Genomic DNA, 57,671 nt, shown 5'->3' with positions numbered 1-57,671 from the left:
ACTCATCCGTACTGGTATCAGCTTTGCGACCGCTACGGGCTGTATATGATTGATGAGGCGAATATCGAATCGCATGGCATGGGATACGGGCCTGCCTCCCTTGCCAAAGACAGTACTTGGCTGACCGCTCACATGGACCGTACACACCGTATGTACGAACGTTCCAAGAATCATCCGGCTATCGTGATCTGGTCACTGGGCAATGAAGCCGGCAACGGTATCAACTTCGAACGTACTTACGACTGGCTGAAATCGGTAGAGAAAGGCCGTCCCGTGCAATATGAACGTGCTGAACTGAATTACAACACGGACATCTATTGCCGTATGTACCGCAGTGTGGACGAAATTAAGGCATACGTGGGTAAGAAGGATATTTACCGTCCTTTCATTCTTTGCGAATATCTGCACGCTATGGGTAACAGTTGCGGTGGAATGAAAGAATACTGGGAAGTCTTTGAAAATGAGCCGATGGCACAAGGGGGCTGCATTTGGGACTGGGTGGATCAGAACTTCCGTGAAATAGACAAAGACGGAAAATGGTACTGGACTTATGGAGGCGATTACGGACCGGAAGGAATCCCCAGCTTCGGTAATTTCTGTGGCAACGGTCTGGTGAATGCTGTTCGTGAACCGCATCCGCATCTACTCGAAGTGAAGAAAATATATCAGAACATCAAAGCGACTTTGTCAGACCGGAAGAATCTGAAAGTCTGCATAAAGAACTGGTATGACTTTTCTAATCTGAATGAATATATCCTGCGTTGGAATGTGAAAGGGGAGGATGGAACCGTACTTGCCGAAGGCACGAAGGAAGTAGACTGCGAGCCGCACGCTACGGTAGATGTCACTTTGGGTGCCGTCAAACTTCCGAATACCGTTCGGGAAGCCTATCTGAACCTAAGCTGGAGCCGTAAAGAGGCCACTCCGCTAGTGGATACCGACTGGGAAGTGGCATACGACCAGTTTGTACTTGCCGGTAATAAGAATACGACGGCTTATCGTCCGCAGAAGGCGGGAGAAACAGCTTTTGTTGTGGACAAGAATACCGGGGCACTTTCTTCCCTGACTTTGGATGGAAAGGAATTGCTGGCTGCACCAATCACTTTGAGCCTGTTCCGTCCGGCTACGGATAATGATAACCGGGATAGGAACGGAGCCCGTCTGTGGCGCAAGGCCGGTTTGAATAACCTGACACAGAAAGTGGTATCACTAAAAGAAGAAAAGACATCGGCAACGGTCCGTGCTGAGATTCTTAATGGGAAAGGACAGAAAGTAGGAATGGCGGATTTTGTTTATGCACTCGACAAGAACGGGGCATTGAAGGTTCGCACCACCTTCCAGCCGGATACGGCGATTGTGAAGTCGATGGCTTGTCTGGGGCTGACCTTCCGCATGGCAGATGCTTATAATCAAGTATCTTATCTGGGACGTGGCGATCATGAAACGTATATAGACCGCAACCAGTCCGGTAGGATAGGACTGTATGATACGACGGTAGAACGGATGTTCCACTATTACGCTACCCCACAATCTACAGCTAACCGGACAGATGTACGCTGGGCGAAACTGACGGATCAGGCAGGCGAAGGTGTCTTTATGGAATCGAATCGTCCTTTCCAGTTTAGTATCATTCCTTTCTCGGATGTATTATTAGAGAAGGCGCACCACATTAATGAACTGGAGCGTGACGGAATGATAACTATACATCTGGATGCCGAACAGGCAGGAGTAGGTACGGCTACCTGCGGACCGGGTGTATTGCCGCAATATCTGGTACCGGTGAAAAAGCAGAGTTTTGAATTTACGCTTTATCCGGTAAAATAGCCTGAAACTGATTGCATTTGGATAGAAATATTGCATTGAGATAGAATATAGGGGAGCGAATGGCATGGATTTAGCGAAGTTTAATGAAAAGCGCTTCGGGAAAGCCATGAAATTTGCTCCTTTATATTTATCTTTGTCTCATTAGCATTAAATCAATATTTATTATGATGAACAAACTACTTACTTCTCTCTTTTTATCTTCTGTGATAACGTTGGGCGGATGTGGACTGACGAAAGAAAACTACTATGTGAAGCATGTTGAATTTCCACAGGATGCAACCCTCGAACAAAAAATCGATATGGCAGCAAGGCTGGTTCCTACCCCCCAGCAGGCTGCGTGGCAACAAATGGAGCTAACTGCTTTTCTGCATTTCGGTATCAACACATTCACCGGACGCGAATGGGGCGATGGTCAGGAAGACCCTGCTATCTTTAACCCTACAGAGCTGGATGCAGAACAATGGGTGCGCACCTTAAAAGACGCCGGATTTAAAATGGTACTTCTCACGGCAAAGCATCATGACGGCTTTTGTCTGTGGCCTACAGCTACCACGAAACATTCGGTAGCCTCTTCCCCTTGGAAAAACGGTCAGGGCGACGTAGTGAAAGAACTGCGTAACGCTTGCGATAAATATGATATGAAATTCGGAGTCTACCTCTCTCCGTGGGACCGGAATGCGGAATGCTACGGAGATTCTCCTAAATACAACGAATTCTTTATTCGGCAATTAACGGAATTACTTACTAATTACGGCGAAGTGCACGAAGTGTGGTTTGACGGCGCAAACGGAGAAGGACCGAACGGAAAGAAACAAATCTATGACTGGGATGCGTTCTACAAGACTATCCAACAGTTGCAGCCGAAAGCGGTGATGGCAATTATGGGCGATGATGTCCGTTGGGTAGGTAATGAAAAAGGATTGGGACGCGAAACGGAATGGAGTGCAACGGTGCTGACTCCGGGCATTTATGCTCGTTCCGAAGAAAACAACAAACGACTGGGCGTCTTTAGCAAAGCCGAAGATTTAGGAAGCCGTGCGATGCTGGAAAAGGCAACGGAGTTATTCTGGTATCCTTCGGAAGTAGACGTGTCTATCCGTCCGGGATGGTTTTATCATGCGGAAGAAGACAGCAAAGTGAAATCCTTAAAACATCTGGCTGATATCTATTTCCAGTCGGTAGGCTATAACTCGGTGCTCTTGCTGAATATTCCTCCCGACCGCAGAGGATTGATTAATGAAGCGGATGTGCAGCGGTTGAACGAATTTGCTGCTTATCGGGAGAAGATATTTACGAACAACCGGGTAGAGAAAGGAAGAAAAGACTGGGAGGCTGTTTCCGGCAGTGAAACTGTTTATTCCTTGAAACCGGAGTCGGAAATCAACGTTGTGATGTTGCAGGAAGATATCACGAAAGGGCAACGGGTGGAGTCTTTTACCGTAGAGGCATTGACGGAACAAGGTTGGCAGGAAGTGGCGAAAGGAACGACTGTAGGCTATAAGCGTATGGTTCGTTTTCCGGCAGTAAAGGCTACCCAGCTTCGGGTGAAGATCAACGAATGTCGTCTGACGGCTCACATCAGTCAGGTGGCAGCCTACTATGCAGACCCTTTGGAAGAAGAGAACCGGACGGAAAACTGGAACAATCTGCCTCGTGCTTCATGGAAACAGGTGGCTGCTTCTCCGTTGACCATTGATTTGGGCAAAGAAGTCGAACTCTCCGCATTTACTTATGCACCTCTGAAAGCGGAAGCGAAACCGACGATGGCTTTCCGTTACAAATTCTACGTGAGCGCAGATGGCAAGAACTGGAAGGAAGTGCCTGCCAACGGTGAGTTCAGCAATATCATGCATAATCCGTTGCCGCAGACTGTCACTTTCGGTCAGAAGGAAAAGGCACGCTTTATCAAGCTGGAAGCTACCACCCCTACGGCTACAACGGCGCAAGTAGAAATGAATGAAATCGGAGTGACCGTAGCTCCTTGACGAAGCTTTGAATTTTAACTTAATAAGTACATCACTTTGAGAATAGATACTTATTCATTCTAACCTAATAATTATCAAAAGACAAAATGAGAAAAGAATTTTATGGTATATTACCTTTAGCGTTAACTTCCTGTCTGGCTTCTCAGACCACTGCTCAGGAGAAACAAACCCAGCGTCCGAATGTTGTTTTTATCTATGCGGATGATATCGGTTACGGCGATTTGAGTTGTAACGGAGCCAAGACTATTCATACTCCTAATGTGGAACGTCTTGCCAAAATGGGAGTACGTTTTACCAATGCGCACAGTGCAGCTGCTACCAGTACGCCTTCCCGCTATGCGATGCTGACCGGTGAATATGCATGGCGCAAAGCCGGAACAGGTATTGCTGCCGGAGACGCTGCGGCTATTATCCGTCCGGAACGCTATACAATGGCGAACCTGTTCAAGGATGCCGGATACAACACCGGAGTCGTAGGCAAATGGCATCTGGGACTGGGCGACAAGGGCGGAGAACAAGACTGGAACAAGCCTTTGCAGCCGGGAACGAATGATATCGGCTTCGAATATTCCTTTATCATGGCAGCTACGGGCGACCGTGTTCCTTGTGTATTTGTAGAGAATGATCAGGTGATCAACCTTGATCCGAATGATCCGATTCAGGTAAGTTACAAAGCGAACTTTCCGGGAGAACCTACCGGGAAGGACAATCCGGAGTTGCTGAAAATGCATCCTTCTCACGGACACGACCAGAGTATCGTGAACGGTATTTCCCGTATCGGATATATGAAGGGCGGAAAGTCGGCTCTCTGGCAGGATGAGAAGATTGCGGAGACGCTGACAGGAAAAGCTGTTTCCTTTATTGAAGGACACAAGTCTGCTCCTTTCTTCCTGTATTTTGCCACGCAGGATGCGCATGTTCCCCGTGTTCCGTCTCCACAGTTCGCAGGAAAGAGCGGCATGGGACCTCGCGGCGATTGTCTGCTCGAATTTGACTGGTCGGTAGGCGAGATTCTGAATGCACTCGAACGACTGGGATTGGATAAGAATACACTGGTGATTCTTTCCAGTGATAACGGTCCGGTAGTGGACGACGGATATAAGGATCAGGCAGTGGAATTGCTAGGCGATCATACTCCGGGCGGCATTTATCGCGGAGGAAAGTACAGTTCGTTCGAAGCGGGTACACGTATTCCTTGTATCTGGAGCTGGCAGGGTGTGATCCGTCCGGGAACAGTTTCGGATGCATTGCTCTGTCAGATAGACTGGTTTGCTACTTTTGCTGAAATGCTGAATGTCCGCTTGCCGGAAGGTGCGGCACCGGATAGTGAACCGATGCTGAAAGCGTGGACAGGCAAGCAAAAGAAGGGACGCGAATGGCTGGTACTTCAGAATGCACAGAATAACCTGTCGGTGACAGACGGAAGATGGAAATATCTCCGTCCGGGAAATGGACCGGCATATCTGAAAGCAGTGAATATCGAGTTGGGAAACAGTAAGGAACCGCAGCTTTACGATCTGAAGAAAGATCCGAAAGAAAAGAATAATGTGGCGGGTCAGAATCCGGAACTGGTAAAGAAGATGGCAGCACAGTTGGAGAAAATTGTAGATGGACGCTACGGTCTGCCACTATAAAAGAAATGCTTAGAGAGTAGCAGTGGGACTGGCGGTCTTGATTTCTAGTAAATCGGACGCCAGTCTTTTTTTTAAACCAAACGTAGGTTTTCACTGTTATCTTTCTATATAAATGATATATAAAGAAAGAACTTATGTTAGTAGTCGATTTAGGAAAATGGATGAACAAAATCCTGATAGATTGGGGGATAGATGCGAAGGTTGCCGATCGTTTTGATGAAACAATTATTGCTATACTGATGATAGCCATTGCTGTAGGGGTGGACTATCTTTGTCAGGCAATTCTAGTGGGAGGAATGAGGCAGTATACCCGCAGGAAACCGCATCTTTGGAATACATTGCTGATGAAACGTAAAGTGTTTCATAATCTGATTCATACGATTCCCGCCATCCTTGTCTATGCCCTGTTGCCGATGGCTTTCATGCGTGGCAAGGAACTGCTGGTTATTTCGCAGAAGGCTTGTGCCATTTATATCATCTTTTCTTTGCTGCTGGCTATCAATGGGATTCTGCTGATGATCATGGATATTTACGATGGAAAGGAGACAATGAAGAACCGACCGATGAAAGGATTCATTCAAGTACTTCAGGTACTTTTGTTTTTTATCGGGGGGATTGTGATTATCTCTATCCTTGTAAATAAATCGCCTGCTAGTCTGTTTGCGGGACTAGGTGCTTCGGCAGCCATCCTGATGCTGGTATTCAAGGATTCCATTTTGGGATTTGTGGCAGGTATTCAGCTTTCTGCCAATGATATGGTGCGTCCGGGAGACTGGATCACGCTTCCTTCCGGTGCCGCAAATGGTACGGTGCAGGAGATTACGCTTAACACGGTCAAGATTCAGAACTTTGATAATACGATTTCTACGGTTCCGCCTTATACGCTGGTCAGCAGTCCTTTTCAGAACTGGCGTGGCATGAAGGATTCCGGTGGGCGGCGGGTGATGAAGAATATTACACTGGACCTGACGACACTCCAGTTTTGTACGCCGGAGATGCTCGACCGTTATCGGAAAGAGATTCCACTCATGGCGGATTATCAGCCGGAGGAAGGAGTGGTGCCCACCAATTCACAGGTTTACCGGGTGTATATCGAGCGGTATCTTTGCAGTCTGCCGGTGGTGAATCAGGATTTGGATTTGATTATCAGTCAGAAAGAGGCTACCATGTACGGAGTTCCTATTCAGGTTTATTTCTTTTCCCGCAATAAGGTGTGGAAAGAGTACGAGCGGATTCAGTCGGATATCTTCGACCATTTGCTGGCGATGGTGCCGAAGTTCGACTTGAAGGTATACCAGTATTCTGACTAACTCTATAGGGGACATCTTTGCCACAGGCTTAGCACAACTGTGCCACGCCTGTGGCACGGCCGTGCCAAGCTGTTGGCATAGTTGTGCCAAAGCGTTGGCACAAGTCTTTCGCAGGGATGTTACGGATGATGCTCCGGTATGTCCCGTTAGTTAGCAAGGAAGGTCGTTAAAAGTCCGGACCGTTTCTAGCTTCTTTCATCAGTCGTTCGAAGCGTTTTACGATATCGGGATGTTGCGCAGCCACATCGTGTTCTTCTCTGATGTCCGTTTCCAGATTATAAAGCTGCATTTGCGTATTGCCTTTCCGGATGTCCGTGATGATTCCTTTCCATTTTCCCATGCGGATTGCTTTGTTGCCAATCCTTGGGTCAGGATATTCCCAATATAAATAAGTATGTTCTTTTTGTTTCCCTTTTTTGCCGAGCAATGTGGGCAGAAAGCTGATTCCGTCCGTTGGCGGACAAGTGATGCCTGCCAGTTCTGCCAGCGTAGGCATAACGTCCTGAAAAGCGCAGATGTGGTCACTTTGCGTACCGGGTTTTATTTTGCCGGGCCATGTGATAATGGCGGGGACACGGATACCTCCTTCATGCAAGAAACATTTGCCCCATCCGTATGCTGAATTGAAAGGTCCCCCGCTGTTGAACCAGGGAGAATCGCTGCCTCCGTTGAACGTAGGACCATTATCTGAAGTAAACACAATCAAGGTATTTTCGTACAGATGTTCCGCTTTCAGTTTTTCGATCAGTTGGCCGATCTGCTCGTCGAAATAACTGATCATAGCCGCATAGGTAGCATGCGGATACCGGCAGGGCAGATATCCCGCTTGTCCGGTGTAAGGCTTTTCGTCCCCGAATTTCTTTACATAATGCTGTACCCAGCGTTCGGGTGCCTGAAGCGAGACGTGCGGCAGGGGAGTGGTCCACATCAGGAAAAACGGTTTGCGTTTATTGGCATCGACAAATCCCATCAGTTCATCAAAGATCAGATCGTTGGCATATTCCTTTTGCGTATATTTAGCGTAGCTGGCTGGATCGTTCGGATCGGCACCTTTATCCAGAGGGCTTCGGTGAGGGTCTGTCACTTTGTTGGACAGGTAGACACGTTCTTCGTCATTATACAGAAAAGGAGGATAGTATGTGTGCGACTGGCGCTGGCAATTGTATCCGTAGAATCGGTCGAACCCCTGTTTGTTGGGAGTTCCTTCGGAACCCGGATACCCCAGTCCCCACTTGCCGAAACATCCGGTGGTATATCCCGCTTGTTGCATCATTCGCCCGATAGTCATCGTGTTCGCCTGTAGGGGGAATTGCCCTTCCAGCTCTTTATGAACGTACACCGAGTCGTAGTTGTTTACTGCTCCGCGTTCGGCTAACTCATTGTTGAAGCGGATTTGCGCATGACCGGAGTGCATACCTGTCATCAGTACGCAGCGTGCCGGAGCTGATACGGGGGAACCGGAATAATGTTGTGTCAGTTTGATGCCTTCGCTGCATAAACGGTCGATATGGGGTGTTTCTATTTTGTCTTGTCCGAAGCAACCGATATCTCCATATCCCAGATCGTCCATTAAAATATAGATAACGTTGGGAGATGCGGGTTGGGTTTGTCCGTGCAGGTAACCGCTGCACAGGGCGGGTATTGCGATCAATAAATTTCTTTTGTTCATGATGTTCTTTTTTTTAATCCCATTTATAATCTTTCGTTACATCTTCTTTCAGAGCCGGTCCGAATTCGAATCCAGCTTCTTCGAACCATGCTTTGCGGTGAAGGATGTTCCGGTAGAACCGGTCGAAGTCAAGCGCTTCCCCCTCGTGCCACATCTGTTCGGACAGAGCGAGGATGCGGGGGAAAAGTCGTCGGTCTATCATTCGTTCCGTGACTCCGTCGTCGGTCCATAATGCGCAGCTCATGCCAAGTATCAGCGGATTTTTCTCGCTGATGGCTTTGTCGGAAGGGTTGTTCAGATAGACATCTTTCAAGTCGAACGTACGTGCTTCCGTATATCCTTTCCACGGGGTGACGGGGAAGTTCAGATACGTATAGTAGTTGGAACTGCAAATGACCGGATAATGGTGTTTGACGGCGTTTCTGAGTGCGAGGTCTTTGTGTCCCCGATAGTTCCACCACTGGATAACAGTATTGTCCGGCAACGGGTAGCCGTCATGATAGACTACGTCGCCCCAGAAGATGGCTTTCCGTCCTTTCGACTTCAGATAGTTTGCCATTTGCGCAGAGAACCATAGCTGGAGGTCGTGACTGTCTTTCAGTCCTTCTGTGGTAATCCTTTTCCGGCAATCCGGGCATTGATCCCAGTTGCCTTTCGGGGCTTCGTCTCCGCCCAGATGTATGTAGGGAGAAGGAAAGAGGGCGCATACTTCATCCAGTACGTTTTTCAGGAAACGGAGAGTTCCGTCTTTTCCTGCACAAAATATGTTCTGGGTAAATCCGCTTTGCGGTATCTCTACCGGCAATCCGAAACAACCGAGCTCCGGATAGGCAGAGAGAGCAGCTTCGGCATGGCCCGGCATATCTATTTCGGGGACGATGGTGATATTCCGTTGACGGGCATATTCGATGATATCCCGTATTTCTTCCTGTGTATAGAATCCCTGCTGTTCTTCTCCTTTGCCTACCGAACCGCCAGTCCGGGTGAGGTGCGGATATTGCTTGATTTCGATGCGCCATCCCAGTCCTTCGGTCAGATGCCAGTGGAAGTAGTTCATTTTGAGCAGTGAAGCCATGTCGATATACTTTCTGATGGTGGTAATCTTCTGGAACTGACGTCCGGAGTCCAGTAAGAAGCAGCGCCACTGTGTGCGGGGATAGTCCGTCACGCTTGCGCAGGCAAAGGTGATAGATCCTGCTGAACCGGCTACCCATTGGCGTAGCGTTTGTACGGCATAGGTGAATCCTCCTTTGTCGGAGGCGCTGATTACCATCTGTTGCGGATGAATCTTGATCCGGTAACCTTCGGGGGGCAGGGATGAGTCGGTTATCCAGCAGATATCGGCTTTGGATTCTTTTTTTTGCCATTTGATGGGAGTGTGGGAGAGTACTTCTTCTCGAAAAAGGTTTAGATAAAAAGCGGTAGTGTCTTCGGCGTACATAGAAACCTTTTTCCCTAAAATCAGGTTGCCTGTCTGCATTTCTACTTGATTGGGGGTAGGAAATACGATTTGGGCGCGGACGGCGACTGTGTACGATAGAAGAAAGAGAGCTGTAAAAATTAGGTGCTTCATGGGGTACAGTGTGTTTATTTAGATTTTGTAAGAGTCGGCAAAAGGATTACCCGTATTAGTCTGATGTCTCAAAAATACGAATAAATTTCAAGTACTCAATTATTCTTTTGAGTAAACTTACGAAATCAATACAGTTAAAAAGGGAAGAGGCAGTGTCAAATATCAAGGTCTTTCAGCCACGCTAATGACGAAATGCTTGTCCTGTCATTGGGATGACTGTCAAGAAGAGCCAATATTTGCCACAGCCTCTTCCGGTTAGTTCCGGATTATCCGGTTGGTGATGGATTACCGGTTAATTTCCTTCCTCCCATCCCGGATTCTGTTCGAGTTGGGGATTCAGTACCCGTTCGTTGCGTGGAATAGGATTGAGGTAATAGTAATCCGGCCATAGATGATTCTGTTTCGGATGGAATTCGAGATATCCTTCGGAGCCGCCACCGTCGATAGTCACATTGGTTCCTGCCGTGAAGTCGGATGCACGTACGTATTGTCCGAGTTTCTTCTTCAGTGCATAATGGCATTTCTTCCATCTTCTCAGGTCGTCGAAACGGAATCCTTCGGAGAATAGTTCGATGCGTCGTTCCCGTCGTATTTCCCATAATAGCGGACTCACTTCGTAGTCGTTGGGATAATCCGGATTTCCGAGATCACGTTTCGGGTCGAAGGCTGAGTTTATTTCCGAGACTTTCATGAGTTTTACATTGGCACGCGGGCGCAGTTTGTTGATTGTGACGTCGGCAACTGTCTGGTCAAACTCGCCGAGTTCGCACATGGCTTCCGCGTAGTTCAGCATGACTTCTTCGATGCGGAAAATAGGCATATCCGTCTCTTCATTTCGTTGGCTGCCCATGCTCAGGTAGCAGCAATAGTATTTCCAGTTGTTATATCCGAAGGCAGACTTGTACCACGGCTGGTTCTCCAGATAGAAGTCAAAGTGAGGCGATGCACCCAGAATACCACCGTCATATCCTTGACGGAATGGCAATAACTTCTGTCGTTCCTTGCTGGTGCCGTACCCGATTCCCATGCGGACGGTGAGGCTGTCGATAAAACTGCGGTCTTTGGAGTTATCCGTAAATTTCCATTTATTGTCCCAGGCTGTGCTGGAAGCCGAACGGTCTACCCGGTAAGGAGGAGTGACGTGCAGCCACAAACGATGGTCACGGTTGCTGAACTCGTCGTATATATCCTTGTCACCCAGATAGGCGTCACTCGTCCAGCGTGGCTTTCCGTCCGTGCACAGGTAACTGTCCACTAAGTCGCGGGTCGGATTGTAAAAGGAGGTAGCGGTCGTTCCCCCGATGCTGACAGCGTGCACTACACCGACAGCATCCGAATATTCTCTGTACAGAATGACGCCGGTAACATCTTTCAGTTCCAGTGAACAGAACAGATCGTCGTAGCAGTCCGCCACGTTCGGATAAGTCTGCATCAGTTCGGCGGATACCCGTTTGCATTCCCGCAGATAAGTTTCGGCGTTGTTGAGTCCGTGATATTTACGCCAGGTACCTTCGAAAAGGCAGAAACGGGAGAGTAAAGCCTGTACACAAGCCTTGTTGATGGTGTTTCTGCCTTCTCCGTTCACGTTGATATTCTTTTCGGCAAATTGCAGGTCTTCCAGAATGTGACCGGCTATTTCATCTCTGGAGGCACGAGGGCCTTTGATCAGTTCTGTTTCGTCGTCGCTCAGCACATGATCAATCCAGGGTACGCCACCGTAAGCCGACAGGAGAGACAGGTAGCGGTAACTACGGAAAAAGTAACCGACGGAACGCCAGTTCGCCTTTTCTACATCCGTCATTTTCGAACCGTCAATGCGGTCGAGCATCAGGTTGACCCTCCGGATATAGCTGTAATAGTTCCAGGAAGTATTGTCTTTCTTGTCGGGGATGGTCACCAGTTTTCTGATCCAGTTGCTTTCGCTGGTTCCTCTTGTCTGGTTGTACGAGATGTCGTCCGTAGAATTTTCCGAGCCATAGCCCAATGAAGGCAGGGTTTCATACAATCCCCAGGCGTATGCCTTGAAATTGTCGTATGTTTCAAAAGCCGTTTCGGCAGTCGGGTCTCCCAAAGGATACCTTTCCAGGAAATCGTTATTGAGACAGCTTGCTAACAAAACTGTACATATAAAGATTAAATATTTTCTCATAATACATTGGTTATTAGAATGTAACATTGATACCGAAAGAGAATTTTCTCATGAACGGATATTCCCAGGCACCTTTTGACAGCATATCGGTTTCCAGTCCTTCCGGCAGGTGATCCCACGTGTAGAGGTTCTCTCCGCTGAAGAATACTTTCACATCGTCGAAGTAGAGACGCTGGGACCATACTTTGGGCAAGGTATAGGAAAGCGTGATGTTTTGCAGTTTCAGGTAAGAGGCGTTGGCGAGATACTTCGACTGTTTCCAGTGGTTGTAGCTTGTGTTTACCCCGTCGTTGGAATACACGCGCGGATAATAGGCATTGGTGTTAGTCGGAGTCCAGAAGTCGAGAGTTTCTTTGAACAGGCTTCCCCAGCCTCCGGTAGGCCATGCGATCTGGTCGGTGCGCCAATAATCCCGTTTGCCTACGCCTCGGAGGAAGATAGAGAGGTCGAGTCCTTTCCAGCTGATTCCTGCGGTGATGCCGTAGTGGAAACGCGGAGTCGAGTTACCGATGATACGCTGGTCGCCGGGATTGTCGGCGGTTCCTTCGCCGCTCCAGATGGTTTCGGTATCGTCATCGAAGTTCTTATACAGCACGTCTCCCGGAAAAACTTTTCCTGCTCCTTTCGGAATGGGGATTCCCGGTTTTAGTGTACCGTCTGCGTTGAAGTCGTCTTCCGTGTAGAAGCGGTCGGTGACATATCCCCAGATTTCTCCCATTTTCATGCCTTTGCGGTAAATCTTGTCGCCTAGCAGGTTGGTCTCATTATTGTATTTCGTGATTTCACTTTGTGAGTCGTACAGGTTGAATCCGATCCGGTAGCTCCAGTCCTTGTTGATGCGGTCTCTCCAGTTCAGTTCCAGTTCCCAGCCGTACGTCTTCAGGTCAGCGGCGTTCTGTTTGGCGGCGGTGGCTCCCACTACCCACGGTAGGTCCATACCGGGTGCCAGCATCCCTTTGGTGTCGCGGCGATACCAGTCGAAAGTACCGTTAAAGCGGTTGTCGAAGAATCCGAAATCGACTCCGAAGTCCAGTGTATATACCTTTTCCCACGAGAAACTGCTGCTGACCATTGCCGGTGCATTCAGTGTAGTCGTCTTTTGTCCGTCCACCAGCCATTCCGTCAAGTAAGGTGACATGGAAGGGATGTAGGGATAGTTTTCCGGAGTGTTGTCCGGCTTCAGTATGATCTGGTTGCCGATAGAGCCCCATGAGGCACGTAGTTTCAAGTTAGACAGGAAGTTTTTGGTATTCTTCATGAATGCTTCTTCCGAAATGCGCCATCCGGCGGAGAAGGAAGGGAAGAAACCGAAACGGCTGTCTTTCGGGAAACGGGATGTACCGTCGTAGCGTCCGTTGGCTTCGAACATGTATTTACCGTCGTAAGTGTAATTGACACGGTAGAACAAACCTCTGATAGCATATTCATCGAAACTGTCGGTGACGGATGCCGTTCCGGTAGAACCGGAGAGCGACGGCAGATTTTCCAGTAATACGTCCGTGCGCTGCGACCATTGCGATTCCTTATGACTCTCTTCCTGATTGTAACCACCCATAATAGAGATATCATGTTTACCTATTGAAAAGTCGTAATTGGCGAATGCGTTAATAGCGTTGTAATTGGTGAAACCTTGCGTCAGGGCATAACGTGAGTTCTCTACATTGTTCAGCAGCCCTGTAAAGTTGAATCCTATATACTTGTATTTGTTGACGTACATCCGGTTGTACTCGGTGATCCGGTTGTAGGTATATTCACCTGTTATTTTCAGTCCTTTCAGCGGAGAGATGATGACACGTCCCAAAGTACGCAGGTTGGTCTTCTTGATCACCCTCGGTTCTCCGTAGCGTACGAAAGTAGCGGACGTTTCGGCAGGATATTCGATGCCGTCTTGTTCGTACGGCAGGATGTTGTGGTAGGACGGCAGGTACATGGCACTTCCCCAGACACCGTTTCGTCCACCTTGCTCCACCTTGTTCTGGGTAGAGTTTGCATATCTGATATCCAGTTGGGTGGTCAGCCACTTGTTTACGTCGACACTCAGGAAGCTGGACATATTGATACGGTCAAATTTGTCTTTGTCCGTTACCAGAATGCCGTCCTCACCGGTATATCCCAGGCTTAGTCGGTAGCTGGTACGCTGGCTGCCTCCCGATACGGAGAAACTGTGGTTCTGCATGAATCCGAAGTTATCCATCATATCGGCAAACATATCATTCTCCCGCATAAGGAACAGGTTGCCCTGATCGTCGAAAATATATCCGTTCGGATAGTTGGAAGGATTTGCCTGATAGTCTCGTATGTAGCCTTCCCATTGGGTGATGTTTTTTCCGTCTACATAGGTATCGTTTGCCCATCCCATTTCCTTGTACGCCAGTACCGATTCCAGCGGACTTGCTTTCTGCGGAAGCTCCGATGCTTTCGAGAAAGAGAAGTTGTTGTTGTAATTGAATCTGGGAGCCATGTCCTTTTTACCTTGCTTCGTTGTAATCAGAATCACACCAAAAGCTGCGCGGGCACCGTAGATAGCTGCGGAAGCGGCATCTTTCAAAATAGAGACAGATTCAATATCCTGCGGGTCAATCATATTGATATCCATCGGTACGTTGTTTACCAATACGAGAGGCTCACCACCGTTGATGGAGGTTGTTCCACGGATATTGTACGTCATGTCGTCTCCCGGAGTTCCCGTTGTCGATTCAATTTTTAGTCCCGGCACGACTCCTTGCAGGGCAGCCGAAACGTTGGTAATCGGGCGGTCGCCCAACGACTCTTTGATATTTACAGAGGCTACAGCGCCGGTCATATTCACTTTTTTTTGTGTTCCGAATCCGATGACTACCACTTCATCCATAGTCTGGGTATCTTCCTGTAGCTGTATGTTGAAAAGTGTCTTGTTTTTGACTGTTACTTCTTGTGTGACGTAACCGATATAAGTAACCCGTAACTTACTGTTGGCAGGTACTTCCAGTGAGAATTCCCCATTCATGTCGGTAATGGTCGCCTGTTTGCTGCCGTCGACCAGAACGTTTGCTCCAATCAGAGGTTCACCTTGCGCATCTGTTACGGTTCCCCGTATTTTTATGGACTGCTGGGTAGAAGTAGTGTTGTTGGGGGCTGCTTCTGCCTTTGCCGGGACAGGAATGATAATAATATGCTTACCTTCCTGTCTGTAAGTGAATCCTGTTCCTTTGAGTACGGAGTTCAGAACGGAAGAGACTGCTTCTCTGACAAAATTGGCGCTGACCTTTTGTTTCACGTCCAGTTTCGTCTGATTATAAGCGATACTAAAATCGGTCTGATCTTCAATGATTTCGAATACTTTTAATAGAGGTTGGTTTTTCATAGATACCGTTATTGGCTGATTTTGCCCATAGGCTATGTTATAAAAACATAAAGCGAATAACAATATATAAAATTTATGAATTTTTACGGGATAACCTATGCCCGACAATTTATAAAATTTCATACTTTTGTGAGTTAATCATTAATACTAATTTAAGTGTACACAACTAATTTAAATGAAGTAATTTTGATTTGGGGGAGTTGGTATCCGCGAAATATCGACTCCCTTTTTTCTGTCTATCGGCCTCCTTTCTTATTTAGGGGTGAATAAATTAAGAGAATGTTCTCGTCTTCGACTTTATAGTCTATGTTTCCTATGGTTTTGGTCACGATATTCATGATCTCCTTGATAGGAGCTTTTTGTTTGAACTTGATGGTATATACATCGGTGGTAGCCAGATGCGGAGGGACGATGATGTGTATGTCGTATATTCTCTCTATCGTAATGAAAATATCGCTGAGAGTCATTGCCGCAAAGTTCAGCTCGCCTCTGGTCCAGCCGGAGTAGACAGAGGCGTCGATAATCTTTTTATTAAATTCTCCGGACGGGTTGTCATATTCCAGTTGCTCGTTCGGTGTAAGGGTGATGATATCCTCATTGTTTGCTTTCTGAACGACTACGGAACCCGATTCCAAAGTAGTGGTTGTCTTCTCGTCTTCTGCATAAGCGTGTACGTTGAATTTAGTTCCCAATACTTTTACTTTCAGATGGTTGGTCTTGACGATAAATGGATGTTGCTTGTCTTTCTTTACGTCAAAATTAGCTTCTCCTATCAGATATACCGAACGGATATCCCCGGTGAACTTTTGCGGATATACCAGTAAAGTTCCTGAATTGAGGTATGCTGTGGTGCCGTCGGGCAAGGTAACCTGTTTTTGTTCGCCTCTGGGCACATAGTACTCGACAAGTTCTGTATGCTCTTCATTCGATTGTATATATAGGTAGGATGCTATCATAGAGAGCAGGGGAACCAGTAATACAGCCGCCACCTGCAGCCATTTGCGCAAGGTATACCTTGCAGTTGCCTTCCGCTGTCGGGGCGCAATTTTCCTGCGGAAGTTCTGATAGGAACGTTCAGTACTTGCATCGGCTTTGAAATTCTGGTCTTCCCATAATTCCATCAATGCTTCATCTTTTTCCGCCTGTTCACTGGAGTCGACAAGCCATTTCCATAACTTCTCTTTAAGTTCCGGACTGAACTTATCGGAAGTAAAGTTTTTAATTATTTTATGAGCGTTCGACATATTAGCGTATTTTAGGTGTGGTTACATATATAAGATACGTAACAGATTAATAACGCACAGCCTCTATTCTACTTTTTTTTAGAAAAATAGAATAAAGGTTATGAATAATGCTTTTCGGATGTCGGTAAGTGCTTGTGAAAGGTGGTTCTCTACTGTTCGTTTGTTGATGCTTAGTTCGCGGGCTATTTCTTCGTTGTTCATTCCTGATTCCCGGCTCATCTTATATATTTTCTGTCGTTGCGGAGGCATTTTTTCTACAACCATTGTCACCAATAGTTCGAGTTCTTTGAGGTGGATGTTGTCATCGGTTTCGTTGCTTTCCAGTGGCGGGATATACTTTTCGGTTTCTTTCTGCTGATAGTTCCTGAACAGTAGTGTGCGTTCGATGTGCCGATACACCGCATTTTTGGAAATGCGGAAAAGATAAGGTTTAAGGTTATTAATGGTATGGAGGGATGAGCGGTTGTTCCATAACGTAAGGAAGATGTCCTGCGATAAATCTTCGGCCTCTTCTTGCGATTGCAGTAGTCCGTTGATAAACCCTTTGATGCGGGGATAGTAGTATAGGAAGAAAGTTTTAAAGGCTTTCTCATCTCCTTCGCTAATAGCCTTCAGAAGTTGTTTTTCGTCAAAGGTTTCCATTGGGGGTATTTTTTGTAAATGCTGTAAACCTTGCAAAAATAAGTAAATTTTGTATCGAACCCCGTTTATTAACATAAAAAACTCTTTTTTTTCTTTCCGGCTATGTCCGGCGGAGTGGTTGACAGTGGATTTATAACCTCCTTGTATTTCGGCTAGTATAAAATGAGTTCAAAATCTGCGTAAACAGGAAGATGGTCACTGATTCCTCCCTGATATTTCATTCCTTTATAGGTACGGAAAGGTTCATCATCACCGTATTTCTTGTCTTCTGTCAATAGAAAGGGGAGGCGGGCAACAGTTGCTTTGTCTTCACCGGTGAAGAATTTAGAGGAAGTATCGAGTAAATTGCCGGATACGATCAAATGGTCAAGCAATCCCCATTCTCCGTGATATTTATAGGAGCCAAAATGGCGGGATGTTGCTTTTCGGGCAAGCAGATGGTAGAGTTTCCGGGGATTGGGGAAGGTGACTGACTGTTGGGGATCAGTAGCTTCTAATATTTCTTTGATGGATTTATTGGTTGGGTAGTCATTAAAATCTCCCATGATGACCAGTTGTGGATGAAGGCGGATATTCAGCAGACTGTCGGCTTCTGTGCGTAGTATTCGGGCAGCGTGTAGCCGGTAAGGTTCGGATTCCTTGGCTCCACCGGACCGGGAAGGCAGATGGCAGACGATTACATCAAGTGTATCTCCGGTTAATAATAGTCCGCTGACGTGCAGTAAATCTCTTGTGGGGCGATGATGCTTGAATGAGGGGATGGGGATAGACCGGAAAGATAATAATTTGAATAGGTCACGTTGATATAATAAAGCAACATCAATCCCTCTCAGATCGGGAGAACTTGTCATAACATACCGGTAACTCAGTTCCTTTAAAGGAGAACGTCGTGTGAGATCACGTAGTACACTGTCGTTTTCTACTTCACAAAGACCTACAAGGGCGGGTGGATTCCATTCACCGACGGCAGTGATGACACGGGCCATATCAGCCAGTTTCTTCTTGTACTTGGTGTAGTTCCAGTGACGGATAGCGTCGGGGAGAAATTCATTATCGTTCTTTAGTGTATCGTGGTGAGTGTCAAAGAGGTTTTCTACATTCCAGCTCATGACACGAAAGGGAATTCGTTCTTCGGCGGAAGACTTCTTCTGGGAAACAGATTGTTTATTGCTGAACGATTCTTTTTCGGTAAGGGAAGTTTGCTTTGCAAAAGAAGTTTGCCCTATGATATAAGAGGGCACGAAAAAGAGCATTATAATAAAGATGACGGTCATAGCAAATCTTTTTCTGCTATCACCATCATCTTTTCTATGATGTCTTACCTGACTGTTATTTCTTGGCAGGAACATGTGCCAGAATATCCAACAGGTGCTTCCAGAACTTCTCAACGGAAGGGATGTGCATCCGTTCGTCGGGAGAGTGTACTCCGGTGAGGGTAGGTCCGAAAGAAATCATGTCTAATGTCGGATACTTGTCGAGGAACAGACCGCATTCCAGTCCTGCGTGAATTGCTTTCACTTTCGCCTCTACACCGAAAAGTCGTTTGTAAGATTCTGCTGCCACTTCGAGGATAGCCGAATGAGGATTCGGCTTCCATCCCGGATAACCTTCACCGAAGGTCACATCAGCGCCTGCCAGCTGGAAGACGGCACGAACCGTATTCGCCATGTCATTGCGTGCAGATAAGATAGAGCTGCGTTGGCTGGTTTCGATGCGGATAATATGATTCGGTTTCATTTTGACAGAAGCAAGGTTGGTTGAAGTCTCTACCAGTCCGGGGATATCCTGACTCATGGCATATACACCGTGAGGAGCAGCATACAATGCTTTCAGCAAGCGGGTAGTAGTATCCTGGTCGATAGCCATTTTACGGGGAGTTTCCGATTCAAGAACCAGTTTCAGGTCCGGTTCGGTGACGGCCAGTTCGTTTTCTACTTCACTGGTGAAGATATTCAGTTCCGTGCGGACGTCATGTTTGGCATCTTCGGGAACTGCACAGATGGCGTATGCTTCGCGGGGGATGGCATTGCGCAGGTTACCTCCGTTGATTTCGCAGAGATACAGGTCCTGCCGGTTAGCCATTCGGGACAGGAATCGGTTCAGTATCTTGTTTGCATTGCCCCGTCCCAAGTGAATATCACCACCGGAGTGACCGCCTTTCAGTCCTTTTACTTCTACTTTAAAGAAAAAGTATCCTGCGGGGACTTCTACTTCTTTATAACTAAACTCTGCAACGGAGTCGATACCTCCGGCACATCCGATAAAGATTTCTCCTTCATCTTCGGAGTCGAGGTTCAGCAGAATATCACCGCTCATGAAACCTTCTTTCAGCTCAAAAGCTCCGGTCAGACCGGTTTCTTCATCTACGGTAAACAGGCATTCCAGCGGGCCGTGCTCGATGCTGTCATCCGCCAGAATAGCCAGTTCGGTAGCTACACCGATACCGTTATCAGCTCCGAGGGTAGTTCCTTTGGCTTTCAGCCATTCTCCGTCTATTTCTGTTTCGATAGGGTCAGTAAGGAAGTCGTGCTGTACATCATTGTTCTTTTCGCACACCATGTCGATGTGCGATTGCAATATGACAGTCTGAAGGTTTTCTTTGCCCGGAGTGGCGGGCTTTTTGATCAGTACGTTTCCTGCTTCGTCTACATTGGTCTCCAGGTTATGTTTTGCTCCGAATGCCTTCAGGTAGGCAATTATTTTCTCTTCCTTCTTGGAAGGACGCGGCACTTGGCAGATTTCCTCAAAATACTTGAATACGCCAGCCGGCTTAAGGTCTTTTTTTTCCATGCTGTTTTCTTTTATAATAGGAATAGGAGGTTCATTTTGGTTCCTCTTATTGCTAAATATGGTTAATTTGCTTGACTTATCTGAACTCATTTCTCATTAAAGCCTATCTTTGCACTCACAAAATTAATAGAAATGGTTGAGACTATACTGATAACTTTGTTAATAGTTGCTATTTCCCTGCTATTATTGGGGGTGAAAGTATTCTTTACGAAGGGGGGGAAGTTCCCTAATGGTCATGTGAGCGGTAATAAAGAGTTGCGTAAGAAAGGAATCGGTTGTGCGCAGTCGCAGGATCGTGAAGCACAAAAGAAATCACGTTTTTCTATTGATGAGTTGGAAAAAGCCTTGAACGATAGTATGAACTAATTAATTAAAAACAATATTTTAGAGTTATGAATAGAATAAACTACCTCATGAACGGTTTAGCTGCACTTGCGTTTATCGTTTTATTCTCACAATGCGCCGGCAAAGCTGATAATCAAGTTGCAACTACTCCGGCTTCGGCTAATGCAGAATTGTCTGGAATGAAAATAGCTTATGTTGAAATAGATACCTTGTTGGCTAAATACAATTTCTGTATTGACTTGAATGAGGCTATGGTAAAGAAGAGCGAAAATGTTCGCATGACGCTGAATCAGAAGATGACAGCTTTGAACAAAGAAAAACAGGAATTCCAAAAGAAATATGAAAGCAATGCTTTCCTGTCACCGGAAAGAGCTCAGCAGGAATACAATCGTTTGGCTAAAATGGAACAGGATTTGCAGGAATTGAGCAACAAACTTCAAAATGGTCTGATGGAAGACAATAATGCTAACAGTTTGCTTTTCCGTGATTCTATCAACGCTTTCCTGAAAGAATATAATAAGACTCGTGGATATAGCCTGATCTTCAGCAACACAGGTTTCGATAATCTGCTTTATGCTGATAGTGCATATAATATCACAAAAGAAATTGTAGATGGATTGAATGCCAGATATTCATCTGCTAAGAAATAAAAAACGTCTTTTTTAGGCCCTTGGGTTTCCTAAGGGCATTCATGATTTTAATAAATTGATGCCTGTTCAAGACTGAGAAGCTTTGAACAGGTTTTTTTATTTCTCTTCTTTTGCTTCTTCCTGTGGAATGCGGAAAGCGGTGTAAAGTTCAAGTACGGCAGCGATAGTCAGACAGGCAATCCATTCATTTCCACGGGTGGTAAACATGAAAGCTCCCGTCAGTATCAGCGCAAGTGCTCCGAATATCTGCTGGATACGCAGACGTTTTAAAATTTTGCTTTTTCCTTTAACCGGTGTGTTTACTTGTGCCAGAGCAATGAATCCGGCTCCGATGGTATAAATATAAGGAGCATAGTTCCATCCGGTGATATATACAGCAGCCCCTGTGAGAGCCATGATTGCGCCTACGGCGAAAAGTGCGGGTACTAATTGTTTCATTTATTATCTTCAAAAACGTAAATATCTTCGTTGGGCTTCTTCATCAGATACTTTTCACGTGCCACCTGTTCGATAGCATCCGGATTGCTGTTCAACTCGTTGAGACGTTTGGTGTTCTCTTCGTAGTCCGCCCGGTATTTTTCTATCTCTTCTTTCAGCTGGCTGATTTCGCGTTCGTATCCCAGACGGCGGAACAGGCTGTTCTCGTCCAGAAAACCAATGATAACAGCAAATGCAACGACGGTGATAAGATACTTACGTCGGCATATGAAACTCCAGATAGTGATCAGTTTATCCATAACTTCTCTTTTTTATATCCGCAAAGATAAAACTAATAACTTAAAAACTTACCGCTTTAGGTTCAAAACTTCTTTCTCTATCCTTTATTACTTATCACTTTTTTGTGTACATTTGCACTGAAAGCGAAAAATCAAAAAAAACAGAGAGAATCCCGGATATGGAGAACTATATTGTATCAGCTCGTAAGTACCGTCCGTCCACATTCGAATCGGTGGTGGGACAACGAGCGCTGACTACTACATTAAAGAATGCAATCGCTACCCAGAAATTGGCTCATGCTTATTTGTTTTGCGGACCGCGCGGGGTGGGAAAGACTACTTGTGCACGTATCTTCGCCAAAACCATCAACTGTATGACGCCTACTGCCGATGGTGAAGCCTGTAACGAATGCGAATCGTGTGTGGCTTTCAACGAACAGCGGTCGTATAATATCCATGAACTTGATGCCGCTTCCAACAATTCGGTGGATGATATCCGTCAATTGGTGGAACAGGTGCGCATCCCGCCACAGATCGGTAAATATAAGGTATATATTATCGATGAGGTGCACATGCTCTCGGCTTCCGCTTTCAACGCATTCCTGAAAACATTGGAAGAACCTCCCCGCCACGCTATCTTTATTCTGGCTACGACGGAGAAGCATAAGATTCTTCCGACTATCCTTTCCCGTTGCCAGATTTATGATTTTAACCGGATCAGTGTCGAAGATACGGTGAATCATTTGTCGTACGTTGCTGCAAAAGAAAATATTACGGCAGAACCCGAAGCGCTGAATGTCATTGCAATGAAAGCGGATGGAGGTATGCGTGACGCATTGTCTATCTTCGATCAGGTAGTGAGTTTTACGGGAGGGAATATTACTTATAAGAGTGTTATTGAGAACTTGAACGTTCTCGATTACGAATATTATTTCCGTCTGACGGATTGTTTTCTAGAAAACAGGGTAAGTGATGCCTTGTTGCTTTTCAATGATGTGCTGAATAAGGGATTTGACGGTAGTCACTTCATCACCGGATTATCTTCTCATTGCCGGGATTTGCTGGTCAGTAAGGATGCAGCTACCTTGCCATTACTGGAAGTAGGGGCGAGCATACGTCAGCGTTATCAGGAACAGGCGCAGAAATGCCCGTTGCAGTTTCTTTACCGTGCGATGAAACTTTGCAATGATTGTGATTTGAATTACCGTGCCAGCAAGAACAAGCGCTTACTGGTGGAACTGACCTTGATACAGGTTGCCCAGCTTACCACCGAGGGGGATGACGTAAGTGGTGGGCGTGGCCCTAAGCAGACCATAAAACCCGTATTCACCCAACCTGCCGCAGCTCAGCAGCCGCAGGTCGCTTCTGCACCGTCTGCTCAACAGACTACTGTTCATACTGCTCCGTCTCCGGCTATTGCGCCGTCTGCCGCTAATACTGCTGTGCGTCAACCGCAGGTATCTGTTGCTTCGGGGGCTGCTGCTCCGGCAAATACTGCTTCCGCGCCGTCACAGAGTGTTGGAATCTCTTCGATTTCCAAAGAGGAACGGAAGATTCCTGTGATGAAGATGTCTAGTTTGGGAGTATCTATCAAAAATCCGCAACGTGATCAGGCTGCTCAGAATACAGCCAAAACCAATGTTGCTCAGGTGCAAACACAGCCGGAAGAAGACTTTATTTTCAATGACAGAGATTTGAATTATTACTGGCAGGAATATGCGGGACAGTTACCCAAAGAACAGGTGGCCATTGCAAAGCGTATGCAAGTGATACGTCCGGTATTGTTGAATAATTCGACTACTTTTGAAGTAGTGGTCGATAATGAGATTGCTGCTAAAGATTTTACAGCTTTGATTCCGGAATTACAGACTTATCTTCGTGGAAGATTGAAGAACAGCAAAGTGGCGATGACAGTGCGGGTAAGTGAACCTGCAGAAACTGTTCGGGCGGTTGGTCGTGTCGAGAAGTTCCAGATGATGGCACAGAAGAATCAGGCGCTGATGCAACTGAAAGATGAGTTCGGACTCGAATTATATTAATGTACTGATTTCTATAAGATTTCCATCCGGATCTTTAAAGTAAATGCTCCGGATGGCTATGAAAGCAATACTAATGCAAACGTTGATTCATTCTGTCACCGTATCCGTCGCTATACCTTTCTTCCGGCATAATGATCCATAGAATAAGATAAATAATAATTCCTGCAAAAGCAGTGAAGATGGTGGCTAGTGCATAGACTATTCTTACTAAAGTAGGGTCCCATCCGAAGTATTCGGCTAAACTTCCGCATACTCCGGCTATCATTCGTTCCTTTCTGGAACGAGTCAGTTTTTTGTTGTTTTCCATAAAGCGATTGTATTAATAAAAAATAAGTCCTGTAAATCTTTCGCTTTACAGGACTTGTCTTTTAAAATTTCTTGGGGTGGAAGACCGGACTCGAACCGGCGACATTCAGAACCACAATCTGACGCTCTAACCAACTGAACTACATCCACCATGTCTGCGTTTCTCTAACGCGGTGCAAAGATAGATATTATCTTTAAATCTCCAAAAGATTCTGCTACTTTTTTTTATAAAAAAGATATTCTTTTATTCCCCGATTATGCTTGCTGAAGAGGGATCGCGCATCATTTGCAAAGATTCTCAGAGAGTTACGTGCATTTACGGAAATGGAGTCAGTGGGGAAATTAATTGGTAGTAATTGATGATTCTTTTTTCCTGATTGAACGGGACGGGCTGTCCATACCAGGCTATATTCGCAATGGTTGAGTCGGGTGGTACTATCTTTTACTAATTCCATTTTTACCATCAGGCCGCCATCCGTGCGACGGGCGGACATATTGGAAATATAATTCCCCAGTGAATATACTACCAGATGCTTCCCGTTTGTCAGACTGTCTTTGCGAATTTCGATAGGCTGCACAACATGAGGATGACAACCGATTATGTGATTTACTCCTTTTCGAAGCAGCCAATCGGTCAGAAACTTCTGTTCTTTGTCAGGGAGTGACTGGTATTCGATTCCCCAATGCATACAAGCAATAATTGCATCGGGATTCATTGTTTTACTTGCTTCGATATCTTTGGATATAATGGTCGTATCAGTATAATTGACGATGTTGGGCGGAGTGACAGGGATTCCGTTTGTTCCGTATGTATAGTTGAGTATGGCAATGCGGAAGCCTTTTTTTTCTAATAAAAGAGGGTATTTATTTTCACGCTCTTCAGCGTTGAGGTACGTTCCGGCGTGTGGAATTTTTAAGGAGTCTATTAATTGTATAGTGCGTTCCAAGCCTTTTCTGCCACGGTCGAGACTATGGTTATTGGCGGTTATCAGTACATTGAATCCGGCATTATGGATAGCGGTCAGATATTCATCGGGAGCGCTGAAAGCGGGATAGCCTTTGTACGGTTTTCCTCCGAGAGTAACTTCCAGATTAGCTATGGCAAAGTCAGCACTTTGAATTTCGTCTTTGACATATTCAAAATAGCTGGAATAATCGTAGCCTCCTGTCGCAGTACGTGCAGCGTTAATTTGTCCTTGATGCTGCATAAGGTCCCCTGCAAAAAGAAGCGAAAGGGTGTCTGTTTGCAGGCTGTCAGTTGTCAGTATCTGTGTGGTAGTATCATTTTCTTGCGCTTTGCTGATACAAGAGAATTGTGTAACCAGAAGAAGGGATACTAATAGTTCTTTCATACGTTCAAGAGGATTATAATGTCTTTTCGAGAATGATTGTTACTTAGGCAGGAAACGGACATAATAAGAGAGGGAGAGTCGTAATTGTTTTCATAACTGTCAGATTAAGGGAAGGAAAAGGACAGTGAAACACATTTCACTGTCCTTCAATATTCTACTTGTAAATAGCTTTTTTACCGGCTAAAAGTGTATTTTTCATTAATGATACAATCGTCATCGGACCCACGCCGCCCGGTACGGGAGTGATGAATGAGCACTTAGGCGCTACCTCATCAAACTTCACATCGCCTGTCAGCTTGAAGCCGGATTTTTTGCTGGCGTCCGGCACGCGGGTAGTACCTACGTCGATTACCACTGCACCTTCTTTGACCATTTCTTCTTTCACAAAGTTGGGTTGTCCCAGAGCAGCAATAATAATATCAGCTTCCTGACATTCTTTTACCAAGTCTTTGCTGCGGCTGTGGCATACAGTAACAGTTGCATCTCCCGGATACGCTTTCTGCATCATCAGTGAAGCCATCGGCTTGCCTACAATGTTGCTGCGGCCGAGTACAACACATTTCTTTCCCGACGTCTCTATCTCATAACGTTTCAGCAGTTCGAGAATACCGTTCGGGGTGGCAGATACATAGCAGGGAAGTCCGATAGACATACGCCCCACATTGATAGGGTGGAATCCGTCTACATCTTTACGATAGTCGATCGTTTCGATAACTTTCTGTTCGGAGATATGTTTCGGTAACGGGAGCTGTACGATAAATCCGTCTACATCGTCGTCATTATTCAGTTCGCATACTTTGGCGAGTAGTTCTTCTTCGGTCACGTCACTTTCGTAACGGATGAGGGAAGATTTGAATCCACATACTTCGCAGGCTTTTACTTTGGCGGCTACATACGTTTCGCTGCCACCATCATGTCCTACAAGGATTGCTGCCAGATGCGGGCGTTTGCCGCCACGAGCAACAATTTCGGCTACTTCGGCTGCAATCTCTTGTTTCACTTGTTCGGAAATGGCTTTTCCGTCTATCAGAGTCATATTTTCAGAGTATTTATTGGTGATGGACAAAAGTAAAATAAATAACTGAACTCTCCAAAAGGAATGGACTTTTTGTGGAGAGGGGACAGCGGAACATATTGGAATGCGAGTAGGAAAGAAGGCAAAAAGAACAAGGGAAAGCTCTGATTTTCAGGTAAGAAAAACAGAGCCTCTGTTTAGGTGAAACGGAGGCTCTGTTTACATCAATCAGAGGCTCTGTTCGGGTGAAATGGAGCCTCTGTTTGGTCTTGTCAGATCATGTTCTTATTTGTCAGCAATTTGCCTTTATACTCTCCGGTCAATGTACGGAGGAAGGCGACAATCTTATCTACTTCCGGTTGTGGTAGGTCGATGCCTAACTGATATTTGGCCATGGCGCGAACCGCATCATCCATAGTAGCCATGCTGCCGTCGTGGAAATAAGGAGCGGTCAGTTCAATATTTCTCAATCCTGGCACTTTGAAGCGGTGACGGTCACGCTCTGCTTTTGTCTGCTTGAATCGTCCGTTGTCTTCTTCAGTCATTTCTGCCTGACGGTCTGCGAAATAATCATGCTGTACACCGATCAGTTCATAAGATTGTCCTCCGAGGATTTCTCCCACATGACAAGTCGCACAGTCATATTTCTTGAAAAGGTCGTATCCGGCGATTTCATCTGCGGTGATGGCATCTTTCTGTCCTTTCAGATAACGGTCGAAACGTGAATTAGGAGTCAGCAATGTCTTTTCGAACTCCTGAATAGCATTTGTGATATTCTTTTCGTTCAATCCGTCGGGATATACTTCGTTGAATGCCACTACGAAATTCTTGTCTTCTGCCAGTTTGCTGATGATCTGATCGAATGACTCGCAAGCCATTTCTACCGGATTCAATGGAGGGCCGGCAGCTTGTTCTGCCAGAGTTCCGGCACGTCCGTCCCAGAATTGAACAAAGTTATAGGCAGCATTGTATACGGTCGGGGCATTGACGCCGCCCAACTGACCGCCTACTCCTTCAGAATACTGCTTGTTGTCAACGCCACCGGTATCCAGACCATGACAGCTGGCACATGAAACGGTGTTGTCTGCCGATAAGCGGGTGTCGTGATACAACAGATTTCCTAAGACCACTTTGCGTACATCGACTGAGATCGAGTCGGCAATAGGACGAATCGGTTCGTTAATGAAATCAGGTGCTACTGCCACATCGGTATACAGTCCCATGCGGTGATGTTTTACCCAGCTCAGTGCTACCTCTTTCTTTGCATCATTGAAAGAAGCTCCCCAATGTACAAGGTAATACTTTGCCTGCGGCATCTTTCCGTCGAGGATTACTTTTTCTACTTTAGCCAGATCAACCGGATTGAGAGGGCGTCCTTCCTTCATGTCTTTCTCCATCTGAGTCATGTCGAAAGCGCGATAGGCTTTGCTCACGTCTTCCATTACAATTTTTCCGGCTACAGGCATATTTGCATAGAACGGTAGTTCCGGCGTCGAGGTATGGCATCTCAGGCATCCTGCATCCGTAATAATCTGTTGCATCTGCACGTTTGCTTCCAAATCGGCAGAAGGCACCCGATGCATCAGTCGGTAAATGACTGCCAATGCCGCCACGACTACCAATAATGCTACGATTAGTTTTGTACTTCTCTTCATTTCACATTTGTTTTTTGAGGTTAGTTATTACGATTATATAAATGTACGCTTTGTTGGGCCGCCGGCAGGTAATTGACTCCATACCAGCACATTTGTAAAGCAAGGAAGGAGACTATGAGCAGGGCATAGAGTGTTTTCCGTCCGGTTCTTCTGAACAGGCGGAGGTGGATGTAGAGCAAATATCCCATCCAGGTGATGGCTGCCCAAGTTTCTTTGGGGTCCCAGCTCCAGTAGTTTCCCCAAGCCTCCTTTGCCCAGAGAGAACCTAGCAGCATACCGATGGAAAGAAAAGCGACGCCTGCGTAGACCAGATTGTCTGCTGTATGCAGGTATTCTTCTTTATGACGGAACAGTCCGGTCAGGGCGATGATGAAAGCACATCCCAGAACGGAATAAGAGAACATATATACGGTTACATGCGGGATGAACCATACACTTTGCAGCGCCGGCATCAATGACTGATCGTGTATCTCGGGCTTCATCAAATTAATGATCACAAAAACTGTAGAAAGTAACGTCGAGAAAGAGAGAATCCAGCGATACTTCCATCTGATATAGGTTAGCAATCCTGCTATTCCCATAAAGAATGAATACCACAATCGGGTTTCTCCCATAGTGCGTAATGGAGGGCGCTGGAGGAATATCCATAATCCGGCAATAAATATTCCCAATATAATAATGCCGCCGGAAGTAAAAACGATTGCCACCTTACTCTTCGATGATGAACGAAGGGCAAATACAGCTCCTGCCAACCATAAGCAGATGGATACTGCTGCAAATACATAGAAGTTATCCCAGTTTATCATACGCTTTAGCTCCGTTTATAAATAAAAGAACTGCTCCTGCAAGCATCATCAGAATACCCGCTACCATCACATATTTCCAAGGCTGTTTTACGACCTGTAGAATGCAGTAATTGCTTTCGTTGCCTTTTGTTACGTCGTATCCGGTGAGGTAGACGTCTTCCCCCAGTCGGTAGGAATAGGGATGGTTTACTTCCAGCAGAACGTTCTCATTCCCCAAACGTACATTGGCGGAAAAGCGGGAAGGACGTCCGTTCGGGTAATATTCTACAGCGAACGAATTGAGTTCCATATCATAATCTAAATAGTAAGATGCACCATTCATGTCGAATGCCTCATGCGTTGGTTCACCTTTATATAAAGGTACGCGTAATGTCCGTGTGTCACTGCTACCTAGAAATCCGGCAAACAGAGCCAGCCATAAACCTGCATGATTCAGAATAAAGCGCCAGCGTGCTTGTTTGCGATGCCGACAGGCGTGGATGGTGATCATCGCCAGATTGCTTAATAATAATAAGAGTATAGAAATGAATATCCATGAAGTCATGAAATTGTAACATCCCAATGAGGCTGATATTCCATTGCGCATTTCGGCTTCCGGTTCAGATAGCTGGGGGAAAAGTCCTATGATCAGGCAACCACCGATAAACAGACTGATAGATAAAACACTGGCTTTGGATGAACCGAGAAAACGGGTGATTCTTAGATTATTATATTCTTTATATAGTATCCATAACAGGAAAAGCCAGATCGCCGCAAAGATGATATTCAGCGGAAAGGCGAGAAAAGAAACAGGAAAGTTTCCTGTGAACAGCTGCATGGCTGCTGCTAATAAAATGTAACCTGCTACATATACATAGTACATATTCGTGCTTCTGTTTTGTTATCTTTTGCAAAGTAAAGAAATAAAAATGAATATTCATATAAAACCTTTATAAAATTGTAATCATTACAAGTGAATAGTGATATTAATATGGTTTTAGGATAATCTTTCAGTGTAGTTGTTGGCGAAAGGAGAGGGGATATGGAAGCTAAAGCTGCGCTTTACAAGGTATAAAGCTATGCTTTAGGGAGTGAAAAGCATAGCTTTATACCTTGTAAAATGCAGTGTTTTATATTGGGTTTATCATGGCGGGAGTAATCACTACAAGAGCCTGTGAAAAGTGAAAACTTGAAAAGTTGAAGTTGCCAGGTAAAAAGCTGATTGATATAGGAAAGTGAAATTTGTAATACCAAAAATAAAGGAGGAAGCCTAAGCCTCCTCCTTCTATCTGAAACAGAATAAAATTCTTTTTATTTTTTCATTTTCGGCATCATCTTGCCCATTTTGCTGCTGGTTACCATCTTCATCATTTTGCGAGTTTGGTCGAACTGTTTCAGCAAACGGTTTACTTCCTGAATAGTTGTTCCGCTACCTTTAGCGATACGTGTACGGCGTGAGCCATTCAATATTTCCGGATTGGAACGTTCTGCCGGAGTCATGGAATAGATGATTGCTTCGATACTTTTGAAAGCATTGTCGTCGATATCGATATCTTTGATAGCTTTGCCTACGCCCGGGATCATGGATGCAAGTTCTTTCAGATTACCCATCTTCTTGATCTGGGCAATCTGGCTGAGGAAGTCGTTGAAGTCGAACTGATTCTTGGCAATCTTCTTTTGCAGACGTTTGGCCTCTTCTTCGTCATACTGTTCCTGAGCACGTTCTACCAGTGAAACGATGTCACCCATACCGAGGATACGGTCTGCCATACGTGCCGGGTGGAACTGGTCGATAGCATCCAGCTTTTCACCTGTACCCACAAATTTAATCGGCTTGTTGACTACCGAACGGATAGAAAGGGCCGCACCACCACGGGTGTCACCATCCAGTTTGGTCAGTACCACACCGTTGAAGTCCAGGCGTTCGTTAAATTCTTTGGCTGTATTGACGGCATCCTGTCCTGTCATGGAGTCTACCACGAACAGAATTTCGTCCGGATTGATTGCTTCCTTGATAGCGGTGATCTCGTTCATCATCTGTTCGTCTACGGCCAGACGTCCGGCTGTATCGACGATTACGAGGTCATATCCTTTGGCTTTAGCTTCTTGAATGGCGTGTTGTGCAATCTCTACCGGATTTTTGCTGTCCAGTTCTGAGTACATCGGCACTTCAATTTGTTCTGCCAATACACGCAACTGTTCGATAGCTGCCGGACGGTAAACGTCACAAGCTACCAGTAATGGTTTGCGATTCTTCTTTGTTTTCAGCATGCGTGCCAACTTACCGGAGAAAGTAGTCTTACCCGAACCTTGCAGACCTGACATCAGGATTACTGCCGGACGGGATTCGAGGTTGATTTCTACCGTCTCGCCACCCATCAACTGGGTTAGTTCGTCGTGCACAATCTTCACCATCAACTGGCTTGGCTTCACAGCCGTAAGTACATTCTGACCGATGGCTTTTTCCTTCACCGTGTCAGTGAAAGTTTTTGCAACCTTGTAGTTAACGTCGGCATCAAGCAATGCCTTACGTACATCTTTCAGCGTCTCCGCCACGTTAATTTCGGTGATTTTGCCTTCACCTTTCAGAATCTTGAATGACCGTTCTAGTCTTTCACTTAAATTATCGAACATAGTTGTTTAATTACGAATTAATTATTTGAGCCTGCAAATGTACAAAAATCTCTTGTATTTATATCTTTTTATTCTGCCATTTTGCTTTTTTGAGGTAAATATAGCTTGTTATCAACAGCAAGGTATAGTACAGAATCTCAATCGTAAAGCAGATTTCAATCGGTGCTTTGAGCCACATTCCGACGAAAACGATGTAGGAACCGTAAATGGCAATCGTGATGGTTTCGAGCAACAGGGCTGCCTGCGTATTTCCTGTTCCGGAGATGCCGTTGAATACGACATTGGCTACTGATGCAATGAGCATGGCGCAGCAGATAACGTATACCGAAGGCACGGACTCGGTGATTAACGCTGCTTCGCTGGTATATACGGAGAGGAGGAACTGAGGAAACAAAACCGACAATCCCACCAGTCCCAGCATGATGAAGAACGAGAATCGGGCTATTTTATTGATAAGCGGCATGACGTATTGGATACCTCCTGCGCCGATGGCATTGCTGACAAGGCTGTTGGTCGTTGTTGCCAGTGCATTCACCGGAATCAGCAGTACGACGTAGATACTACGGACAATGTTGGCAATGGCCAGTTCCCGTTGTCCCAACCGTTCTACGGCAACAAAGAACACGAACCAGGTCGCCATCGATAAGAAATATTGAAGCATCGTGAAGCAAGAAATGCTGAGAATACGCATCAGCAATGCCGGATCGAACGAGCGCAGACGATTCAGACCATACTTTTTCAAATCAACACTGATATATGTATAGATCAGGAAGAAGAGAATGGAAGAGGCTTCCGCCAGTACAGAAGCGATGGCAGCTCCCTTGATTCCCATTTCCGGCAGACCGAATTTACCGAAAATCAGTGCATAGTCCAATATGACGTTGGTTAATGCCATGACAACAGCATTGATGGTCAAGACCTTGGTACGTGTGATGCCGATGTACAGGGCACGGAACATGACATTGACAAACGAGAAGAAGAACCCGTAAATACGCCAGTCCAGAAACTCCATAGTGCCTTCGTAGATGGATTCGGAAGAAACCAGCAACCGCATGATATTTCCTCCGAACGCTTTGGTGAAGCCGAACATCAATATAGCTATCAACAGGAGGAACATAATCCCTTGAATCATTACGGGACCTACATCACTGTAGCGTCCTTCTCCATTGCGTCGTGCAATGACAATTTGTGATCCTGTGCTGAATCCGAAAGCGATGGTGAATATACATATATAAAATAGTCCACCCATAGCCGAAGCTCCCAGGGCCACTTCACTAACGTGTCCTAAGAATGCGGTATCGGTGACATTGATGACATTTTGCGCCAGCAAGCTGAGTAGTATCGGGTAACTGACACTCCAAATCTGTTTGTTGGTATACATAATTAAGCGTTTAAGTTTACAGTTTGCAAAGATAGCGCTTTATTCCGATTCTGAAGCAATGGGATAGGTGAAAACAATTTCCGGACCTTCCGTTCCCCGGGCGTTTACCTGATAGCTTCCTCCGAAGTAAGCCAGCAATAACTGGTTGATCTCATGCCTGATGCCGGTCTCCTGTGAGGTGAAAGCCTCGTCCGCCAATGGAGAGTTGAGAATGCGGAAATAAAGCATTTCGCCTTTCCGGCTTAATGTAAAGCGGATAATCCGTTCCTCCTGTTGTCCCTCCGTTTCATGTTCATGCGGATAGGTCAGGGTACTGAGCAGAGCGTATCCCAATCGGGTGGTATCTGTGCGAAGGGACAGTGACTCGACTTCCGGAGTGAAGCGGACTTGAATGCCTGTCTTTTCATTATTCATGCGTGCCATGTAGCATACTTCGTTACAAAGTGCGACGGCATCATAGTCTTGTATCTGGAACTTCATCATTTTGGCTTCCAGACGAGACAGGTCGAGTACATCATTGACCAGTCTCATTAATCTTTCTGAGCTTTGGTGGATGATCGCCGAGTATTCTTCTCTTGTTTTTTCATCTATATTCGGTTCGCTGGCTATGAGTTGCGAGAAACCTACCACGTTGTTGAGCGGGGTCCGGATGTTATAACTCATGTTTGACAGGAAGCGATTTTTTATTTCGTTGGTTACTCGTACCGTTTCCGCTGCTTTGCGTATTTCGCTCTCGGAATATTTTAGGGCTTTGCGTATTTTGGAGAGCCGGAATAGGGAAATAAATAATACGATCAGAATGGCACTGATTACGATCAGGCTGATCAGACGTATTTGGTTGGTCTGCTTTTGTTGTTCCAGTTCTATCTTGTCCAGATTATAGCTTTTTTTGATTTGCTCCATTTGGGTGTTGGAGAGTGCCATGGCAGCCGAGTCCTTGATGGCCAGTGCCTGTTGGTAGAGCGTTGTCGCTCTGTTATTATCTCCGGCTTCCACCCATATTTTAGCCTGTTTCAGCAGTTGTTCGGCATAGTCGCTGGTGAAATCTTTCTTGAGCATAGTTAATGTCGTGTCGATGTAGGCTGATGCCTGCTGATATTGTTTGATGCTCTGATAGTATTTCGCATAGATGTCGTAGTAGAGCACCTTATACATGAAATAGGTGTTTTCAGTCAGATACTTTTTAGACTTTTCTATATGTGAATAAGCGAGTTGGGGCTGATCGGTATTCAGATAATAATGCGCGTAGAAAATCTCATTGAAAATGAATACGTCGGCAAATCCGTCTTTTAAAGATGGGTTGTCAATGATGAATTTGCAGAGTACATTTTCCAGTTCTTGCAGGTATTTCAGTTGCCTGTTATTGTCTTTCATTTCTTTGGTAACGGATATGAGCTGTGACAAGACGGAGATACGGACTACCGCATTGCCATTCTTTGGAAGCAACCTGTAGGCTTCTTCCAGCGCTTTGAGTCCTTCGTCCCAGCGCTGGCTGCCGATGTATGCGTTGGACAGGCATTGATAAGCGGCTACCATTCCACGGTTGTTGTCGATATCAAGGGCTTTCTGTTTCATCTTGTTTGCTTCGCTGATGGCAAGCTCATATTGTTCGGTAAAGGTGTATAGGTCAATCTGAAAGCGTCGGGCGTCGAAGAAATAGTCCCATAAACCGGATTTTTGTACAAGCGGTTCCATCTTGACTATCCATTTGGCTACACTGTCCTGTTCGCAACGGTTGTAATAATACAAAAGATGATAGTAGGCGGCCAGACTGGCGTACTTATCATTCTTTAGTTTTAATGCCTCTAGCATCAACGTGTCCGAATATTGGATACATTTGTAGTTGTTTTGCTCTATTTTTATGATTGCATTCAGTGTAGAGAGGCGTGTGGTATCATGCGGCAGTGTCTGCAACATTTGCAGCAGACTGTCTGAGGCAGTATCGGTGTTTGCATAGCCCAACAGCAGGCCATAGCAGGTGATGATCAGTAATATCAGTCGTTTCATCGTGCTTCCTCCTTTTTTATCTGCGCATGGCGAATCGGGTGTGTGAACAGAAAACGTGCTCCTTTGTCATAGTCCGGGTCGATCCATATTTTGCCTCCCAGTTGCTCGATGATAAGCTGGCAGATAGATAATCCGAGTCCTGTGCCCTGTGCGTTTTCATCGAGCTTTTCGAAGCGGTTGAATATCTTGTTCTGGTTCTCCTTGGAGATTCCGCAACCGGTATCACTAACGGAGAAAAGGGCCGTATCTTCCGTTTGTTTCACCAGTTCCAGGGTGATAGTGCCTTGTGCAGTAAACTTTGTGGCGTTGATAAGCAGATTGATCAGTACTTGTTGCAGGCGGGCACTGTCCGTGGTCAGCTTCAGTGAACTGAGAGAGGTGGAAAACCGTACTTCCGCTTGAGTCTGCTTTATTTTCTCTACCATGTCGATAACATTTCTGCATAGCGCTACAATATCACACTCGTTGAATTTGAATTGCATTTTTCCAATTTCAAGGCTGGATAAGTCAATTACATCATTAATCAGTTTGAGCAGCAGTTCTGAGTTCTGCTGGATGATATCGTTGCACTGTTGTTTCGTTTCGTTGTCGATGGATTCTTCTGTCAGAATAGCTGAAAAACCGGATAAAGCATTGAGCGGAGTACGAATCTCATGGCTCATATTGGAGAGAAAAAGGCTTTTGGTGTGGATAGACTTTTCTGCTTGTTTCTTGGCTTTTTCCTGTTCCTGTTGTGATTGCAGAAGACGATTGTTGGTGCGCTTGATGCGGAAAATGGCAATGATGATCAGTACTACGATCACTAAGATCACAGACAGACTCCAATAATAGAGATTTTTTTGTATGTTGATATAATTAAGTTCGCTTTTATCTATCTGATACAGGGTATGCAGTTCGTTTATCTGGCTGAGATAACTTTGGGCGTCCAATGAATCTTTGAGATGATTAATCTCCTCATAAATCTTGCACGCCTCTTGTTTCTGATTCATAAGTACCAGGACTTTGGCGCGTTCCTGTAATAACTGAACATGTCTGAATAAAGCCGTTTTCTTTGTTATGGTGAGTAATTCTTCATATTCTTTCAGCGCTTTATCATATTCTTTTGACTCAATATGATAGCCGGCATACATATAGTTGCTGATTGAAGAATAGTAGGGATACGGATATTTTTCGTAGATGGAGTCCAGCTGTTTCAGATACTCCAGTGCTTTTGGAAGGTTGTTTGTCTGTATATAATAATAGGCATAGCTGCAAGGCAGATAGAAGTCATCGGGCAAACCTGATTCTTTATGGTAAAGAGACTCCAGATAGGCAAAATCTTTTTCGATATCTGTCATTTGCCTGTATTTGAGTTTGCTCAGGATCAAATGAAACATGCTTGTCTTAAGATATGGAATACTTGCCGGAATTTTTTGCATTATTTTCAAGGATTCCTCATAAGACTCTATAGCAGACTGGGGATTTCCCGAACTTTGGTAGGTGTCTGCAAGGGCACGCAATGCCAGTGCCGTTCCGAAAGGATAATCTATAGCTTTGGCTTGCTGATACATTGAGTTGGCGTTGTTGACTGCCAGACTGATATTTCCTTCCGTAATTAATGCCTGAACTGCCATCATTTTCAATGGAAACAGAATATGATATTCTTGCTGCTTTTCAAGTTCGGGGCTTAAGAGTTTTTCCCATAAGATGATGCTGTCCGTTGTAATATCGATATTTGTATTGAAAGAAAGATCATGCTCGACAAGTGGCTGGAGTAAGGTAAGTCGTTCTTTGTTCAGGTTTGTTGCATGGAGAGCCGCCGATATGAATATGGCTGCAATGAGTGCTATTATATGCTGTAAATTACTATTCACTATTTTGTTTGCTCGTATGGTGATGTGCAAAAGAAATAAAAAGAGCGAAGACTGGCAAGCAATCTTCACTCTTTTTTATAGAATTATTTTCTTTTGAGGATCTCCCGTGCCCCAGGACCTTCGTGGCTGGGGTAGCCGGGAGTATGATTTCTGCACCGGGGATCGGCATCTACCTTCAAACTGCGGTAATCATCTTTGGAACGTGTGATGTAATCGTCCAGCAAAGCACGATGCTCGGCGAGTATTTTGGAGTATTTAGGGTCTTTGGCAAGATTTTTTCTTTCACCCGGATCTTTTTTCATATCGTACAGTTCTTCTCCGTTGCCTTCCAGATAATGGGTGTATTTATATCTCGGTCCGCGCACCATGCGTCCGGGAGTGGTAACGTACTCATATTCGCTGTGCCATTCGGAGACAACATAAGGGTGGCTTTTCTTTTGTTTCTCTCCCCTTAGAGTCGGTGCAAGGCTGATGCCGGCTTTTTCTGCCGGAACGGCGATGCCTGCCAGGTCGCAAAGGGTGGGCAGGAGATCTAACGTCGGCTGTGTCAGCAGATGGTCTATAGGTTTCTTCTGCTGCTTGATGCCGGGACCGGCAAAGATAAACGGAACGTTGGTCATTTCATCATAGAAGCTGATATGCTTGGTCACCATGCGGTGGGATGCCATGCCGTCGCCGTGGTCCGCCATAATTACGACAATCGTGTTTCTTCCGGCAGGGGTGGAGTAGAGGGCTTTCAGTACGCTGTCTACTTGCTTGGACACCATCTTGGTGTAATGCTGGAAGGCGGCGATGTAGTGACGATAGTTTTCTTCGTTCCAATGGGCAGCCTGTGTCATGCGGCGGTGACTGCAACAGATATATTGTACGGGAGTCGGAATATTGCTCCAGTCTTCCACATCAAAGTTGTCCGGCAATTCGGGCAGCGGTCCGCTGATCGGCCGGTCGGTGTGTACTCCTGCGTTTTCGCCGATGAATCCGCAGATATTATGCGGGTTCTGAAAATCTGCAATGCAGATAAAAGGTTCTTTCGGAGGATTGCTGAGGTAGGCAACGGCATCCTCGCAGGTTCCTACATCCAGGAAACTGTCATTGTTGACCGGAAATTCGGGATCGGTGAATGGCTTGGCTACCGGTTCTTTATGTTTGAAGCCTCTCAGTGAGCCCATGTCGTGAGTCTTGCCGAAGTGTACGGCCTCATAACCGTTTTCGGAGAAGAGACTACCCAGTGTAGGTACGTTTTCCGGCAGGCGGGTGTTGACGGGTTCGCTGGAATTTGAACGTACATTGGTCTGGTGAGGCATCATGCCGCTCCATAATGCTGCGCGTGAAGGTTGGCTGAGGGGGCAGCCTACATAAGCGTTAGAGAAGATTACCCCTCTTGATGCTACTTCGTCAATGGGAAGTGTGCAGCCTTGTGTATGTCCGTAAGCGCCTACGACACGTTGTGTGAGATGGTCGCACTGGATAATCAGGAAGTTCGGCTTTTCTTGTGCCTGGGCTGCTGCGCCACAAAGGGCTAATCCCATGAATGGATAAATTGTTTTCATTCTTGGCTAGAATTAAGTAATTGATTGGGTAGCAAAAGTAGGAAAAAACAAAAAGCAAAAAAGGGCGGGGGAGAGGTTTTGGACGTAAATGAAAGTAATTTGTACAAAAATGAAATACGCGATGAACGATTTATGAGGAACAGCGAAGACCGCGATGAATAATAAATGAAAAGAATTAATGGGAATCATAAAAAGAACGGTGAATAAACTGCGATTATTCACCGTCCAGTCTATTCACCGTTCCTTATTTATGATCGTTTATTCTTGATCAGCTATTCATGCTCATCAGGAATTCGTCGTTGTCTCTTGTTTTTTCCAGACGGTCTTTTACGAAATCCATTGCTTCGATAGGATTCATATCTGCAAGGTATTTGCGTAATATCCACATGCGGTCGAGTGTTGTCTTATCAAGCAGCAGATCGTCGCGACGAGTACTGGATGCGGTGATGTTGACAGCAGGGAAGATACGCTTGTTGGACAGGTTGCGGTCAAGCTGCAACTCCATGTTACCTGTACCTTTGAATTCTTCGAAGATAACTTCGTCCATTTTGGAACCGGTGTCGATCAGTGCGGTAGCGATGATAGTCAGCGAACCGCCGTTTTCGATGTTACGGGCAGCACCGAAGAAGCGTTTGGGCTTGTGAAGTGCATTGGCGTCCACACCACCGGAAAGTACTTTACCGGATGCGGGAGATACAGTATTGTAAGCACGTGCCAGACGAGTGATAGAGTCAAGGAAGATCACTACGTCGTGTCCGCATTCTACCAGTCTTTTTGCTTTCTCGAGTACGATACCTGCGATTTTTACGTGGCGTTCTGCCGGTTCGTCAAAAGTAGAAGCGATTACTTCTGCGTTGACGCTGCGTGCCATGTCGGTTACTTCCTCCGGACGTTCGTCGATCAGCAGCATAATCATATATACTTCCGGATGATTGGCTGCGATGGCGTTGGCGATATCTTTCATCAAGATGGTCTTACCTGTCTTCGGCTGTGCTACGATCAGTGCACGCTGTCCCTTACCGATAGGAGCGAAAAGGTCTACAACCCGGGCAGACATGGAGTCTGAATAACCGCCTTTGCAGAGTCTGAATTTCTCGTCCGGGAAGAGCGGAGTCAAGTGTTCGAAAGGAACACGGTCGCGAACGAAAGCTGCGTCACGTCCGTTGATCTTTGACACCTTTACTAACGGGAAATATTTTTCTCCTTCCTTTGGCGGACGGATGATGCCTTCTACCACGTCACCGGTCTTAAGACCAAATAACTTAATTTGTGACTGTGATACATAAATATCGTCCGGAGAAGAAAGATAATTGTAATCGGAAGAACGGAGGAATCCGTATCCGTCCTGCATGATTTCCAGTACGCCTACTCCGCTGAGGATATCATCGAATTCATAAGGCTTTTCACGCTCGATCACTTTGCGTTCCGGCTGTTGTTGTACAGGCGGAAGGTTCTCGGCAGCGTTGTTCTGCTGTTGTGCAGGACGTTGTTGCATCGGAGGACGCTGGTTGTTGTTATTATTACGCTGGAAATTATTATTGTTGTTAGCATTTGCATTGTTATTGCCGGCGTTGTTATTGTTGTTGTCGCGCGGGCGGACAATGCGCTGGCGTTGTTGCGGTTGTGAATGCTGTTGTTGCTGTGGTTGTGGAGCTTGCTCGGGGGCGGCTTGTGCTGTTTCTGCCTTGGTCGCTTCGAATTTGCCGAAGAGTTCGGTCGGAAGCTCTATTTTTTCAGAAGGCAGGTCTTCGATTGGGATAAAGTCATCATCGTCTTCGCTGGATAAGATGGTACTTTCTTCGTCGATCACCGGTGCCGATTTCTTTTGCGGTTTGGCTATTACCGGTTTTTCTGCAACGGCAGGTTTGTTTTCTTTTACTTTCTTTTCTGTCTCCTGTGTCGGAGTTGCTTTTTCAGCCGCCGGTGCAACTACCGTTTTTTCCGCAACAGCTTTTTCTTCTGTTGGTTTCACTATCGGTTTTGCGTTTTCCACCTCCTTGTTTTCTGCTTTTTCAGCGATATTGGCGTCTTTGCGGGGACGGCCTACTTTGCGCTTAGGAGCAGCTTTCTCTGCCTTCGGTTCAGCAACGGGAGCTTCTTTGGCTTTGTTGGCAGCCTCTTCTTTAGGCTGTTGCTGAGGTTTGGCTGCAGGAGCATTTTCTTTATTTTTAGTAACTTCCGCATTTTTGGCTGCAGGTGCTACTTTCTCTTCTTTTTTAGGTGCGGCTGTGCGCGAACGCTTGTTTTTATCTCCTTTGCGTTCTTCTTTTAATTTCTCTGCGGCAACTTTCTTAGTGGCTCCGGCTATGGCTTGCTCATCAAGAATCTTGTATACAAGTTCTTCTTTCTTAAATGAGTCTGCTTTTTTGATGCCTAGCTCTTTGGCAATAACTTGAAGTTCCGACAGATTTTTGTCGTTCAATTGGATAATGTTATACATATAGTATGGTAAGTTATTAAAATTTCTGTCTTGATGAAATATGGACAGCATTACTACAGCGTAATAACCGCAGAGATGCGAGCATATGTTTTGTTTTTAATTATGAATTAGGGATGTATGTGTTGAATCGTAGAATGTTTCAACGGGGCAAAGATAATAAATATTTTTGGTTTCATGAACAATCAAACACTTTTTTCAGCGTAAAAACGTATCTTTGCTGTATAAAAGAAAATAGTATGACAGTAAATGAAGCTCGTTTAATTTATTTTTCGCCTACACACACATCAAAACAAGTAGCCGAAGCAATTGTTCACGGAACCGGTATAAAAAATGTCGTTTCGATGAATCTCACATTGCAGACTGTCGAGGAAACTGTTATTCCTACGTCTGCATTAGCTGTTATCGTAGTGCCTGTATATGGAGGTCATGTGGCTCCTTTGGCTATGGAACGTCTGGAAAGTATTCGCGGTCTGGATACTCCTGCCGTATTGGTCGTGGTTTACGGAAACCGTGCCTACGAGAAGGCGTTGATGGAACTGGACGCTTTTGCCATCCCTCACGGATTGAAGGTGATTGCCGGAGCGACCTTCATAGGTGAACATTCATATAGCACCGATAAATGTCCCATCGCAGACGGTCGTCCGAATGAATCTGATTTGGATTATGCGGAAGATTTCGGAAAAAAGATAATGGAGAAAATTCAGGCAGCTGACGGACCCGATACTCTTTACCAGGTGGATGTGCGTGCCATTAAACGCCCCAGTCAGCCGTTTTTCCCCTTATTCCGCTTTTTGAGGAAGGTAATCAAGCTGCGCAAAAGTGGTACTCCGCTTCCCCGTACCCCTTGGATAGAAGATGAGAGCTTGTGTACTCATTGTGGTATCTGTGCGGCTCGTTGTCCGGCAGGAGCGATCACCAAAGGGGATGAACTGAACACGAATGCTGAAAAATGCATCAAATGCTGCGCCTGTGTGAAAGCATGTGCAAACAAGGCAAGGAAATATGATACTCCTTTCGCTTCTTTGCTGTCCGAGTGTTTCAAGAAACAGAAATTGCCTCAGACTATCTTGTAGATAATCACTCGTTTAGTCGTTTCGTCTATCCGGAAGCGGTTATCTGTCCGTTCGCCTATCAGCCATGCAATGCGTTCACCGCAGCAGAGAACCCATTGGCGTTCTTTTTGGCTGATGGAGAATTTGCGGTCGGTCAGATAATCGCTTATTTTTTTCTTGCCCGTCATGCCGAAGGGGATGAATGTATCTCCCGCTTGCCATTTGCGGCAGTGAATTTCCTCATTTAATTTGTCTGCATCGAAACAGGCGGTTTCTTTTTCCCGTGGAATCCGGAAATCGGGTGTGAATTCTCTTTCCTCTTTTATTAATTGATAGGGAAGGGCAGGGCCGTCTTCCGGCTGGATGGTTTCCAGTAGCAGCAAATTCCGGTCTTTAATGACTCGCCATTCTTTGCTGACGAATTGTTTCCCTGATTGTCCGTGAAGCGAATTGGCTATATCTTTGATTTGTGCCGAATTGAATCCCAGTGGATGCAATGTTTCAAACAAGAAAGCATCGGGAGCGGGTTCGTCCAGTAGAGCATCGATTCGGATACCTTCCGGAGTGATAATCCGTGTTTTGGCTTCGTCTATTACCTTATTATATATAGTAGCTACATCATTCAGGTGAATGCTTGTTTCTATCAGACTGTTTTTGACCGACGGATTTATTTCCTGCATCAGTGGGAGCAGGTTGAGGCGGATTTTATTGCGGGTATATTCGTCTTCCAGATTGGTGCTGTCTGTTACGAAGTCTTGTCCGATCTGTTGCAGGTAGCGGATGATTTCTTCCCGGTTGATGCAGAGCAACGGACGTACGATTGCTCCGTTTCGGGGGCGGATTCCTAATAAACCGGTAATGCCTGTACCCCGAATGAGGTTGAGCAGCATCGTTTCTACACTGTCGTCCTGGTGGTGAGCTACGGCGATTACATGGGCTCCGCACTCTTCTTTTATCTTTTCGAACCAGTTATAGCGGAGTTCCCTGGCTGCCATTTCTATCGAGATCCGTTTTTCAGTTGCGTACTGAGTCGTGTTGAAGTCGATGGTATGCAGGCGGATGCCGTATTTTTGGCAAAGTTGCCGGACAAACTGTTCGTCACGGTTTGATTCTTCACCGCGTAAATGGAAATTGCAGTGGGCAGCTTCACATTGATAACCTGCTGTGTGGAGTACACGCAGCAAGGCAACTGAGTCGGCTCCACCACTCAGGGCAACCAAAAGTTTATCATCCGGCGAGAATAAATGCTCTTTCTCTATATATCGTATAACCCGTTGTTGTATCATATCTGCAAAGATAATAGTTTATTGAGGTATCTCAAGTGAATGCTAATTGTTTTTATCGGACTGACTAAGGAAAAAACTCCCATAAATTAATTTTTTCTTTAGCGATTTCTAATTCGTCCTACTATAGTTCCTCTTTCGTACCACTATAGTAGGACGTAAGGGGAACTATAGTACTTCTTGCGTACCACTATAGTGGCACGAACTAATTGTTGCATGTAAATTCAATAGATGTAGGCAGGGAATTAGTTACCTGTTGTGGCTTGGACTTTTGATGGATTTATTTAGATACCGTCAGTATACGAAAATCCTGCTATTTAAAAACATTCTAAATAATTTGCGTGCTCGGAAGTTATGAATTATCTTTGCCGAAAATTTAGATAGTTATGCGTTTATCCGAATTAGGAACAGGTGAAAAAGGTGTCATCGTTAAGGTCTTGGGACACGGAGGCTTTCGTAAACGTATTGTGGAGATGGGTTTTATCAAAGGTAAAACTGTTGAAGTGTTGTTGAATGCTCCACTGAAAGACCCGATTAAATATAAAGTCTTAGGTTATGAAATATCTCTTCGTCGTCAGGAAGCGGAAATGATTGAAGTAGTCAGCGAGGAAGAAGCAAAAAAACAAGCCGAAAAAGCTGTATATCACGAAGGTTTGCCCGAAGATGTTTCTGTAAAAGAAGAAGATATGAAACGGTTGGCGTTAGGTAAGCGCCGTACTATCAACGTTGCTCTGGTCGGGAATCCGAACTCAGGCAAGACTTCTCTTTTCAATCTGGCTTCCGGTGCTCATGAGCATGTAGGAAACTATAGCGGTGTGACCGTAGATGCCAAAGAAGGGTATTTCGATTTCGAAGGTTATCATTTCCGTATTGTCGATTTGCCGGGAACGTATTCACTGTCAGCTTATACACCGGAAGAAATTTATGTCCGCCGTCACATTGTTGATGAAACACCGGACGTAATCATCAATGTAGTCGATTCTTCAAATCTGGAACGAAATCTGTATCTGACTACCCAACTGATTGACATGAATGTCCGCATGGTAGTGGCTTTGAATATTTACGATGAGCTGGAATCCAGCGGTAATACATTGGATTATCATTTGTTGAGTAAATTGTTCGGGGTGCCGATGGTGCCTACTGTCAGCAAGAAGAATCGTGGACTGGATACCTTGTTTCATGTAGTAATCAACCTTTATGAAGGGGTCGATTTCTTTGACAAGCAGGGAAATATGAATCCGGAAGTTCTGAAAGACTTGACCGAATGGCATGATTCTCTGGAAGACCGGAAGAACCATGAGGAAGAACATCTGGAGGATTACGTGCGCGAACATAAAAGGAAAGGGCGTGTATTCCGTCATATCCATATCAATCATGGTCCCGATCTGGAAAAAGCGATTGACGCTGTAAAAGAGGAAGTATCCAAGAATGAATTTATCCGCCATAAATATTCTACCCGCTTTCTGTCTATCAAGTTGTTGGAAAACGATCCCGATATAGAGAGCTTTGTACGGACGCTGCCCAATGCGGGAGAGATTTTCCGTATTCGCGACAAGATGGCCAAGCGCGTTCAGGAAACGATGAACGAGGATTGCGAATCCGCCATAACGGATGCCAAATACGGTTTTATCAGTGGTGCGCTGAAAGAGACATTTACTGACAATCATCTGGAGCAGGCGCAGACGACGAAGGTGCTGGATGCTATCGTTACTCATCGTATCTGGGGGTATCCTATCTTTTTCCTTTTCATGTACTTGATGTTTGAGGGAACGTTTGTTCTCGGAGAATATCCGATGATGGGAATTGAATGGCTGGTGGGGCAAATCGGTGACTTGATTCGCAATAACATGTCGGAGGGGCCGTTGAAGGATATGCTGGTTGACGGTATCGTAGGCGGTGTAGGTGGTGTTATCGTCTTTCTGCCCAATATTCTGATTCTGTATTTCTGTATTTCGCTGATGGAAGACTCCGGTTATATGGCCCGTGCAGCGTTTATAATGGATAAAATTATGCATAAGATGGGCTTGCATGGAAAATCGTTTATTCCGTTGATTATGGGATTCGGTTGTAATGTGCCTGCTATCATGGCTTCCCGTACTATTGAGAACCGGAAAAGCCGTTTGATTACGATGTTGATTAACCCGTTGATGTCTTGTAGCGCGCGTCTGCCCATTTATCTTTTGTTGGTAGGGGCTTTTTTCCCGAACAATGCGAGTTTGGTGTTGTTAAGTATTTATGCGATCGGAATTTTTCTGGCTGTGCTGTTGGCGCGTCTGTTCAGCAAGTTTTTGGTAAAGGGTGATGATACTCCTTTTGTGATGGAGCTTCCTCCTTATCGAATGCCGACGGCAAAATCCATATTCCGTCATACATGGGAGAAGGGAGCGCAGTATCTGAAAAAAATGGGAGGGATTATTATGATTGCTTCTATTATCATCTGGTTCCTCGGATATTATCCGAACCATGAGGCGTATGAGACAGTAGCTGAACAACAGGAAAATTCTTATATCGGTCAGTTAGGACGGGCTATAGAGCCGGTGATAAAGCCGATGGGCTTTGACTGGAAGTTGGGTATCGGTTTGATTTCCGGAGTAGGGGCAAAAGAGCTGGTCGTTAGTACGCTGGGTGTTTTGTATGTGGATGATCCGGAGGCCGATGAGGCTAGCCTGGCGGAACGGATTCCGATAACTCCTTTAGTGGCGTTCTGTTATATGCTGTTTGTGCTGATTTACTTCCCTTGTATTGCGGCATTGGCGGCTATTAAGCAAGAGTCCGGCAGTTGGAAGTGGGCGCTCTTTGCAGCTTGCTATACCACAGGGCTGGCCTGGTTGGTGGCATTTTCAGTTTATCAGATTGGAGGAATGTTTGTATGAATAATTGGCAGGAATGGGTAGTCGGAGTACTGATTGTACTCTGCATTGCCCGTGTAATATATGGAATTTATCTTTTTTTTCGTCGTACGCGAGAAAGTGAGAATCCTTGTGATAGCTGCGTAAGTGGCTGTGATTTAAAGGATATGATGGAGAAGAAACGTCAAGAGTGCGGTGTAAAGAAAAAAAGTACAAAGAAAAATTGCTGCGGATAGTTGGTAGTTTCAAAATTTGTACTACCTTTGCAACCGCAAACGAGAAAAAATGGTTCCTTGGATGAGTGGCTTAGTCAGCGGTCTGCAAAACCGTGTACGGCGGTTCGAATCCGCCAGGAACCTCATAAAACCCTTTCAGATGATCTCTGAGAGGGTTTTTCTTTTCTCTTAATCCAAAATGTTCCCACTTTGTTCCCAGCTTTTGGTTAATACCATGATATAAGGATGGTGTTTTGAGAGGAAGGCTGTTTTTTATTCTTCTATTTCTTTTATTCTTTCGATTTGTTTATTCAAGAAGTAATCAGTATAAAGAGAATATTCTCCAGTTTCGCAAAAAGATATTAATCCTTTCTTGTAGTCCAAGACATTAAAATAGCAAGATTCTTAACTTCGCTATGATAAAGCTCAGAAAGCTTTGATAAAGGGCTTTCGATGATGAATGCAGCTTTATTTATTTGTTCTTCATTAAATATCTGTTTCATGTATTCCAATTGTCTCACTATTGTTTTTATCCTTGACCGACCCTTGACATCATTAGCGGAATTTGTCGGAAATGGCGGTATTTCATCTAAATTGAAATCCTAAAAGGGACATTGGAGATATTTACTGGTTTATTTTTTTTTCTTCTCTCCAATAATCGTAATACTGCATGGGATTCCACCTTTCAGCATTTCTGCGTGGATAATGACCGGATTGGCATACATACCGTTCTGACATTCTATGCTAATTTTACCATTTTTGTCAGTTTGTATAGTAGGATTCCAATAAAGTGTACGGCGACGATGGTTGACATTTGCAGTCGGTATTTTGTCTTTGTAGACAGGAGAATAGAAAGCTAATGGGCGAGAATATCCTTGGATTATTGTACGACGTGTTCCATGGGCAGCCTTCATTGACTTTTGCGTTAATCTGCTATAATTGGAGTCAAAATGCGGAGTTATGTAGAATAAAGCATATTGTCCGAATCTTGAAAAATCGATATTGACGTTTACATTATTGTTGATTCCTGATGATTTCTTTCTAAAAAGGGGTTCTGATTTGGCCTTTTCAGTATCGTCTAACGATATTTTTTTCTTTGCAGCATCTCCATAAAGATAGAAACTGTCATCAAAGGTACGTGGGGGATTCATTGCTGTCATCATGTCTTTTACATTTTGTCCTTTTGTCATATTTGAACCGTGTATTGAATTAAGCACTTCATTAGTATACGAATTGCTTCCTTCGCATATCATAATCTGTTTTATACCATCTATCTCATTCCACAATGTCCAAGCAGTTAAAGTATCAAGTACTTGTTTGCCAACAATGAGACAGATTGTTTTCTCTTTATATCGTGAGCTTCCGTCTTGCACATCGTATGAAAAGTTAGGATTCACTTTACTAAGCAAGTCAGGTATAGTATTAATTACTATTCCCTGATCGCGTAATTCATCAACCAATCGCGTTACATCATAGTATGCGTCTACGCTTTTCTCGAATACTTGAGTAGTGATGTTCTTATTTTTTCTTTTTTTTGCTATTTCCACTTCGCTCAATAAATAGGTGTTGTTAGTTTTGCTAATAGAATCTACATATAGCGAGTCTATACGGTTGGAAAGGGTGATCCATGAGTTTTTGTCCATCCACTGTGGATGTTCTTCTTCATAGCTGAAGGCGCGTGGGGTAGGGGCGAAGTTACGGTCGAGCATAACAGAAGCATCTTTCTTATGTTTAGATCCCCTACAGCGTATCTGGAATACCGCTTCTACTTCTCCTTCAAAACTAGTAACCGGAAGTTGAAATTTGCCGTTTTCATCTGTAAACGTATTTCCTGCTACAAATGTATTGTCCACTTTAGCCATGACGCTTACCTCCATATCTTTCATTTCTTTTTTTAATAGAGAAGAACGAATCTGTCCTTGTAGTAACAACTCTTTTTCAGCTGACTGTTGAAGTAGCTTTTCATTTTTACCGGAAATAAGTTGTGATAAGTCATATTGACGCCAACCGTGAACCATGAGCAAAACATCAAGTTCTTGCAATTTGCGAAGTGTAATATCTGCAAAATAATACCCCGGTTTATCAATATATCCTTTTAAACCGGATGTTAATAACATATCTGTAAATATATTATTATCATATTCTGCATAATCCGAACGTATAGCATCTCTTACTGATATGGATAAAGAACCTTGTAAAGGATTTCCTTTTTGATCTGTTACTTGTATTTCGCAGCGAATTGGTTCGAAAGGCCGGTAAATGTCTTTAATTCCATTTAATTGTATTGAATTCAATTTATTGGGTTGCACAAATGTAAATCGTTCGCACAGCATATTCCCGGTTTTGTCTAGTAGACTGACTTGGTATATGCCTCCGGGAAGATCGCGCGTTTTAAGTAAGAAAGTTTGATTTCCACCTGATCTCATTCGTAGTATCCAATACGAATAGGGGCGACCTTCATGACTTATGAATGCTACAATGTCTGCATCCGGGGTATTCTCATTGCTCAATACGTTACCTACAATAGCTCCGCTTGAATTATTCACGTTCAATACATATCCGGCGGAAAGGGCGTCCGGTAGATTGAATTTATATTCTTTTTCTTTATAAGTTACTTTAGCTACTGCTGGTTTTTCTTCGGGTGTATAAGTGAATATTCCCATTCCGTCATGTAGGGTTTTTATTTCTGTCAGCTTTTCCCCGTCTTTCGTATAAATGGCACCTTCAAGGATAACATTACCATCTTCTCTACTTTCAGCTTTAAATGCCACACGAGAAGAGATGCCTTTCACGAGTGTTCCTCCTTCGGGAAAGAATTGGATAGCAAGTTTATCTGTCACATTTTTCGGTCGCTGTTTCATGGAAGGATTCAGATTATAGGTCGAAATCCTCCGTTCTGGTCTTTCTTCTTGTGCAGACTGATAGATCGGGAATGTACGTGAGAAGTAAGAAGGTTCGCTGAATGCGAGCATCCAACGGGTGTAAGCTCTGATTTCATAATAGCCGGACATGGTACTTTCATTCAGGATTATCTGTCCATGTCCTTCACCGCTATTCAATTCAATGATTTGGCGTTGGGTAATATGCCCTGTCTGGTCGAGCATTTCTACATAAAGGGGTTTGCTGATGGTGCTTGGCATATTGTTCTCAGCATATACCGTGTAGGCTTTAAACCATATAGTATCTCCTACATAATAACTACTATTATCAAAATGCAAGTATACCTTCTCACGTGGGTATGTGTCAGCAAAAGCAACGGCATTATCGAAGAACTGTTTGAAGATGATGTCGCTGCTAGCGTTTTGTGAACGGAGAAACAAAATGCTATGTAGACTGCAAAATAGAATTAAAAGTATTCGTTTCATTATTGTGACATGTAAGGTTGTTAATCATAGCTAAACTCATTGCAACTAAACATGATATAAATTTCTTTGCTTGTATATTTTTGATAGATACCGTGTCGCACTGCAGTTTTAAATTCTTCCGAAACATTGCCTGCGTATTCAGCTGTTATGAGATATTCTCCAGTCTTCCTAAATTTTGGAACAGTAACTTCATATCTTCCGCCTACTAATTGGGGAAAAACTAAATATCCATCAACAAGCACTCTTACAGAAAAAGATGAGCCACACTTAGGATCATTAATTATGAATTTTAGTGATTCCATATTGTTGAAATCCTGTGAATTATAACCATAAGGGTTATTATAAGTTGGCTGATTGTAATCTTTATAATGCCATCCAGTTGCAAGGTTTTTATTGTACCATTTTTCTTTATCATTAATACTTTTATCTGCTTTCCCTGGGAAATCTTTATGCAACAATCTATATCTAAACTGAACTCTAGTAGGCAAATGTGTAGCATTTAAATCCATAGGATCTTGAAATCCATTGACTTTCACTATTCCATAATTATAATTCCCCGGGCCCCCTTCACCTAAATAACGCCAAGGAAATGCAGTAGTACCACTTATTAGCCTATGTTGTACTTGCATATATTGATAATCCATCCAATTAGCTTCTGTAATAGGAGGATAACAAGTCCAAATAATGGTCATATAATATATGCAAGTATCAGGACCATGTCCAGAAGGAAAATCACGACAGGATACCTGATATTCATATAGAGCAGGTAGCGCACCTTCTCTATCTTTCCACCAATCCATCCCCTCTTCATATTCTTGTTTAGTGAAGAATGCATTAGTAGCAGACGTTGAGTTGGATATTGTGTTGTCTTTACCAAGCATAGTACTATCTGTTGCTACATCTGAACTTATTAAAGTATTGCTTTCGTTTAAGAGAGTTTGTTCTATTCCTTTTATTTCAGTGACAGCAATAGTTTGCAAATCATTATTACATGCAGCAAATAGTGCATAAAATAATAATGCAAGCAATGAGCCGGAAAAATAATTAATTGTTTTCATAACTACTGGATTTTAAATAATGTTACTATTTTTCGGACTTTAAGGCGTTGTGTAAAATATGTTTTTGTTATTTGCTTGGATCTCTTTAAAGTATTTAAAATTGTTGGTTTATTCTCTGACCTTTAATATAGATAAAAAAATGACGTAAAAAAAATAATCCTGTCTTATTTATATATGTTTAATATCTTCTTGAAGTTTTGTATCGATAACTCTCCTTCAATTGCTCTTATTGTATCCATATCTATTCCTCATGGCATTACTATAATGTTTAAAATTGACCATATATATCCTGCCAGCGTAAAACCGGTGTAACGGAAGAGTTTTCTCGCAGTGTGTACATAGCTTTAGTTCCAATCTGTCTACTATAACCCGGTTCCTGAGCTTCCGCTTCACCAGATCACAGGATATATACATTCTCTTGTAACATATCTTCGACAATAAGCTATAGATCGCTTCCTGTATTTAGCAAAATGAGTGCAATCCGGCCGGGATGATGTTTGATGTATGTCATGGCCTTTCAGTTGTCGTTTGATGAGATTTTCAAACGGGGACAAACGGACTGCAAGAATGATAGAAAGTATTTCTTTGATGAATGTTGGCATCATTCCCGTATATCCTGTCAAAGATTCGGATATACTGAATTACAGAAAAGGACTGATAGCGTTTTATGAAATGGAAGACTACAGCCTATATACTGATTATTTTCTGGATAGACAGATTGAACGAATTAAGGAAATAGAATAATTCTTTGCTTACTCGTTTCAGCTTTTCTAAAATTATCCCATAAATACTGTTTATGCTGTTGAGGTGTCAAAAGTTTGCTAGGGAAAAATAAGGATTTGCTAATATGGAGGCAATATTTAGAATTAAAATGCGTAAAGATTATGCAACCAAGGATAGGAAGCGACCAATCTCTTAATATTTTTTATCAAGCCCTGACATTGGAATATCGTAGTACTGAACCTTGTAGTTGTTATAATAAGGCGATTGATGAAATTTGCAGGAGGAGCTACATAGAAAAAGAGGAATTTTGTCGATAGTTGCTCTCATTACATTCATTAATGGTATTATTAAAGCCTGTTCTTTTACCTTTCTGAAATATATTTTGTATTTTTGTTATATATTATTGGAGATATGAAAATTAAAGATAAGATAACTCAGAGTCTTGCAAGTATAACTGTTGAATTACAGGAAATAAGTCCTGATTTTTATGTTATAGGTGCATCTGCTATGATTTTATCAGGTATAGAGGTCGGAGAAACTGCTGATATCGATATTTTGACTACCGAAATGAATTCATGCAAATTGCAACACTTGCTAAAAACATATATGGAAATATCTCCGGAAACAAAAGAGGATGATTTGTTTCGTTCTAATTTTGCCAGATTCAAACTTCCTTTAATGGATATTGAGGTCATGGGGGATCTTCAAATTAAGAAAAACGATATTTGGCAGTCTGTTTGTGTAAAAGAATATGAGGAAATATTCATTGGGAATTTAATTATCAAGATACCAACTATAGAAGAGCAAAAAAGAATCTTATCTCTTTTTGGCAGAGAGAAAGATTTAAAGAGGATTTTAATACTAAATCACTATCTCTTATGAAACTATAACTATTATATTCAGCCAAAATGGCAGAGTGCACCGTTAAGATCGGTTGATTGATGATATCTAATTTAAAACGAATGCGTATATGAATACAGATTTTGTAAACTTAACAAAGGAAAACCTCAGTGATGAGCATCTATGCTGCATTATTCGCAGTAAAAAGCCTCATGCAGGTATTGACGCGAAGCGGCAATGGCTTTCCGACAGACTAAATGAAGGTCATGTTTTTAGAAAGCTAAATGCAAAAGCTACGGTTTTTATTGAGTATGCACCTCTTGAGACAGCTTGGGTTCCCATCATTGGTGATAACTATTATTATCTGTATTGCTTATGGGTCTTAGGAAGTCCTAAGGGGAATGGGTATGGAAGAGCTTTGATGGAATATTGCCTGACAGACGCCAAAGAAAAAGGCAAATCCGGTGTTTGTATGCTTGGCTCAAAGAAGCGGAAGAACTGGCTTTCTGACCAATCGTTTGCGAAGAAATTCGGTTTTGAAGTTGTTGATGCGACTGATAATGGATATGAACTGCTTGCACTTTCTTTTGACGGGACAATGCCGAAATTTGCGCAAAACGCGAAAAAAATGAAAATTGAAAGCGAAGATCTGACTATTTATTATGATATGCAATGCCCTTATATTTATCAAAAGATTGAAATGGTAAAACAGTATTGTGATACAAATAACGTTCCTGTATCTTTAATTCAAGTGGATACACTCCAAAAAGCGAAAGACCTGCCTTGTGTTTTCAATAACTGGGGCGTTTTTTATAAAGGAAATTTTGAAACAGTGAACTTACTTTTAGATGTCGAACATTTAAAGAGAATACTTAAAAAATAAATAAGCAGATGCAGATAATGATGGATTAATGAGATAGGGTTATTCTCTGTTTTATTTATCCTGTCTCTTTATTTTTTTTTGTTTCTGAAACGATAAGCGGATCAATAACCAGGCGATTAAGAGACAGATCACGATGGCAGTGAAAACTCCTTTGCGATAAGAATCCTCCAGCTGAATGCTGCATTTTACACTGTCGATATTGGTATCGACCGGATGTACCCATACACTGGTCAGAGGTGTTTCGTATTCCTTTCCGTTTGCCTTGATGGATGCCAGAGGTAGTTTGGTGTTTCCTGGCTTCTTGAAACGTATGCGGTAGCTGAATCCCTGCTCGTAGATATTTGTCAATATGCCGTTTTTTACTGTATGACCGGCTTTGTGTGGTGTTGCTCCTTCAACTGTTTCTATAAGCGTTCCGAAGTCGGGTGGAGATACAGAATCGAAATCGGCTGTGCTGATGTATTTTAATTCAAGCTCTTGTCCTGCTTTGGCTCCATTGCGGGGAGTGTCCAGTTCCATATAGAAACGTTTTGTTTCTTGGGCAAAACTTTTTAGTCCTATAGGCAAACTGATAGTGATAAACAATATAATTCTTATTAGTTGTTGGATAATGTATGCATGCATATTCCTTATGTGAGATATAATTATAAATGATGAAAAAAATATTGTTTACTTTCGGTTTGCCTATTTCTGCTTATCTATTTTTAGCCGATATAAAATTCAGTCGGGATTAGTTTGAAATCAACAAATTGATTTTCTACCGGGGCGGACTTTAATAGAAAAGGGACGATGCCATCGGATGGTAAAGCCTTGCGTGGCAGTGCTGTCTGTTTGTCGAATTTATAGGTGGCACACCATGCGTTGGCGTCACCACATACACTTTTGCCGATACGAAAACAGAATTCGCTGGTATCATCGCGTAATGTCTGTATTAGTTTGCGGCAATCACCGGGGATTTGGTCGGCATCTTGCAATACATTTATTTCTTCTGCTATTTGTTTTAGCCATTCGGTGTCGTGAATGTGTTTTTGATCAAGTGCAAAAACAAATACGGCAGGATAATAATCGTTATTACCGGGCATCCATAGGGCGGTATTAGCTTGCACTACCGCGGCATAAACAATAGGAGCCTCGGTATATTTTCTTTTCCAACGATCTTTGAATAGCCAGGGGGCGCTGCCTGCCATAGCTTTGAAAAAAGAAGTGCTCATGTCACGTGGTGTCTGCAGGTAAGGGGCGAGTTTGTTCAGGTTAGTTGGATTCTTGAAGTTTTCCCGCTCTTCTTTTTCGCGGAGGCGCTCTTTTTCTTCTTCCTCTGCAGATTTTGCGCGTTTGGCGCGTAGTTCTGTTACATCATAACCTTGTGATTCCATTTGTGCGATGTCTTCTTCACTCATGTTCTTTTCCCAATCTTTGCCGGGATTTACAAATAATGCCATAATCTTTGTTTTTTAATTGGTTATTTATTGCTTCTTGAAAATAGTGTTTGTTTTATAAGATATAAATTTATATATAAAATTTAATATTAAAATATTGATTCATAGTATATTAATGATATATATAATAATATTAGCTATATATTTGGATTCAAAAATACATTCTTTTATTTAAAAACAAATAATAAATGGAAGGTTTTTTATCTGCAAATCTATTATTCTTCTTGTTTGATATCTTCTTGGATTTATATTTATATCTTTGCAGTCATAAATATCGGATTTTAGTCGAATATATTCATGAATCGTATCAAAGGCATACTATATGCGTCGGTTTCCTCTTCCACTTTTGGGCTGGCTCCGTTTTTTTCATCACTTTATTGCTGATCGGTTTTTCAGCTTTCGAAATACTTTCTTATCGTTGGGGGATAGCTTCGGTAGTGTTAATCATATTCGGATTATTTTCCGGCTGTGACTTTCGGTTGAAAAGAAAGGATTTGGCAGTTGTGTTTGCTTTGAGCCTGTTGAGGGGGTAAGCATGGTTGTGTTTCGTGAACATCGAATGAAAAGGATATAAAAAATGCCGCATATAGCGGCATTTGAATTTTGAGGAGAGCCTCTTGTCGGATTCGAACCAACGACCCCGAGATTACAAATCACGTGCTCTGGCCAACTGAGCTAAAGAGGCGTTTTCTGTTTTGCGGATGCAAAGGTACGAATTTATTTTAAAAATGCAAATACATCGTGTACTTTTTTTATATTTGCAGTCTCACTAATGATTGCAAGAAGATGAAAAAGAAAATTATGAATGTATGTGGTGTGGCTTTATTAGCCGTTAGTTTACTGGCTTGTTCAGGCCAGAAGAAAGGAGCAGAAGCTACTGAAAGTGCTTCCGACGCAGTGAAAGTGACTGCTGAAGCGACGTCGGCACAGGCTGATAGTACAGGATATATTGTCAGAATAGGGGAGATGGCCCCTGATTTTACGATTACATTGACGGATGGCAAACAAGTGACTTTGTCATCTCTTCGTGGGAAGGTTGTCATGTTGCAGTTTACAGCAAGTTGGTGCGGAGTATGCCGTAAGGAAATGCCTTTTATAGAAAAAGACATTTGGCTGAAGCATAAGGATAATGCAGACTTTGCACTGATTGGAATAGACCGTGACGAACCGCTTGAAAAAGTGCTTGCCTTCGCAAAGTCTACCGGAGTGACTTACCCGCTGGGACTGGATCCGGGAGCTGATATTTTTGCAAAATATGCATTGCGTGATGCCGGAATCACACGGAATGTGCTGATAGACCGGGAAGGAAAGATTGTAAAACTGACTCGTCTGTATAATGAAGAAGAGTTCGCTTCACTGGTTCAGCAGATCAATGAAATGCTGAAATAAGTGCTTATTGCCGGTCTCTGAACCGGATGCGGGCACAATAAATATAGTGTCACTATCATACTGGGATGGTGACACTATATCGTTAGTATGGTTACACTATTCTGATGTGATAGTGTCACTATCCTGAATAGGGCTTTTTCTGATTAAAATAATACGCTGTCAGGCAAGGCTCAGCTTTGCCAGATAGTCATAATGTTTTCCTTCTTTGATTAATTCCGCTTTGAATCCACATTCGGAGGCGTATAGGCTAAGAGTCTGAAAATCGATATATAGCCAGTCGAATGTATCTCCTTTTACATCCTTGTATTGCATCTGGAAATCTACTTCTCCATAATAATCGCCTGCCAGATCGATAAGCATGCTACCGTCTTCTTCTTCGAAAAGATAGCGCAGATCACTTGAATCCATCAGAATACATCCGCCAGGGCGTAGGATACGTTTCATCCGTTGGAAGAAGGCAGGCATATTATTTAGTGTTCCTATGATGCCCGAACCATTCATCAGCATCAGAACCGTATCGAATGTTTCGGTGAATGTTTCGTCAAAGAGATTGATGAGGCGGGAATCTTTTACGCCGCGTTGTTTCATTACTTCGTTGGAAAGCGGAGAGATGTCAATGGCGCAAACTTCTTTTCCCATTTCTTGAAGTGCCAATGCGTGGCAGCCGCTTCCGGCTCCTACATCTAATATTCTTCCCGTAGCCATTTGCAGAGCAGTGCGTTCGAGAACTGGCATGGACTGTATACTTCGGAATAATTCCTTAACGGGGATTTCATCTTCTTCGAATTGAGAAGAGAATACTCGCAAGCGGTCAGCTCTGTGATGATTGAAATAATCGGAGATTGCAGCTCCCATCGGGTCCTTTTCTGCGGAAAGGGTTATTGTTGCCATTTTGGTGATTATGTATTGTTTTATCCGCCAAAGATAAACAATTCCGTAGAAAAGGCTTATCTTTGCATCAGAAATGTGAATGCTAACAATATAATATATATGAGTATAGAAGATGCAATCATGGGTGGAATCGTCTTTAAAGGTAAGAAAGATAAGCCCCAGGAGGAGGAGAAAGTGAAGACGAAAGCGAAGAAAGCGACTTATATTCGTGGACAACATGGTTCCGGAGCCGCGAAGATGAAAGCGGATATTCGGAAAAAGAGAGCTAACCGACATAAAAAATAAATGGGAACAATTGTTTGTATACTAGCACTTTTGCTGGCTGGCCATGGACTTGGTTTGATCATTAAGATGAGGATGTTTTGTCTTTTAATCAAGAGAGTCGAAACGAAATACATTAAGAAGATAGATGGAATAGTAGTGGATGTTGATACTTATGTGAAGGATGGAAAGCTTCTTATGCGCCCGTCTGTTGAATTTACATTAGAAGGAGAGGGTGAAAAATGCTGTCGGTCTATCAATCCCAATATTATTGTGGAGGATATCACACAATTTTCATATTACCCGAAAGATTTTCATATAGGTGATAAAGTTACGGTTTGGTATAATTTGGATAATGATGCAATGTTTGTCGAGCAAAAAATGCAATTGACAAGATTGTTTGTTCGTTTATTTATTCCCGGATGTTTTTTCATTATTTCAAGCATTTTGGGGATGTGTTATGTCATGAATAGCTAACAACCTTATAAAAAGAAGCGGGGCAGGATGATCATCCTGCCCCGCTTCTTTTTATAAG

At 43.9% G+C, this 57,671-nt stretch carries 44 protein-coding genes, 3 tRNA genes and 3 pseudogenes (1 of these 50 running past the window's edge); 18 read left to right on the top strand and 32 right to left on the bottom strand.

Translation table 11 applies throughout. The features are described from left to right. From KTR07_RS17625 to KTR07_RS17610, 4 genes are all read left to right on the top strand, one after another. Positions 1–1,824, top strand: the 3' portion of a protein-coding gene (locus tag KTR07_RS17625; RefSeq protein ID WP_217315468.1) for a glycoside hydrolase family 2 TIM barrel-domain containing protein. 1,248 nt of this gene lie to the left of the window's left edge; 1,824 of the gene's 3,072 nt are visible here — the last part of the coding sequence; the start codon falls outside the window, past its left edge; its stop codon occupies positions 1,822–1,824. A gap of 167 nt (positions 1,825–1,991) precedes the next feature. Beyond that, positions 1,992–3,809, top strand: a complete 1,818-nt coding sequence (locus tag KTR07_RS17620; RefSeq protein ID WP_011107898.1) for an alpha-L-fucosidase — start codon at positions 1,992–1,994, stop codon at positions 3,807–3,809. An 86-nt stretch (positions 3,810–3,895) separates the two neighbouring features. Further along, the gene (locus KTR07_RS17615; RefSeq protein WP_011107897.1) at positions 3,896–5,443 is read left to right on the top strand and encodes a sulfatase-like hydrolase/transferase; all 1,548 of its coding nucleotides are present in this window, start codon (positions 3,896–3,898) and stop codon (positions 5,441–5,443) included. Positions 5,444–5,577: 134 nt separating this feature from the next. Next, a complete protein-coding gene (locus tag KTR07_RS17610) occupies positions 5,578–6,753 on the top strand; it encodes a mechanosensitive ion channel family protein (protein ID WP_008762107.1) in 1,176 nt (391 codons plus the stop codon). A gap of 166 nt (positions 6,754–6,919) precedes the next feature. Here the strand turns inward: KTR07_RS17610 and KTR07_RS17605 are convergent, their stop codons facing one another. From KTR07_RS17605 to KTR07_RS17570, 8 genes are all read right to left on the bottom strand, one after another. Next, positions 6,920–8,422, bottom strand: coding sequence for an arylsulfatase (locus KTR07_RS17605; RefSeq protein ID WP_113748325.1), 1,503 nt, complete (start codon positions 8,420–8,422; stop codon positions 6,920–6,922). A gap of 13 nt (positions 8,423–8,435) precedes the next feature. Beyond that, positions 8,436–9,995: a beta-N-acetylhexosaminidase gene (locus KTR07_RS17600; RefSeq protein ID WP_011107895.1), complete on the bottom strand. Its 1,560-nt coding sequence runs from the start codon at positions 9,993–9,995 to the stop codon at positions 8,436–8,438. A 292-nt stretch (positions 9,996–10,287) separates the two neighbouring features. Continuing rightward, on the bottom strand, positions 10,288–12,144 hold the full coding sequence (locus KTR07_RS17595; protein ID WP_011107894.1) for a RagB/SusD family nutrient uptake outer membrane protein: 1,857 nt from the start codon (positions 12,142–12,144) through the stop codon (positions 10,288–10,290). A gap of 13 nt (positions 12,145–12,157) precedes the next feature. Beyond that, positions 12,158–15,610, bottom strand: a complete 3,453-nt coding sequence (locus KTR07_RS17590) for a TonB-dependent receptor (protein WP_113748327.1) — start codon at positions 15,608–15,610, stop codon at positions 12,158–12,160. A gap of 113 nt (positions 15,611–15,723) precedes the next feature. After that, positions 15,724–16,731: a FecR family protein gene (locus KTR07_RS17585; protein WP_008762112.1), complete on the bottom strand. Its 1,008-nt coding sequence runs from the start codon at positions 16,729–16,731 to the stop codon at positions 15,724–15,726. 78 nt (positions 16,732–16,809) lie between these two features. Continuing rightward, positions 16,810–17,373 (bottom strand): RNA polymerase sigma-70 factor, encoded by a 564-nt coding sequence (locus tag KTR07_RS17580; protein ID WP_016267049.1) that lies wholly within the window; start codon positions 17,371–17,373, stop codon positions 16,810–16,812. Positions 17,374–17,525: 152 nt separating this feature from the next. Further along, a complete protein-coding gene (locus KTR07_RS17575) occupies positions 17,526–18,722 on the bottom strand; it encodes an endonuclease/exonuclease/phosphatase family protein (RefSeq protein WP_165938029.1) in 1,197 nt (398 codons plus the stop codon). Beyond that, entirely contained in the window at positions 18,703–20,163 is a 1,461-nt protein-coding gene (locus tag KTR07_RS17570) for an aminoacyl-histidine dipeptidase (RefSeq protein WP_022470836.1), read from the bottom strand. The genes KTR07_RS17575 and KTR07_RS17570 overlap by 20 nt, the downstream gene beginning before the upstream one ends. A gap of 132 nt (positions 20,164–20,295) precedes the next feature. On the opposite strand from KTR07_RS17570, the gene KTR07_RS17565 reads away from it, so the two are divergent. After that, positions 20,296–20,529: a hypothetical protein gene (locus tag KTR07_RS17565; protein ID WP_008762116.1), complete on the top strand. Its 234-nt coding sequence runs from the start codon at positions 20,296–20,298 to the stop codon at positions 20,527–20,529. A 26-nt stretch (positions 20,530–20,555) separates the two neighbouring features. After that, positions 20,556–21,158 (top strand): OmpH family outer membrane protein, encoded by a 603-nt coding sequence (locus KTR07_RS17560; protein WP_008762117.1) that lies wholly within the window; start codon positions 20,556–20,558, stop codon positions 21,156–21,158. A gap of 96 nt (positions 21,159–21,254) precedes the next feature. On the opposite strand, the gene KTR07_RS17555 is transcribed toward KTR07_RS17560, so the two are convergent. Next, complete coding sequence (locus tag KTR07_RS17555; RefSeq protein WP_008767910.1) at positions 21,255–21,596, bottom strand: hypothetical protein; 342 nt, start codon at positions 21,594–21,596, stop codon at positions 21,255–21,257. Then, the gene (locus tag KTR07_RS17550; protein WP_008762119.1) at positions 21,593–21,895 is read right to left on the bottom strand and encodes a septum formation initiator family protein; all 303 of its coding nucleotides are present in this window, start codon (positions 21,893–21,895) and stop codon (positions 21,593–21,595) included. The genes KTR07_RS17555 and KTR07_RS17550 overlap by 4 nt, the downstream gene beginning before the upstream one ends. Before the next feature lie 158 nt (positions 21,896–22,053). On the opposite strand from KTR07_RS17550, the gene KTR07_RS17545 reads away from it, so the two are divergent. Continuing rightward, the gene (locus KTR07_RS17545) at positions 22,054–23,913 is read left to right on the top strand and encodes a DNA polymerase III subunit gamma/tau (RefSeq protein ID WP_008762120.1); all 1,860 of its coding nucleotides are present in this window, start codon (positions 22,054–22,056) and stop codon (positions 23,911–23,913) included. 70 nt (positions 23,914–23,983) lie between these two features. Here KTR07_RS17545 and KTR07_RS17540 read toward each other — a convergent pair whose 3' ends face one another. The 13 genes from KTR07_RS17540 to rho form a co-directional block, all read right to left on the bottom strand. Continuing rightward, a complete protein-coding gene (locus KTR07_RS17540; protein WP_113748331.1) occupies positions 23,984–24,220 on the bottom strand; it encodes a PspC domain-containing protein in 237 nt (78 codons plus the stop codon). Between the two features lie 72 nt (positions 24,221–24,292). Next, positions 24,293–24,369, bottom strand: a tRNA-His gene (locus KTR07_RS17535). Positions 24,370–24,434: 65 nt separating this feature from the next. Beyond that, a complete protein-coding gene (locus KTR07_RS17530; protein WP_113748332.1) occupies positions 24,435–25,571 on the bottom strand; it encodes a CapA family protein in 1,137 nt (378 codons plus the stop codon). Between the two features lie 154 nt (positions 25,572–25,725). Continuing rightward, on the bottom strand, positions 25,726–26,607 hold the full coding sequence (gene folD, locus KTR07_RS17525) for a bifunctional methylenetetrahydrofolate dehydrogenase/methenyltetrahydrofolate cyclohydrolase FolD (RefSeq protein ID WP_022470839.1): 882 nt from the start codon (positions 26,605–26,607) through the stop codon (positions 25,726–25,728). Between the two features lie 251 nt (positions 26,608–26,858). Then, complete coding sequence (locus KTR07_RS17520; RefSeq protein ID WP_016267054.1) at positions 26,859–28,241, bottom strand: cytochrome c peroxidase; 1,383 nt, start codon at positions 28,239–28,241, stop codon at positions 26,859–26,861. Between the two features lie 20 nt (positions 28,242–28,261). Beyond that, a complete protein-coding gene (locus KTR07_RS17515; RefSeq protein WP_008762125.1) occupies positions 28,262–29,047 on the bottom strand; it encodes a cytochrome c biogenesis protein in 786 nt (261 codons plus the stop codon). Beyond that, positions 29,031–29,909: a cytochrome c biogenesis protein ResB gene (locus tag KTR07_RS17510; RefSeq protein ID WP_054960186.1), complete on the bottom strand. Its 879-nt coding sequence runs from the start codon at positions 29,907–29,909 to the stop codon at positions 29,031–29,033. Before KTR07_RS17510 ends, KTR07_RS17515 begins: the two co-directional genes overlap by 17 nt. 428 nt (positions 29,910–30,337) lie before the next feature. Continuing rightward, positions 30,338–31,660: a signal recognition particle protein gene (gene ffh, locus KTR07_RS17505; protein ID WP_008767918.1), complete on the bottom strand. Its 1,323-nt coding sequence runs from the start codon at positions 31,658–31,660 to the stop codon at positions 30,338–30,340. 58 nt (positions 31,661–31,718) lie between these two features. Further along, positions 31,719–33,041 carry an MATE family efflux transporter gene (locus KTR07_RS17500; protein WP_008767919.1) on the bottom strand — a complete coding sequence of 441 codons (1,323 nt, stop codon included), beginning with the start codon at positions 33,039–33,041 and terminating at the stop codon, positions 31,719–31,721. A 39-nt stretch (positions 33,042–33,080) separates the two neighbouring features. Next, positions 33,081–35,048 carry a HAMP domain-containing sensor histidine kinase gene (locus tag KTR07_RS17495; RefSeq protein ID WP_022470844.1) on the bottom strand — a complete coding sequence of 656 codons (1,968 nt, stop codon included), beginning with the start codon at positions 35,046–35,048 and terminating at the stop codon, positions 33,081–33,083. Beyond that, positions 35,045–36,901: a HAMP domain-containing sensor histidine kinase gene (locus tag KTR07_RS17490; RefSeq protein WP_032841489.1), complete on the bottom strand. Its 1,857-nt coding sequence runs from the start codon at positions 36,899–36,901 to the stop codon at positions 35,045–35,047. The genes KTR07_RS17495 and KTR07_RS17490 overlap by 4 nt, the downstream gene beginning before the upstream one ends. A gap of 83 nt (positions 36,902–36,984) precedes the next feature. After that, a complete protein-coding gene (locus tag KTR07_RS17485) occupies positions 36,985–38,451 on the bottom strand; it encodes a sulfatase (RefSeq protein ID WP_016267060.1) in 1,467 nt (488 codons plus the stop codon). 268 nt (positions 38,452–38,719) lie between these two features. After that, on the bottom strand, positions 38,720–40,891 hold the full coding sequence (gene rho / locus KTR07_RS17480; protein ID WP_008767923.1) for a transcription termination factor Rho: 2,172 nt from the start codon (positions 40,889–40,891) through the stop codon (positions 38,720–38,722). 236 nt (positions 40,892–41,127) lie between these two features. Between rho and KTR07_RS17475 the strand changes: the two genes are divergently transcribed. Beyond that, positions 41,128–41,964, top strand: a complete 837-nt coding sequence (locus KTR07_RS17475; RefSeq protein WP_032841465.1) for a 4Fe-4S binding protein — start codon at positions 41,128–41,130, stop codon at positions 41,962–41,964. On the opposite strand, the gene tilS is transcribed toward KTR07_RS17475, so the two are convergent. Then, on the bottom strand, positions 41,949–43,229 hold the full coding sequence (tilS, locus tag KTR07_RS17470; protein ID WP_008767924.1) for a tRNA lysidine(34) synthetase TilS: 1,281 nt from the start codon (positions 43,227–43,229) through the stop codon (positions 41,949–41,951). The two genes, KTR07_RS17475 and tilS, sit on opposite strands and share 16 nt — an antisense overlap. Before the next feature lie 383 nt (positions 43,230–43,612). Here tilS and feoB point away from each other — a divergent pair, with 383 nt between their 5' ends. The 3 genes from feoB (at position 43,613) to KTR07_RS17455 (ending at position 46,434) form a co-directional block, all read left to right on the top strand. Further along, on the top strand, positions 43,613–46,099 hold the full coding sequence (gene feoB, locus KTR07_RS17465; RefSeq protein ID WP_008767925.1) for a ferrous iron transport protein B: 2,487 nt from the start codon (positions 43,613–43,615) through the stop codon (positions 46,097–46,099). Further along, positions 46,096–46,311: a hypothetical protein gene (locus KTR07_RS17460; protein ID WP_008762135.1), complete on the top strand. Its 216-nt coding sequence runs from the start codon at positions 46,096–46,098 to the stop codon at positions 46,309–46,311. The genes feoB and KTR07_RS17460 overlap by 4 nt, the downstream gene beginning before the upstream one ends. 51 nt (positions 46,312–46,362) lie before the next feature. Continuing rightward, a tRNA-Cys gene (locus tag KTR07_RS17455) sits at positions 46,363–46,434 on the top strand. A 129-nt stretch (positions 46,435–46,563) separates the two neighbouring features. Here KTR07_RS17455 and KTR07_RS28780 read toward each other — a convergent pair. The 4 genes and pseudogenes from KTR07_RS28780 to KTR07_RS17440 all read right to left on the bottom strand — a co-directional run. Further along, positions 46,564–46,680: pseudogene (locus KTR07_RS28780) on the bottom strand (Fic family protein); the annotation flags it as partial. After that, positions 46,653–46,793 (bottom strand): hypothetical protein, encoded by a 141-nt coding sequence (locus KTR07_RS17450; protein ID WP_176702566.1) that lies wholly within the window; start codon positions 46,791–46,793, stop codon positions 46,653–46,655. The gene KTR07_RS17450 and the pseudogene KTR07_RS28780, both read right to left, overlap by 28 nt. 129 nt (positions 46,794–46,922) lie before the next feature. Then, positions 46,923–49,655 carry a hypothetical protein gene (locus tag KTR07_RS17445; protein WP_113748333.1) on the bottom strand — a complete coding sequence of 911 codons (2,733 nt, stop codon included), beginning with the start codon at positions 49,653–49,655 and terminating at the stop codon, positions 46,923–46,925. Between the two features lie 20 nt (positions 49,656–49,675). Continuing rightward, a complete protein-coding gene (locus KTR07_RS17440; protein ID WP_011107880.1) occupies positions 49,676–50,713 on the bottom strand; it encodes a hypothetical protein in 1,038 nt (345 codons plus the stop codon). 543 nt (positions 50,714–51,256) lie between these two features. Between KTR07_RS17440 and KTR07_RS17435 the strand changes: the two are divergent. The 3 genes and pseudogenes from KTR07_RS17435 to KTR07_RS17425 all read left to right on the top strand — a co-directional run. Further along, a pseudogene (locus KTR07_RS17435) lies at positions 51,257–51,457 on the top strand (hypothetical protein); the annotation flags it as partial. Between the two features lie 390 nt (positions 51,458–51,847). Next, positions 51,848–52,318 carry a hypothetical protein gene (locus KTR07_RS17430; RefSeq protein ID WP_008762139.1) on the top strand — a complete coding sequence of 157 codons (471 nt, stop codon included), beginning with the start codon at positions 51,848–51,850 and terminating at the stop codon, positions 52,316–52,318. Between the two features lie 88 nt (positions 52,319–52,406). After that, on the top strand, positions 52,407–53,159 hold the full coding sequence (locus KTR07_RS17425) for an N-acetyltransferase (protein WP_011107878.1): 753 nt from the start codon (positions 52,407–52,409) through the stop codon (positions 53,157–53,159). A gap of 51 nt (positions 53,160–53,210) precedes the next feature. Here KTR07_RS17425 and KTR07_RS17420 read toward each other — a convergent pair whose 3' ends face one another. Both KTR07_RS17420 and KTR07_RS17415 read right to left on the bottom strand, forming a co-directional pair. Beyond that, positions 53,211–53,678, bottom strand: a complete 468-nt coding sequence (locus KTR07_RS17420; RefSeq protein WP_224200424.1) for a hypothetical protein — start codon at positions 53,676–53,678, stop codon at positions 53,211–53,213. Between the two features lie 185 nt (positions 53,679–53,863). Further along, positions 53,864–54,598 (bottom strand): hypothetical protein, encoded by a 735-nt coding sequence (locus tag KTR07_RS17415; protein WP_008762142.1) that lies wholly within the window; start codon positions 54,596–54,598, stop codon positions 53,864–53,866. A 294-nt stretch (positions 54,599–54,892) separates the two neighbouring features. Here KTR07_RS17415 and KTR07_RS28460 point away from each other — a divergent pair. Next, positions 54,893–55,122 (top strand): annotated as a pseudogene (locus KTR07_RS28460) (EamA/RhaT family transporter); the annotation flags it as partial. An 84-nt stretch (positions 55,123–55,206) separates the two neighbouring features. Here KTR07_RS28460 and KTR07_RS17410 read toward each other — a convergent pair. Continuing rightward, positions 55,207–55,280: transfer RNA gene (locus tag KTR07_RS17410), tRNA-Thr, on the bottom strand. Positions 55,281–55,381: 101 nt separating this feature from the next. Between KTR07_RS17410 and KTR07_RS17405 the strand changes: the two genes are divergently transcribed. Next, on the top strand, positions 55,382–55,984 hold the full coding sequence (locus tag KTR07_RS17405; protein WP_011107875.1) for a TlpA disulfide reductase family protein: 603 nt from the start codon (positions 55,382–55,384) through the stop codon (positions 55,982–55,984). Positions 55,985–56,143: 159 nt separating this feature from the next. On the opposite strand, the gene KTR07_RS17400 is transcribed toward KTR07_RS17405, so the two are convergent. Continuing rightward, the gene (locus KTR07_RS17400) at positions 56,144–56,875 is read right to left on the bottom strand and encodes a bifunctional 2-polyprenyl-6-hydroxyphenol methylase/3-demethylubiquinol 3-O-methyltransferase UbiG (protein ID WP_008762145.1); all 732 of its coding nucleotides are present in this window, start codon (positions 56,873–56,875) and stop codon (positions 56,144–56,146) included. A gap of 99 nt (positions 56,876–56,974) precedes the next feature. Between KTR07_RS17400 and KTR07_RS17395 the strand changes: the two genes are divergently transcribed. Together KTR07_RS17395 and KTR07_RS17390 are read left to right on the top strand one after the other, a co-directional pair. Next, entirely contained in the window at positions 56,975–57,160 is a 186-nt protein-coding gene (locus tag KTR07_RS17395) for a hypothetical protein (RefSeq protein WP_008762146.1), read from the top strand. After that, complete coding sequence (locus tag KTR07_RS17390; RefSeq protein ID WP_008762147.1) at positions 57,161–57,613, top strand: hypothetical protein; 453 nt, start codon at positions 57,161–57,163, stop codon at positions 57,611–57,613. Positions 57,614–57,671 lie beyond the last annotated feature (58 nt).

It is taken from the genome of Bacteroides sp. MSK.20.82 (assembly GCF_019052485.1).
GTDB classification, from domain to species: domain Bacteria; phylum Bacteroidota; class Bacteroidia; order Bacteroidales; family Bacteroidaceae; genus Bacteroides; species Bacteroides thetaiotaomicron.
This window is presented reverse-complemented; position numbering and strand designations above follow the sequence as displayed.

Coding starts and splice junctions, on each gene's coding strand:
- KTR07_RS17620 (WP_011107898.1), top strand. CDS start 1,992: ATGAACAAACTACTTACTTCTCTCTTTTTATCTTCTGTGATAACGTTG.
- KTR07_RS17615 (WP_011107897.1), top strand. CDS start 3,896: ATGAGAAAAGAATTTTATGGTATATTACCTTTAGCGTTAACTTCCTGT.
- KTR07_RS17610 (WP_008762107.1), top strand. CDS start 5,578: ATGTTAGTAGTCGATTTAGGAAAATGGATGAACAAAATCCTGATAGAT.
- KTR07_RS17605 (WP_113748325.1), bottom strand. CDS start 8,422: ATGAACAAAAGAAATTTATTGATCGCAATACCCGCCCTGTGCAGCGGT.
- KTR07_RS17600 (WP_011107895.1), bottom strand. CDS start 9,995: ATGAAGCACCTAATTTTTACAGCTCTCTTTCTTCTATCGTACACAGTC.
- KTR07_RS17595 (WP_011107894.1), bottom strand. CDS start 12,144: ATGAGAAAATATTTAATCTTTATATGTACAGTTTTGTTAGCAAGCTGT.
- KTR07_RS17590 (WP_113748327.1), bottom strand. CDS start 15,610: ATGAAATTTTATAAATTGTCGGGCATAGGTTATCCCGTAAAAATTCAT.
- KTR07_RS17585 (WP_008762112.1), bottom strand. CDS start 16,731: ATGTCGAACGCTCATAAAATAATTAAAAACTTTACTTCCGATAAGTTC.
- KTR07_RS17580 (WP_016267049.1), bottom strand. CDS start 17,373: ATGGAAACCTTTGACGAAAAACAACTTCTGAAGGCTATTAGCGAAGGA.
- KTR07_RS17575 (WP_165938029.1), bottom strand. CDS start 18,722: ATGTTCCTGCCAAGAAATAACAGTCAGGTAAGACATCATAGAAAAGAT.
- KTR07_RS17570 (WP_022470836.1), bottom strand. CDS start 20,163: ATGGAAAAAAAAGACCTTAAGCCGGCTGGCGTATTCAAGTATTTTGAG.
- KTR07_RS17565 (WP_008762116.1), top strand. CDS start 20,296: ATGGTTGAGACTATACTGATAACTTTGTTAATAGTTGCTATTTCCCTG.
- KTR07_RS17560 (WP_008762117.1), top strand. CDS start 20,556: ATGAATAGAATAAACTACCTCATGAACGGTTTAGCTGCACTTGCGTTT.
- KTR07_RS17555 (WP_008767910.1), bottom strand. CDS start 21,596: ATGAAACAATTAGTACCCGCACTTTTCGCCGTAGGCGCAATCATGGCT.
- KTR07_RS17550 (WP_008762119.1), bottom strand. CDS start 21,895: ATGGATAAACTGATCACTATCTGGAGTTTCATATGCCGACGTAAGTAT.
- KTR07_RS17545 (WP_008762120.1), top strand. CDS start 22,054: ATGGAGAACTATATTGTATCAGCTCGTAAGTACCGTCCGTCCACATTC.
- KTR07_RS17540 (WP_113748331.1), bottom strand. CDS start 24,220: ATGGAAAACAACAAAAAACTGACTCGTTCCAGAAAGGAACGAATGATA.
- KTR07_RS17530 (WP_113748332.1), bottom strand. CDS start 25,571: ATGAAAGAACTATTAGTATCCCTTCTTCTGGTTACACAATTCTCTTGT.
- folD (WP_022470839.1), bottom strand. CDS start 26,607: ATGACTCTGATAGACGGAAAAGCCATTTCCGAACAAGTGAAACAAGAG.
- KTR07_RS17520 (WP_016267054.1), bottom strand. CDS start 28,241: ATGAAGAGAAGTACAAAACTAATCGTAGCATTATTGGTAGTCGTGGCG.
- KTR07_RS17515 (WP_008762125.1), bottom strand. CDS start 29,047: ATGATAAACTGGGATAACTTCTATGTATTTGCAGCAGTATCCATCTGC.
- KTR07_RS17510 (WP_054960186.1), bottom strand. CDS start 29,909: ATGTACTATGTATATGTAGCAGGTTACATTTTATTAGCAGCAGCCATG.
- ffh (WP_008767918.1), bottom strand. CDS start 31,660: ATGTTCGATAATTTAAGTGAAAGACTAGAACGGTCATTCAAGATTCTG.
- KTR07_RS17500 (WP_008767919.1), bottom strand. CDS start 33,041: ATGTATACCAACAAACAGATTTGGAGTGTCAGTTACCCGATACTACTC.
- KTR07_RS17495 (WP_022470844.1), bottom strand. CDS start 35,048: ATGAAACGACTGATATTACTGATCATCACCTGCTATGGCCTGCTGTTG.
- KTR07_RS17485 (WP_016267060.1), bottom strand. CDS start 38,451: ATGAAAACAATTTATCCATTCATGGGATTAGCCCTTTGTGGCGCAGCA.
- rho (WP_008767923.1), bottom strand. CDS start 40,891: ATGTATAACATTATCCAATTGAACGACAAAAATCTGTCGGAACTTCAA.
- KTR07_RS17475 (WP_032841465.1), top strand. CDS start 41,128: ATGACAGTAAATGAAGCTCGTTTAATTTATTTTTCGCCTACACACACA.
- tilS (WP_008767924.1), bottom strand. CDS start 43,229: ATGATACAACAACGGGTTATACGATATATAGAGAAAGAGCATTTATTC.
- feoB (WP_008767925.1), top strand. CDS start 43,613: ATGCGTTTATCCGAATTAGGAACAGGTGAAAAAGGTGTCATCGTTAAG.
- KTR07_RS17460 (WP_008762135.1), top strand. CDS start 46,096: ATGAATAATTGGCAGGAATGGGTAGTCGGAGTACTGATTGTACTCTGC.
- KTR07_RS17450 (WP_176702566.1), bottom strand. CDS start 46,793: ATGAAACAGATATTTAATGAAGAACAAATAAATAAAGCTGCATTCATC.
- KTR07_RS17445 (WP_113748333.1), bottom strand. CDS start 49,655: ATGAAACGAATACTTTTAATTCTATTTTGCAGTCTACATAGCATTTTG.
- KTR07_RS17440 (WP_011107880.1), bottom strand. CDS start 50,713: ATGAAAACAATTAATTATTTTTCCGGCTCATTGCTTGCATTATTATTT.
- KTR07_RS17430 (WP_008762139.1), top strand. CDS start 51,848: ATGAAAATTAAAGATAAGATAACTCAGAGTCTTGCAAGTATAACTGTT.
- KTR07_RS17425 (WP_011107878.1), top strand. CDS start 52,407: ATGAATACAGATTTTGTAAACTTAACAAAGGAAAACCTCAGTGATGAG.
- KTR07_RS17420 (WP_224200424.1), bottom strand. CDS start 53,678: ATGGAACTGGACACTCCCCGCAATGGAGCCAAAGCAGGACAAGAGCTT.
- KTR07_RS17415 (WP_008762142.1), bottom strand. CDS start 54,598: ATGGCATTATTTGTAAATCCCGGCAAAGATTGGGAAAAGAACATGAGT.
- KTR07_RS17405 (WP_011107875.1), top strand. CDS start 55,382: ATGAAAAAGAAAATTATGAATGTATGTGGTGTGGCTTTATTAGCCGTT.
- KTR07_RS17400 (WP_008762145.1), bottom strand. CDS start 56,875: ATGGCAACAATAACCCTTTCCGCAGAAAAGGACCCGATGGGAGCTGCA.
- KTR07_RS17395 (WP_008762146.1), top strand. CDS start 56,975: ATGAGTATAGAAGATGCAATCATGGGTGGAATCGTCTTTAAAGGTAAG.
- KTR07_RS17390 (WP_008762147.1), top strand. CDS start 57,161: ATGGGAACAATTGTTTGTATACTAGCACTTTTGCTGGCTGGCCATGGA.